We start from the raw sequence: 40,850 nt of genomic DNA on the forward strand, positions 1-40,850 counted from the left end.
AGAAATGTTAATAGAATGAAGCGAGGGAGCGAAATGAGACAGAAAAAGGAGCAGAAAAAACTATCGAAAAAGAAAAAGACTCATATTCCATTTCGGTTAAATGTACTATTTTTTATTGTCTTTCTTTTATTTTCAGCTATTATAATTCAATTAGGTAAAGTACAAATCATTGATGGAGAAACGTATAGAAATGAAGTAAATAAAAAGGAAGATGTAACGGTAAGCACTCCCGTTCCTAGAGGGAAAATGTTTGATCGGCAAGGTCACGTTATTGTAAATAATAAACCATTGCGAACCGTTACATATACGAAAATGAGAGGAGTAGACTCGAAAGAAGTTTTACAAGTAGCAAGAGATTTAGCCAAACTAATTGAAATGTCGCAAGAGGACATAGACAAGTTAACAGAAACAGATAAAAAGGATTTTTGGATGCAGTTAAATGAAAAGCGGGCAGCAGCGAAAGTAACGAAAGAAGATGAGAGTAAATTTAGAAAGCAGGAGATAGAAGGGAAAGAATTAGATAAAAAAGTTGAAGAGTTACGTAGGGAAAGAATTACACAAGAAGAATTAAGTGAACTTTCAAAAGAAGACCTAGAAGTACTAGCCATTAAAAGCAAAATGAATGCGGGATATAAAATGACGCCGCAAATCGTTAAAAAAGATGTAAGTCAAAATGAATATGCTGTCGTTAGTGAAAGGTTGGCAAGTTTACCGGGGGTAGATACAACAATAGATTGGGAACGTGAATACCCAAATGATAAAATACTGCGCTCTATACTAGGTAGCGTTTCTAATGAAAATGAAGGGTTGCCAAGAGAACAATTAGATTATTATTTAGTTCGTGATTATAATCGAAACGACCGTATTGGTAAAAGTTACATTGAAAAACAATACGAAGATGCACTACATGGAACGAAAGAACAGTCTAAAAATATTATGGATAAAGCAGGGAAGATTGTTCGAACAGAAAAAGTGACTGAAGGAAAAAGTGGAAATAACTTGATGTTAACAGTCGATATGGATTTACAGAAAAGAGTAGAGGGAAGCCTTGAAAAGAATTTACGAGCCTTTCATGCTGCAGAGCCGATGATGGATCGTGCGTTCGTAGTAATGATGAATCCGAAAAACGGTCAAATTTTATCAATGGCAGGAAAGAAAATTGTAAATAAAGATGGCGGTATGCAAATAGAAGATTATGCATTAGGAACGATGACAAGTTCTTATGAGTTAGGGTCAACTGTAAAAGGTGCTACTTTATTAACTGGATATCAGACAGAAGCGATTAAGCCGTATACACATTTCTTTGATGCGCCAATGTATTTTAAAGGAAGTTCTAAGCCGAAGAAATCGTGGAAAGAATTTGGGGATATTGATGATTTAAGAGCTTTGCAAGTGTCATCGAACGTTTATATGTTTAATACGGCTTTAAAAATGGCAGGCATTAATTATGTCCCAAACAATCCATTAGACATTAAACAAGAAACATTTAATAAAATGCGCTACTATTTTAGACAATTTGGCCTAGGTGTGTCGACTGGTATTGACCTGCCAAATGAATCAATCGGTCAAGTAGGTAGAACTGATAACATACCTGGATTTTTACTTGATTACGCGATTGGACAGTATGATACATATACGCCGCTTCAGCTTGCGCAATATATTTCAACCATTGCAAATGGCGGTTACCGAATGAAACCACAAATTGTACAAGAAGTTAGAGAGCAACCGAATAGACCAGAGGATGTAGGAAAAGTCGTTCGGTCGATTGAACCAGTTGTATTAAATAGAGTGGATATGGACACTTCGTACATTAATCATGTAAAAGAAGGATTTAGAAGAGTTTTTCAAGAAGCTGACGGAACAGGTACCGGAACGTTTAAAGGTCTACCATATAAACCAGCGGGAAAAACAGGAACAGCTGAGACAGTATATGGTGGAGAAAGTGATATTGGAAGAGATGAGAACAACAACCGAAAAAAATGTTATAATTTAACTCTTGCCGGTTATGCACCATATGATGCTGATCCGGAAGTAGCTTTTTCAGTTGTTGTACCATGGGTGAATGATGATAAATCAGGAATTAATTCTGCGATTGGTAAAGAGATTTTGGATGCGTATTTTGAATTAAAAACAAATAGATCAAATACAAATTCAATTCCAGTAGAACAACCGAACAAGGCACAGTAAAAATAGTATCACTGCATGGAAACATATTGTGCAGTGATATATTTTTTGAGTTAAAAAGCGCTTTATAAGGTGGGAATGGATATGAAAAAGGAGATTAAGAGAGGCTGGGGAAAGTACATACTATTTATATTGGTGATAGTCATAGGCTACCATTCTTTTACTTTATGTAAGGTGGAAGGGGAATCGATGCAGCCGACTTTATATGAAGAAGACTACGTATTTGTAAATAAAGCAGTAGTACGTCTTTCTAATTTACAACACGGAGAAATTGTCATTATAAAGGAAGCGGATGAATCGAAATATTATGTGAAACGTGTAATAGGGCTTCCTGGTGATGTAATTAACATAACGAACGGAAAGGTATATGTGAACGATAAAAAGCAAGAAGAACCATATACAAACAAAGATTTATTTAACAACACACAAGTGTTTTATAACTTTCAAAAGACAAAAATTCCGCCAAATAAGTTATTTGTAATGGGAGATAACCGCGAAGTAAGTAGAGATAGTCGAAATGGCTTAGGATATATTGAAGAAGATAACATAATTGGCAAGGTGGAATTTGTATATTATCCTTTTTCAAAAATGAAAATAATAGAATAAGTGGGAAAGGAGCAAAACCCCACTTATTAAAGTTTCACTTATGCGAGGTGATTATATGTTTCAGAAATACAATTCATTGGTCATAATTGTAATATGCATGATATAACTTTTCTTATTATGAAAGAGTAGAGAACATATGTAAACGGAGCAAAAAGGAGGTGGCTTTGCCACCTCTTTTTGTTAGCTACAAATCGCCTTAATCATAAAACGATGTTGCTTCACATCAAAATAACCTTTTTGTACGATGATTTCATGTATACGATATAATTCCTCACAATACCTTTCAACAGTAAAATCAGGAATTTGCCACGGAATCGCTTTTAAATAATAGACGATAGCGCCAATGTCATAAAAGCGTTGGAAAGGGAATTCCTCTTTTGCATCTAAGATAGTAAATCCATTTTGCTTTAACTCACTGCATGCGGTTTCGAGAGACCAACTTGCAAATTCGCTATTTAGTGGTGAGCCAAACTGCTCATTAAGTTCCGCGCAATCAAGACCGCCAACTTGTTGTGTAAGAAAAACGCCACTTGGAGAAAGAATTCTGTTTACCTCAGAAGCAGCATACGATTCATGTTGATTTATAATTAAATTAAATTGACCATCTTGAAATGGCAAAGCAGTATCATCGGTCACTTCTACAACGGTAACCCCTAAAGGCTCTAATTTCTTTCGAGCAATTGGCACATTTGGAGCGTAGCCCTCAGTAGCGAATATAGTTGACGGGAACGGTTGTAACATAGATAAAAACTCTCCGCTGCCAGTACCCATATCGAGCATTGATTCTGCACGTTGCATAAGCTGAAAAGCAGTACTGCCGTATGACCACGATAAAGGCTCGCTCTTCATTCGACCTGTTTCTGAAATGAAAGAAAAATCCCAGCCGCTAAAATGTGTATTTGCACTTTCTAATAAAGTTAAAAATAATGGATTACGTTTCATAATTATGTCCTCCTATTTTTTTAATGGATGATATGATGAGAAAAGAAAAAGGGAGGACCTCTTATTAAAGTGGAACGGTTTTATGTTTCGTGTTCGAATAGATTCATATAAAGTTACTCCTTGTGAGAATTGTTATTTATATATTCGGGTTAATTGAGTGAAAATCCTTTGAGGGTATAAAAGAAGGCAGTTGTTTAATGAAAAAATAAATTGAGTTATCTAATTTTATAGTGTAATTGTTCATCCATACGCATAAAAAAACTATTCTCTCCATAAAATAGTAAAATTATATTGGAGGTTGAATTATGGAAAAATTTAGTTTGTTTTCAATAACCTTGATGACTTTTGGAATGTTATTATTTGGATTAAATAGGATAATAGATAGCTATTCTGAGCCTATTATCCTATTAGGATATATTTCTTTTTTAATTGGAGTGGTTCTGAGTATTATAGCGATTGCTAGACGTGAAGATGGAAGATTAAAATTCATATCACTTATCTCTTTCTTTGTTTTCCTGTTTTTCATTACTTGGTTTGAGTCGTTTCAGGTACTACGAATTATTACTTGGCTAAAAAATATCTATTAAAATTTAAATTGTTGGTAAAAATGGGAAACCTTAAATTTAGGTTTCTTTTTATTATATTCGATTATCAATATTAAAACTTATTAGCGCCATTAATAAAAGAAATAGATATATAAACCGAGTGTAAAAATATTTTAATTCTTTGAAAACATTCAGCGATTTAGTATTCTTTATATATGGAATATTTTGTTTATGCGAAAAGAGGGCAAGGTGCTATATGAAAAGAATGAAAAATGTAATGTTAGTATTGTTATGTTTCTTATGTTTAAGTGGGTGTAATTATAAAGATGACGATCAGGTGAAAAAATATGTGAAAAAAAAGCACGGAATTGATGTGATTGTAACACATTGGGGTGCTATAAACGAAGGGAATATGGGGCATACATATCATACTGTTCAAGCAAAAAATAACAAAAATATTCAATTTAGAGTAGAGGTAGATGGCTTCTTATATTCAAGAATAAAAGGTGATGAATATCAATACGGAAAAAAAACATATGAGGAATATAAGAAATTTAAACCAATGCTAGAAGAAATTAAAAAATTAGGTTACGTGGAACCTGAAAATAAAAATGTTTTTCAATATATAGTGGATGATGATATAGAGGAGAAACCAACGGATAAGTTATTATTAACTTTAAAAATGAGTGACAAGATTGATTACAGTCAATTTGAATCAAAAGAATTAGATCGTTTATATGCTCTAATCCAATTCATTCAGAAGAGTAATAGAAAGATAACAACACTTGAAATTGAGGATTATAATGGTGAATCTATAGGCTTGCCTTTTCAAAATGTGCAAAAAGCTATAACGAAAGAAGAACTGCTTTTAACAATGAAAAACACAGTAAGCGGTTATTGGACATATTTGGTTCAAACTGAAACAAAAGTAGGCGTAAGGTTAAATGAAATTCAAAATGATCGTTTTGAAATTGAGGATATTACTTGTCCACACCCGAAAGACGGCAATTGTCTAGAGTATGAATTGACATTAGTTTTCAATGACAGTGAGATAAAATATAGAAATGATCCATATGTAATAGATGATTTGAGAAAGGTAGTCACTATTCTTAAAGAAGAACTATATAATAAGGAATTTAACATATATTTAAGGAACAAGGATGGAACAAGTTATTCACTCTGGCTATCATCCGAAAAAATTAAGGAAAGTAATAACATAGAAGAGTTAGTAAAATAATGATATAAAGAAGAAATTTAAAGTACTTTTTATGTTTGTTATTTCTGTATTCAAAAGGAAAACCGCTTATGCTTCATTTTTGAAGCATAAGCGGTTTTGTTTAAAATACTTAAAAAGAAAAATTTTTTGGTAAAGTACCACTTTTTATTACTGTTCTTAGTCCATGTTTTATAATCCAAGGATTAATAGGATGCTGTTTATCACGTAATTGCTGTAACCACTGAAAAACGAGTTCTTTATCTTCTTTCGTAATATCGTTCATATGATTGGCTACAGATTTTTGAACATATTTAGAAGGGTCATTCATTAATGGTTCAAGAAGCTGTAAATTGTACTTAAAATCATCTTTTAGAGCTCCTATTTTTTTAGCCCAAGGAAGCCTTGGTCTTGTACCTTCAGAAACTAATCTTCTAATGTGGCTGTTTTCGTCATAAATCCACTGTTGCAATATGTCTAGTGTGTCTTCATGGTATGTTTGAAGAAAAGGCCGAATGGCATATTCAGCAGTATTTCTTTTCGTTATTTCATACATGGCGTTGAATGAGGTTTCAAAGTCGTTAAGTCCATATTTTTCAACGTATTTTGCAAGAGGCATGTACATATATCCGTTTGTAAATGTGCCTACTTCTGTTGTATTTTCTGGGCCTAATGTTTTTAGTAATATATGTATTGCTTCATTAAAATCTTTTTGTAATGCATTATGTAATTCATCTGCTATTACTTCAATACGCTGCTTTAACTCTAAATTTTCAACTTTACATGTTACGGAAGATACAAAGTTTCTTTTAGAGAAAGTAGGATCGTGTTTACAAATAGAATCAGCCATTTTTTCTGCTAATTTTTCGTTAAATAAAAATTTTAACGGAACATATTTACCCATTTTTTCACCTCGGTGGTCAAATGAAAACAATTTTTATTTTTTAATCGACAATCCATAAACTAACGTCTCACTCGGAGTCGTAATACTAAAACCTGTCGTCTTATAATCAAGTTTTACCGTATCACCAGTGTAGTCTTTCGTGAATGAATCCATTTGTACGATAAGATCTGCATCTTCATATACAACATCATCTGCGTTATATGTATCCCAAATTAAATTGACATCAACGAAAATACTACAAGAGTTTGTCAATGTCCCTCTAATGCGAATGATCTTTTTGTCTTTACGTTCTAATCTATGTATAGCTGCTTTTGCTTCATCAGTAATGCGAATGTTCATTGTATCCCAACCTTTAATTATATTTCTTCTATTATGGCAAAAACAGGAGCAATAGGGAAGCAAAGAGGTTTGCAACAAAAAACGAGCAAACAAATTTGTTTGCTCGTTTCACTTTATTTTAGTTCACATTTATCAAGTGGAATCACTTTTGTTTTTTTCGTAAATTTATATCCTAACCATAGTACTAAGAAGAGTGGTAAACCAATGTAAGAAACGAGTACGCCGTTCCAGTCGATTGACTCACCCATAAATGCCCCGTAGTTTTGTCCTAAAATTACGATGATACAAAGTGTAAATGCGAAGAGTGGACCGAATGGGAACCATTTTGCTCTATATGGTAAGTCTTTCAAATCTTTTCCTTGTGCAATATATGCTTTACGGAAACGGTAATGACTAATTGCAATGCCGACCCAAGCGATAAAGCCAGACATTCCTGATGCATTTAATAACCAAATGTATACAACACCGTCACCGAATAAAGAAGCAATGAAAGCGATACTACCGACAATCGATGTTACGATTAATGCGTTAACAGGTACCCCGCGGCTATCTAATTTACCAAGAAACTTTGGTGCTTTTCCTTGGCGAGCTAAATCCCAAAGCATACGAGTTGATGCATACATACCAGAGTTACCAGCAGATAGTACAGCAGTTAAAATAACAGCGTTCATAACAGAAGCAGCAAAGGCAACGCCCGCTTTTTCGAAAATAAGTGTAAATGGACTTACTGTTACATCACTTGCAGCAAGACTTTCAGTTGTATAAGGAATTAATAAACCGATAACGAGAATCGCAAGGATATAGAATAAAAGAATACGCCAAAAGATTGAACGAATTGCTTTTGGGATATTACGTTCTGGATCAGATGTTTCACCAGCAGCTACTCCTAATAATTCAGTTCCTTGGAAGGAGAAACCAGCTGCCATAAATACACCGATAATTGCCATGATACCGCCGTTAAATGGTGCATCTGCAACAGTGAAGTTTTTGAATCCAACAGTTTCGCCCCCCATAATTCCGAAAATCATCATAAAGCCAACAATTAAAAAGATAATAATTGTAACTACTTTAATAAGTGCGAACCAATATTCAGATTCACCAAACCCTTTAACAGATAAATAGTTTAAAAGGAAAATAATAGCTAAACATAATCCGCTCCAAATAAGAGAAGGGGTATCTGGGAACCAAAATTTCATAATTAATGTTACGGCTGCAAGTTCAGCAGCGATCGTAATCGCCCAGTTATACCAATAGTTCCATCCAAGTGCAAAACCAAGTGATGGATCAACAAATTTTGTTGCATACGTACTAAAAGATCCAGTAACAGGCATGTAAGCTGCAAGTTCAGCTAAGCTTGTCATTAAGAAATATACCATAATTCCAATTGCGGCGTATGCGATTAGTGCACCGCCAGGACCAGCTGAATGGATTACACCACCGCTGGCAAGAAATAGTCCGGTACCGATTGTACCACCGAGAGAAATCATCGTAAGGTGACGCGATTTTAATCCGCGTTTTAATTCACCTTGTCCTTGTGTAGTTTGCGTTTTAGAGGTAGATTGATTTGTTGCGCTATTCATGTTCAACACTCCTTTTCTTGTAGGTTAGGAAGGAGCGGGGGAGAAAAATACAAAAAACCGCCAAAGGAATTTGGCGGAACGTTTCACAAATAACCACCCCATCATACCCTTCCGTTAAGATAGCACCCCACGTTTACACGGTAATTTTGTAAACGTGACAGTTCTGTTCCTTTCGGAGACAGCCCCAGCTCATATTTCCAGAGAAGAAATATAAACTTCGGCAACTTTTCCTTTCAAACGGAGTCAGTGACATTCTCTGTGTCTCGTCCGTTTTACTATTAAAAGTCGCAACCTCTACCTCATCGGATTGATGAGGATTTATATATTGCTAAGATTTTTAATATATGGCAATTGTAATGACTTTCTGAATATATTGCAAGATATTTTGTTAGGAAAAGTCAAAAAATATCGGTTATTGTATAGGAAACGCTTGCAAAACTCCACCCGAACCTACTATTATGTAGCAATAAGCAAAGAAAAAATTGTTATACAAATGTTTCGCAAAAAATATTGAAAAACCCTCTAAATAAAAAGGAAATTCAGAAAAATATAATTCGACATTCATGATAAAGTCATATTATTTGTTATAATTAGAGTAACGTTTAAGCAAAAAGGGGAAATCAAAATGAAATTAGAAACAGAAAGGCTCTATATAGTGCCGTGTACAGAAGAGAGGATTCAAGTTGCTAACGAGCAAGGATATAATAGCGGTCCGCATATTGTAGGGCATGTAGAGAATGTGAAACAAGATGAGGCTTTATTACCATGGGGGGCGTGGTATGTTTTTCGGAAAGAAGATGATAGCGTTTTAGGTGATATTGGATTTAAAGGGAAACCAAACGAGGATCAAACAGTAGAAATTGGCTATGGATTTATTGAGAAATATTGGAATCAGGGCTATGCAACAGAAGCTGTAAAAGAACTAATCGATTGGGCTTTCAAAACAGGAGAGGTAGAAACAATAATTGCAGAGACACTCCTAGATAACTATAGTTCGATGCGTGTTTTAGAAAAGTTACATATGAAGAGAGTAAATGCTACAGAAACGATGATTAATTGGAAAATAGAAAAATAAAAAATACCGCTCTAAATTGAGCGGTATTTTTTTATAGTTATGGTAGCATTTGCTTCTGATCATTTGGATACTCAGCCGTTGATGCGTTAGGACGATTGGAATGATTTCGAACAGCAATGAAAATAGAAATAATAACGACAAGACCAACTGCAACGTAAGAAAGTGAAATAATAGTTGGATCCACTTTAAATGTAGAAAGCAGTGTACGAATATTTGTGAAGATAATAAGACCACCAACTAATATGCCAAGTAAATGGGGCGGAACGATGCGGACTAACCATGCAGCAATTGGAGCTGCGACAATACCGCCAAGCATTAAGGCAAATACCCAAACCCAGCTTACTTGTTCCCAGCCAAGTGAGATGAAGAAGCCGATTGTTGCAGCGAGTGAAACAGGAAATTCACTCGTATCTACAGATCCAATAACTTTTCTAGCTTCATTTCCTCTTGCTAGAAGAACGGGTGTCGTAATCGGCCCCCAACCACCGCCACCAGTTGAATCAACGAATCCAGCGAATAAACCAAGCGGCACAAGTTGTTTTGCAGACATACGCTTATTTGAAGTGACAATTTGTTTTTGAATGATGAATCGTAATAAAATATAAACTCCTAAAGTAAATAAAAATACGGAAATGTACGGTTTGATTACATCTCCAGGCAAATTACTTAAAAAACATGCCCCAACAAATGCTCCGATTGCCCCAGGTAATGTAAGCCTGGAAACTGTATATTTATCAACGTTTCCAAATTTGATATGAGATGCGCCAGAAGCTGCAGTTGTAACGACTTCAGCTAAATGAACCGATGCGGAAGCTACAGCCGGTGCAATACCAAACATTAATAATAGTGAAGTAGACGTTACCCCATACGCCATTCCGAGTGCTCCATCGATCAATTGAGCGAAAAATCCAATAATAGCAAAGACAATTAATTTCTGCATAAATAATCCCCCTGTAATAATAAATGAAAAAGACACTTTTCCCGTATGAGAAAAGTGCCTTTGGTTTTTCCAATCAGCAATAATTAAATTTGTTTCATTATAATACATATTAATCGTATAAATCAACTGGGTTTTAAAGTTTTTGAATTGAATGAAAGAAAAATAAAATATACAATAAAAGGATGGAGAGAAAGGGGAGAAAGACATGTTACGATTTGATCATCTCGTTCACACAGTTCATGGTACACCGGAGGAAGCGGCAAAACAAATACAGGAACTTGGATTTCATACTGTATTAGGCGGAGAGCATACGAATTGGGGTACTTGGAATAGTTTAAGTTATTTTGATTTATCATATATAGAATTTTTAGCAGTTCAACATGAAGAAAAAGCGAAAGAAGCAGAAAATCCATTAGTACAAGAAACAGTGGTGAAACTACAAAATGGAGAAGGAATGCTACAAATCGCGATCCGAACAGATGCAATTGAGGAGCTAGCAGTTAACTTTAATAAGTACGGCTTACATACGATAGGGCCATTTGAAGGGAAACGTATGAGAAAAGATGGCCGACTTTTAGAATGGAAAATGTTATTCGTTAAGCAAGAAGAGAACGGACCGAAATTACCTTTCTTTATACAGTGGAATGAAACGGACGAAGAAAGAAGAAACGATTTACGTAACAGTGGGACGATTACTGAACATAAAAACAAAGTGCAACAAATTGAAACGATTCATTACGCAGTAAAAAATGTTCGAGAAACAGTACGGAAATGGAAAGAAGTAATGGAGCTATCTACAAGCTCAGTTGTGAAAAATGAAAAATGGAATGCCGAGTGTCAAAGTGTAGTATTTGGAGATATTCATGTGCAGTTCTGTGAACCGATTGGAGAAGGGCTAGTGCTAGAACATTTGAATAAGAATGGTGAATATCCATTTGCAGTAGAGTTTAAAGGTGGAAATAAACGAGAGCATGAAGTGCTAGGTAGTTTGTACATATATTAATAGAGGTGAACGTTGTGGAAGAAATGCTTAGAGAGATAGAGAGAATACTAGAATGGCCTCGTATTGCAACGTGTACAGCTATTTCAAAAGGTTTTTCACATGAAGAGAAGTATAAAATTGAATTAAAGAATCAAGAAACCTATTTTGTAAAAGTATGTGATGCTGTTCATTTTGAACGTAAACAAGAAGAATATACGTATATGAAACAATTAGAGTCATTACATATTCCAACACCCAAGTTAATTCATTTCATAATAATTGAGAAATTAAATAAATGTGTTCAAGTATTTGAATGGACCCGAGGTATAAATGGTGAAGAAGGTTTAACGAAGTTATCGGTGGAAGAACAGTATAAGGCAGGAAGCAAAGCGGGGGAAGTATTAAAGAGGATTCACTCAATTGAAAGAGAAAGTGCAAGTAATAAATGGGAAACATCTAGATGGAATAAATACGAAAGATACATAGAGGCACTAACAGATTACGAGGTGAATTTTCTGGATTTGAAGCCAGTATTAACCTTTGTAGAAAATCATAAAGATTTATTGGGAAATCGTCCAATAAGATTTTTACATGATGACTTCCATCCAGCAAATAGCATGATTCATAATAAGGAATTTATCGTTATCGATTTTGGTGGATATGATTTTGGTGATCCAATACACGATTTTTATAACGTAGCGATTTTTACTATAAGAATAAGCAAACCATTTGTGATTGGACAAGTTCACGGTTATTGCGGAGGAGAACCTGATCTACATTTTTGGAAACTGTACTCATTATATGCAGCAATGATATTCCCGGCTGATATCGTATGGACAAACCGAAGCACACCATATTTATTAGATGATATGAAGGAAAGATTAAATGGAATTTTAGAAGATCATAATCATTTTTCATCTTATATTCCAAAATGGTATCAATCAAGCGAATTTAATAAATAAAGGAGTAATTTATATGGATAAAATAGCAGTAATTTCAGATATTCACGGTAATATTCAAGCATTAGAATCCGTGTTGAATGATATTAAATTAAGAGGAATCGAGCGCATTATTTGCCTTGGAGATTTAGTAGGAAAAGGACCTCATTCCAGTGAAGCAATTGAAATCATTCGTAAAGAATGTGAAGTAGTCGTAATGGGAAACTGGGATGATTTTATTACAAAGCCGACTGAATTTGAAGCATTGAAATGGCATCAAAAACAATTATCGGAAGAACAAAATGACTATTTAAGAAACTTACCATTTTCAATCGAGTTTTATATGAGTGGGAAATTCATTCGTATGTTTCACGCTTCACCGAGAAGTTTATATGAAAGAATTCAACCACACGCTTCAAGAGAAGAACGTATTAGTATGTTCGAAAATAGTGATCTGACGGAAAATATAGAAGGGGAAAGAAAACCAGATGTCGTTTGTTACGGTGACGTTCACCAAGCGTTCGTTCAAAATTTCAGAGGGAAAACGTTATGTAATGCCGGTAGCGTAGGAAACCCGCTTGAAATAACGCAAGCTTCCTATTTAATATTTGAAGGGACTTACAATGAAAAAGAAGCAGCGAGCTTTTCTATTCAACTTGTACGAGTACCGTATGATATTGAATTAGCTATCAGACTAGCAGAAGAACTCGAAATGCCAGAAATTGAAGAATACAAACAAGAATTACGGACTGCTTTATATCGAGGGTTTAAGGGAAAGTAAGCTAATAATATATCAACGATTTTTCAAATATATCTATCATAACTTAAAATATATCAATGATTTTTTCGAGATATCAGCGATTCGAGAAAGTATATCAATTTACTGACAAATAGTGACATGAATTATTATCTATAATTATATTATGTCAACTAATTATAAAGGGAGATATCATGAACCGAAAACAACGAATCAAAGAAATTGCAGATCATATTGTAAAGCTAAACTTAACCCATCCAATAAGAGTTGGAGTAAGCGGTATTACAGCCTCAGGAAAAACAACATTTGCAAACGAACTAGCGGAAGAAATAAAAAAACGAGGATTACCAGTAACACGCGCCAGCATTGATGATTTTCATAATCCAAGAGTGATTCGCTATGCAAAAGGAAAAGAATCTGCAAGAGGGTATTATGAAGATGCACACGATTATACAGCTTTCAAAGAAAGATTATTAATGCCTTTAGGACCTAACGGGAATTTACAATATGAAACGATTTCTCATAACTTAATAACGGATATGCCTGTACATAATGAGCCGCTATTGGCCACGAAAAATATGATATTAATAGTAGATGGAACGTTTCTATTGAAAAAAGACGTTGCGCATTTATTTGATTACAAAATCTTTGTAGATACAAATTTTGAGATTGCGAGAAAACGTGGTGCTAAGCGGGAAACTGAAGCTTTTGGAAGTTATGAAGAAGCAGAGAAGATGTTTTTAAACAGGTATCACGCGGCTTGTAAAATGTATATAGATGAGCATAATCCGAAAGAACTTGCAGATGTTTTATTTGAAAATAGTAAATTTGATGATCCAGTAGTTCTATTTAAAAGACATTAATACAGTTTATATAGGGGGAATGAACATTTGTTTAGATGGTTTCAAAAAAATAATAAAGTGAATGAAGAGAAGGATGAACAATATTTAGAAATCAAAAATGAACAGATAAATGAACAGTTAAAACAAAAAATAATGGAACTAGAGAGTATAAGTGAAGACATTTGCAGTAAGTATCAAAAAATATATGAAGAACGTTTTGCGCAAAATGGTAAATTAAATTTGAAGCTGTCAATTAAAAGAGATATAGACGGTGATGAATTAGAAGAACTAACATCTAAGAATTGTTTAGAGTATGAATATAGATCAGAAATTAATTTTGAATATGATGCTTCAAAATCATGGGAAGTCTGTACTATTTCGCTTTGGTATTATTACCAAGGATATCGAAAAAGTAGTAGCATAGGAACACTTTATAGCGGAACGATTAATGAATTAGAAGAAGAAGTTAAAGCAACATTGGAAGAACTGTTACATAGTGAAGATAATTAATGATTCCATTTTATATTGCGTTAAGAATGGGTTTAATTTTATGATACTAATAGGGAATAATTTAGGAAGAGAAATTTAAAGGGGATAAAAAAATGACAGAAGTACTAGAACTAAAAGAAGAACTACTACAAATTAAAAATAATAATTATGCTGTACCAGAAGACGTAGATGCATATCCATATGCGCAGTGGATGCTAGATTATATCGGATCACCTGATGCTGAATTACGTGATGATTTAATTTATAGTACGCTTCACACATGGATTACAAATGATGTATTTAGACAAAAAGAGTTAAGAGGATTAATGTTACAAGCAATTAGTCCTGATTATTTATTTTATAAAATTGGTGAAAAGGGAACAGACTCTGTATTTAAACGTGCATTCTCCGTATTAATTCCACCACTTATTTTATCTGTTCATGAAAGAGAACCGTTGTTATCCGAAGAACAACTGTACAGTGTAGCAGAACAAGTGCTGGAATATGTATATTTAGAAGAAGATGTAAGGGGCTATGTAGAAGGGAAAGGCTGGGCGCACTCTACTGCACATGCAGCAGATGCACTCGATGCTTTAGCACGTACAATCCAAAATCGTGAGTTCTCATATGCAATACTAGCTGCCGTTCGTCAGAAGGTCCGCTTACATGACTACGTATACATTCACTTTGAGGATGAGAGATTAGTAGCACCAATTATGTCGTTACGTAACCAAAATCTTTTAACTGAAGAAGAGTGGAGCAATTGGCTACATAGTATAGCAACGGTTGAAGACATCCGACATCCGCAGCATGCTATTTTAGTACAAAATATTAGAACTTTCTTAAGAAGTTTTTATTTCAGAGTCTTAGAGACAGAAGGTAGTACAGCCTTTACAGATGATATATTGGAAACTTTGAAGGGTTTGCGTAGGTATTAAAAATTCGTTTTTCTAACAGAAAATTACATAAAACCAACACCTCCCAACCATACTAATAAAATGTTTTGGAGGTGAGTTTAATGGACAAAAAAGACTTTGAAAAAGTATATAATGATTATTTACATCAAGGGGAAGAGCAAGCTCAATTTGAAATAGCTCAGGAAGTTACTTCAGGAGCAGAACAAATTGTTGCTGTTCGTAAAAATGATGAAGGTGATTTGATTGCTTTTAAAACAAGTAGCGGGAGAGAGTTAGATTATATGACTGCTCTTAGTGAAGCAAAATCAGGGAAGTTAGCTCATGTGGACGTATTTCATAAGTATGGCAGAGATATTATACGTAGTGAACCTGATGGAATAAAAGAAAATAACTTAGATAATTTACCTTCATTTTAAAGGGTAAACCTCAAGAAGAGAATGTTCATTACGATATTCTCTTCTTTGTTTTGCGAAGTTTTCCTTGCAAATAGACGATTCATTTTTAAAGTGCGATCATACTTTTAAAGAGCTCTCTAAATTTCTCTTTATCTTCTGCTGTAAATGGTTTCGGTCCCTTTGTACGTTTACCACTTTTTCGAACCATTGCACTTAAATATCGTGTTTGTAACAATTGTTCAATGTTATCATTCGTATACTTATAGCCTTTATGGTGTAGAACGATACAGCCTTTTGCTAAAGCGAGCGAAGCAAGACCGTAATCTTGTGTTACGATTAAATCTTCTTTTTTTGCTAACTGCATAATTCGGTAATCTGCAGCATCTGCTCCGGAATCAACATATATTGTTTCCACACCTTTTGGTTGCTGAGCATTAGAGTAATGAGAAAAGCTAGTAACGAGGGTTACAGGGATTTCTGCATTCGTAGCTTCAAAAATAATTACATCTTTTACAGGACAAGCATCTGCATCAACGTAAATTTTCATTTTTACCACTCCTATAAAGTGAAACTTTAATCAGTGGGGGGATTCACCCTCCACTGATTATTAGTTGAACCAATCGGGCATTTACGGGCAGTTAATCTCCCACATAACTTCTTTGTTACAGCTGAATTTTGAGCTGGGAGTTTTATTGCCCGTTAATGCGGGGTAACTAGGTTCGTGTTGATAATAATGGTAGATTTTTCTTTTGTCAAACGATAGAGCTTTATGTAAATTTATTTTTCAAAAACCAAAATAGCCTCCCGCAAACGAGAAATACCTTCCTCAATTTGATCAATATCCACTTTTCCATAAGATAAACGAATATAACCATCTTTCGCGCCGAAAATACTACCTGGCATAAAAGCAATTTCTTGTTTTAAGCTTTGCATAATAAGTTGTTTTTCGTTTATCGGTTCTTTTAATTTTCCCCATATGTATATTCCACCGGTCGGATTTGAAAAAGAGATTTTATCATGAAGTTGCTCGTTTAGAGCTCGAACAATAACGTCTCTTTTTTCTGCTAGTTGTTTTCGTAACGGTACGATATGCGACTGAAATGGTACAGTTTCGAAAAACTGCTGCATAAGCCACTGCGGGAAAATACTCATTCCTAATTCCATTTGATGCCTTGCGTCGGATAACCTTTCTACTACAGATTGCGGAGCGACGAGCCAGCCGACTCGTAATCCTGGCGCAATCATTTTTGATAAAGAATGTACATAAATAACTGTTCCATTTTCATCAATCGATTTTAAAGTAGGGCAAGGTTGTTTCTTTTCTAGCGTAAGTAAACTGGACGGATCATCTTCAACAATTGCAATTCGTAAATCTGCGCAAAGTGATAATAGTTTTTTTCTACGGTTTGGATGAAGCATCGTTCCCGTAGGGTTTTGGAAATTTGGATTTAAAAAGATCATTTTAATACGGTGTTTTCTATATAACTCCTGTACATCATCTGGGTTAATCCCATGTTCATCGACAGGTAATGGGAAAATACGAATACCTGCTGATTGGAATAGAGGCAGGGAATAACAGTGTGAAGGACTTTCGAAAGCAACAGCATCACCTGGATTTAATAAACATTGTACGATCAGGTGAAGTGCTTGCTGTGCGCCAGATGTAATCATAATGGATTGCTCAGTTGCTTCAACTTTTAAATATTCCCTCATATATTTTACAACCGCTTGTCTCAGCGGAAGATAGCCTTGTGGATGATCATAACTTAATGAATGTGTTAACGGTTGTTCTCGTAAAATTGTTTGTAGTTGATCGTGTGGGTAGAGATTACAACCGAGTTCTCCGTTTGCGAAATCAATAATATTTTCATTTTGTTGTACTTCTGCCCGAATATGGCGAAGTAACGGTAAGTTTGGTAAGAACGTACCGCCTTCTACGAAATTTCTCCAGTTCGGCGTTAATGTTGGAGAAACGCCCCACATATGTGTACTTACACGTGTACCTTTACCAGTCGTACTTTCTACAATTCCCATAGCACGTAGTTCGTTATAAGCAGTCGTTACTGTACTTCGGTTTACATTTAACTGTGTAGCTAATTTTCGTTCGGAAGGTAGGAAGCTTCCTGGAGGAAGTTCTCCGTATGTAATACGTTTTTCAATAAAGTCAACAACTTGCTGATAAATAGGGATTTTACTGTCACTATCTAGCTTCCATTCCATACAAACGCCTCCGCATCTCTTATATACATTCAGTATAACAAATTGGCTGGGTAAAAAAACAGCCAATTGGACGGTGTTATATCCAGCCAATTTTACTATGCTAAATATGGAAGGGGAGATTCGGATGAAACGATGGCAAATGGAATGGCTCCTAGTATCTGTTGCATTAGTATGGGGAGCAAATTATACAATAGGAAAGTATGGCGTGGCATATATGTCATCCATTCAATTTAATAGTTTACGATTTTTAGTAGCATCACCGGTATTATTACTTATTACTTTTATGATGGAACGCTCATTACGTATTGAAAGAAAAGATTGGTTACGATTAGTAGCAGTCGGCATCGTTGGAACGACAATGTATCAAACGATGTTTATGCTATCTGTGAAATATACTTCAGCAACGAACGCTTCATTATTAATTGCAATGTCACCTATTTTTACAGGGATATTAGCAGTATTGCACAAACAAGAACGTTTTTCGATGAAAGTACAAATTGGTTCAATCGTAGCCTTTATTGGTGCAGCATTCGTTTTATTAACAGGACATACAGGAGGAGCTACTTACGAGTATGCGTGGCTCGGAAATATAATTGGATTAGTCGCAGCAATTGCGTGGGGATGGTATCCAATTTTAGCGCAACCACTCATTACAAAATACTCCGCAATGAGAGTTACATCATGGTCTACTTTAATTGGAATTGTACCTCTCGTTATATACTGTTTACTCAATGTAAACACACTAACGTGGCCAGTAGATATGCCAAGCTGGGGATCACTAGCATATTCAATCGTCATTGCGACCATATTCGGACTTGCAATGTGGTATGTCGGTATTAGTAAAATAGGCTCAACGAAAGTAATGGTTTATATGTATCTTGTGCCATTGTTTGCAGTGATCTTTGCGGCAGTAACCATTGGAGAGCAAATTAATTTGATGCAACTAGTTGGCGGGCTTATTATCTTCATCGGTTTATATGTTGTAAAAAAAGGTGGAATCAAAAAGCCAGCTCTCAATTTGAAAAAAGTAAGTTAACAGTAAAAAGGATCTCTTTCATATAGAAGGAGATCCTTTTTGTTTTTGTAATAAAAGCGCTTGTTCAACGGCCCATTTTTGATGATCGTGTATGAGAAGCTCTATAGCATACAATGGAGACATCCACCTTAGAACATGATCCTCCTCACAGTTTTCAGTTTGTTTCTGCACCATATTCGCAATATAAAAAAATCCATCGTTTAAATAATATATATCTTCCTTTTCTGCATAAAAATATCGAGCCGCATTACCGATATACTGATCAATTTTAATTGCCCATCCTAATTCCTCTAGTAGTTCACGGTGCAAACATTCTTCTTTTGTTTCATTACCTTCCATACCGCCACCAGGTAAAAAGTAACGGTCTCCTTTTTGGATAACAGCAATCTTTGAAGAAGATGATTGAAAAATAATCGCATAACAACTAGGCCTTAATGTATAATGAACGTTAATTTTTTTAGAGCCAAATGTGAGTTTTGAAATCATAAAACACGACCTTTCTCTATAAAATACATAAAAGGAATATTAAGGTAAACGTAGAATTGTATAAGTATAATCTTAACAGATTGGAGTGATAACAACATGATAAATCGAAAATGTTCAAGATGTAAAGAAATAACAGGTACGATGCACGGTGGTAAAAAAATTAAGGAAGAATTTCTATGTGAAGACTGTTTGCAAAAAGGAATTGAGAGCGGGGAAATCGAATTATCACAAGTGGAACAAGAAAAAACCTCGTATCTTTCTATAAAGATATTAAAAATAACGAGTGTTATTTATTTAATAGTATCAATTATAACTGCTTTTTCTGCTGGAGCATTTATACAAGATCCAGGGCTTGGTGGAATATCTTTTTCAATAACAGGTACAGTTGGTGTTATGATAATTGGATCCATATTCCAGTCTGTTCTTGTATTTTGCGGGATATGGGTATTCATCCTATTAGTAGAAACAGTCATTAAAATTTATGAAAAAATGAAGTGAGTGAGAGGGAGAAACATATGCGAGTAAGAAATATCCAAGGGGAAGATTATGTAAAGATTCATTCAGTTTTAAATGAATGGTGGGGCGGGAGAGACATGGTTGCCATGTTGCCAAAACTGTTTTTTGTTCACTTTCAAGAAACGAGTTTTATCATTGAAGAAGAGGGCGAAACGTTAGGTTTCTTATGCGGATTTTTTTCACAAACATATAAAGATGAAGCATACGTTCATTTTATCGGTGTAAATCCGAAGTATAGAAGAAGAGGAATCGCATCGACATTGTATTCTTATTTCTTTGATGTCGCTCGTGCAAATAATCGTAAAGTTGTAAAAGCAATTACGTCACCAACTAATAAAAAGTCGATACAGTTTCATCAAGAAATCGGTTTTCGAATTGAGGCTGGGGATGATGAGGTAGAGGGTGTATCGGTACATACAAATTATGATGGGAATGGCGGGAGTAGAGTTTTATTTTTGAAAAATGTGTAGATAAAAGGGGAATGATTGCATGGATATGCAGCAACGGAGAATGTTAGTAGCAGGAATCGTTTTAGCAGTAGTGTTAGGGGTAGGCTATTTTTCGACAAACGTATTACAAACTTTCTCAATCGTATGTTTAGCAGTAGCAATTGTATTTGGGGTTATAGGGAGCATACAAAAGAAACGTCAAAACAAGAATTAAAAATTTGAAAATTTTATGATCCCTTAAAATTTCTCGTTTTAGGGTATTTGTTTTTCTTAGCTTAATGGCGATTGGATTGTATCACAAATTCTATTAAATTAAGTTTATATCAAAACACCATTCTTGCCCTGTTGTTGCAGACATAATGATATCTTTTTTTATTTTGTTAATTTGATAGAAGTGAGTGGGATGTCAAAAGCAATTTCTGTAAAATAATTTCATCAAAAGAAGGGGATTTATATGCATTTTGAAAGAGATAGATATTTTTTGGAGATGGCATTGGAAGAAGCAGAAAAGGCATTAAAAGAAAACACATATCCAGTAGGAGCAGTTATTGTTGATGGAAATAATAATGTCATTGCAAGAGGAAGAAATAGAGTGCATCCACAAAAAGACATAACAGCTCACGCAGAGATAGACGCTATTCGCAATGCAGGGGAAGCAATGTTTGATGCAAAAATAAAAAATGAGAAGTTTACTATTTATAGCACGTTGGAACCGTGTCCAATATGTACAGGGGGTATTTTATTCGCAAAAATACAGAGAGTAGTCTGGTTGCTAAATGATGACTTAGGTTTTGGTGGATATAAAAAGATAAAAAATGCTTTAGTTTTCGAAGGGAAATTTAATAAAATCGACATAGTGGAAGAACCATTTGAAGACTTAAAAACAAGACAAAAAGAACTTATGAGACAATGGGAGCTAAATCCCAATAATATTATTAATTTGCGTAGGGCTATAAAAAAATAGTTGTTTCTTTCAATTAAATCGGGATACTGCCACATTACCATCAATTTAAAAAATATAGTGAAATTATATCGATTTAACAATAGAATATGGAAGAATCTATTACGAATAGAAAGCCGTCCTAAAAGTATTCTAGGATGGTTCTTTTTGTTGTGAGGAGATAAAGAGTATGGAGAATAAACAGAGTAGAAATGAGTATGTAAGACGCATACATAAGGTTCAAGATTATATAGAATCAAACATAGACAGTTCATTATCCATTGAAGAGCTAGCTGATATAGCAGGATTTTCGAAGTATCATTTTCATCGGATTTTTAAAGGAATAGTTGATGAGCCATTATCTCGGTATGTGAATCGCTTGAAACTAGAAAGGGCAACACATCTACTTACATATCGCGCAGACATGACGATTACAGATATTGCGTATCACTTCGGATTCACAGATTCAGCAGTTTTTTCCCGAACATTTAAAAGTCATTACGGTGTAAGTCCGTCTCAATATCGAAACGATAATAGCAAGAATTGCAAAGACGTAAGGGGAATTCCTCAATACAATGAATGTAAGAAGGTTCGAGGAAATGTTGAAATTGTAACAGCGGACGATATAAACGTCGCATACATAAGACATACAGGTACATATGAAGAGTTAGCTATAGCTTTTCCAGAAATGATAGAAAAATTATTTCGTTACGCGGCGAAGAAAAACTATCATGTATTTGAGGATACCAAAGTATTAACCATTTACCACGATCATCATGAATTTACTGAGGACTATCATTTAAGAACAAGTCTATGTGTAACAATTTCAGATGAATCCACAGTAGAAACGAACGACGTTGGAATAATGGTAATACCTTCTGGAAAATATGCAGTAGGACATTTTGAAATATTCCAAGATGAATATAAAGGAGCATGGGATTTCTTATACGGTGAATGGCTGCCAAATAGCGGATATAAACCGAGAGACTCGTATCCTTTTGAAGTATATAGAAATAATCCAAAGCAGCATCCAAAGCATAAACATATAGTTGATATATATGTACCTATCGAACCTTTTTAATCATAGGTTAAAGGGGAAAGAATAATGAAAACTGCTGAAAAGTTAGATCAGATTATAAAAGAAGAATATGAAAATATGAATGGTATGTTAGTAGTGCGGAAAGGTAATGTTATTTTTGAAAAATATTATAACGATTACGGACAAAATGATACATTTCATGTAGCGTCAGTTACAAAAACGATAATCTCTGCGCTAATTGGAATATGTATAGATAAGGGCTATATAAAAAGTGTTGATCAAAAAGTAATAGAGTTTTTCCCTGAATATAAAGTAAAGTCATCTGAAGTAACAGTGCGACACCTACTTACAATGACAGCTCCATACCCTTTTGTAGACTGGCAGGAACCGTTAGAAGAATTATGTACACAACCAGACTGGGTACAGTATACACTTCATAGAATGGGGAACGGTGGAGAGATTGGAGCTTTTAAATATTCATCTGCAGGAGCGCATGTACTATCAGCAATGATTACGAATGCAACAGGGAAAAGTGCACGTGAATTTGCGAATGAGTACTTATTTCAACCACTCGGCATGAGCGAAATTCTAAACTACAATATGAAAGCATTTGGATTCGATGACTTATTCGGAAAAGATGTGAAAGGATGGGTTCACGATCCAAACGGTATTTCGACGGGCGGCTGGGGACTAACGTTAACGGTTAGGGATATAGCTAAGTTTGGACAGCTGTATTTGAATGAAGGTATTCATAATGGAAAACAAATACTATCAAAATCATGGATAAAAGAATCAACAGAAATGAACCAAAATCAATATGGTTACTTATGGTGGTTTCGAGAAGAAGATGGAATCTTTTCATACTGTGCTATGGGTGATGGTGGGAATATGATTTGTTGTATTCCAGAGAAGGAATTGGTGGTGGTGATGGCTTCTGAAGTTGTGCCAGAAACAAAGGATAGATGGAGATTAATCAAAGAGTATATACTTTTAAAAGAGTAATGGTGAACTTGTAGAAAAATTTAAACGCTCCCCGTAACTTTCCTCAATAAAAAATCGTTAAACATTAGGAAGGGTTATTAATCACGAATGGGGGAGAACCATGAAAATTCTAATTCTAGGCGGTACACGATTTTTTAGGAAGAGCATTTGTAGATGAGGCTTTACAGAGAGGGCATGAAATTACGTTATTTAACCGAGGAACAAACAAAGAAATTTTTTCTAATGTGGAGCAGTTAACCGGTGACAGAAATAACGATGTATCAAGTTTAAAAAATCGAACGTGGGATGTTGTCATAGACACATGTGGATTTTCTCCACATCATATTAGGAATGTTGGAGAAGTGCTTAAAGATAATATTGAACACTATATATTCATCTCAAGCCTTTCCGTATATAAAGATTGGATTCCGCATGATATAAAAGAAGACTATATATTACAACCTGAACCGACGGAAGAGCAAATAAAGACTGTAGAGAATGGTGAAATATCTCCTTATGAGCATTATGGTGCGCTGAAAGTATTATGCGAAAAAGAAGCAGAGAAGTATTGGCCGGGGCGTGTTTTACACGTAAGAGCAGGACTTCTTTCAGGAATGTTCGATTATACAGATCGACTTCCATACTGGATTCAGCGTGTAGCAAAAGGAGGTAACGTGTTAGTTCCAGGAAGAAAAAATCGTCCAGTGCAGATAGTTGATATAAAAGATGTCGCGAGATTTGGACTCAACATGGCAGAAAATAATAAAGCAGGTACATTCAATATAACAGGTCCGAATGATGAATTGACGATGGAAGAGCTATTAAATACGTGTAAAAAAGTTACGAATAGCGATGCTGAATTTGTTTGGGTAGACGAATCGTTTATGAGTGAACACAATGTGCAGCCTTGGACAGAAATGCCTTTGTGGATTCCAGAAACTTTCCCATTAGATGGTGAGACGAAGCCGTGGAGAGGCGGGTTTTCTATTTGTATCGAAAGTGCGGTTAATGAAGGGCTTACTTTTAGAAGAATAGACGAGACAGTTACAGATGTGTATGAGTGGATGGAGAGTACGGAAGAATGGGAATTAAAAGCAGGTATTTCAGGCGAGAGGGAGAAGGAATTGTTAGAAAGATGGTATCAATAAATTTAGCGGAGTTCTTTGAATATGCTTGATTGCACATAAGGAGGAAAAGGTGATGTGGAAAGACACCATTCACAGTATCTCATCAAATTTAAGCTTGAAAAACCCAGCTACGAAGGAGGAACTTACTGATATACAAAAATGTTTACATGTGGAGTTACCGAATGATTTATATCAATTATTACAGGAAACAAACGGTATAGAAGGTGAATACGGTGACTTTATATGGTCTGCTTCAAAAATTAAAACTGAAAATATGAGTATGAGAAATATAGTTGATTTTAAGGATTTATACATGCCTTTTGACTGTTTATTATTTTTTGCTGATGGGGGAAATGGTGATTTGTTTGGCTATTCCATTTTGAATGGAAAAGTACAAAGAGATGATATATATGTATGGAACCATGAGAATGATAGTAGAACGTGGGTTGCTCCTTCTTTAAAGACTTTTATGGAGTGGTGGGAGAGTGGAAAGATGATAATTTAAATATAGTATCAAAAAAAGTGCCTTGTTACTAAAGAAACAAGGCACTTTTTCACGAATAATTAATCTACCACTCAATCGGTTCTTCTCCGTACATCTCCCATAGCTTAGGAAACATCTTTTTTAAACCTTCTTCATCATCTTCATTCCAGTCAAATTCAAAATCTACATCGTCGAATTCTTCATTAGATAAGACATGGTAAAGTGTAAAGTAAGTATCATCTTCGTCACCAGTTTTTTCTGCATATACAGTGAAACCGAAATATAAAGAAAGTTCTTCTATTTCTGGGACGTCATACTCACTCAAATTTTCTAATACAGGAATTAATCGTTCTGGATCTTCAATACAAGCTTCGTATGTCTCTTTTCCTTGATATAATAACCATCCGCGGAAGTAATCGAAAGTATCATCTGAACAGCCACCCATAATAATATAGGCTGCTGCCCATAAACGGGAGGTATAGGAGTCTTTCAAAAGGCGATGCATATGCGTATCAAAAGCTACAATTTCATGTACTGTACGTTTAGCAAGGTGAGAAGTAAGCCATTCTATTTGTTCTTCTTGGTCCTCACCTTTCGTTTTTGCACGATGAAGTAGCTCCCAAAATTCTTCTTGGGTTATCGTTTTTTCTTTTATGTAATCTTCCCCAGGCAACGGGTCTGTATATCCTTTTTTACGTTTGGAAGCAACTAGTTTATTAGCTTCTTTCATACATTCTTCTTCTGTTTCAAACTCTTTCGCTTTCACACTGCCAGCTGTGCCAATTTTTCCGTAAAACACAACATAGTCTTTTTCTTTCACAATGATTTTCCAAAACTTATTTGATTTCTCAGTTTGCTGGGTTAATAACGTTTCCATCCGTACCCCCATAATGTTTTCTAGTGTGCAATATGATTGTAACATATGTATATACACTTGTAACGATGAAAAGTAATGGTTCAGAAAATTAGGAAATGATTGAATGAAGTGAATAAATTTAGTAACCTTATTTGTACAGCAATTACATAATTGTTTTGTAATAATTAAATATTTGTATAAGGGGGGCGTTAAGATTGGATCTTACGTTTAAAGTAGAGGAAACATGTTTTAATTACCGCGTCGGAGCAATTTGTAAACTGGATAATAAAATACTTATTCTTCAAAACAAAGGGGAACATTATTGGTATGTACCAGGCGGAAGAGTGAAAATGCTAGAAAATAGTGAGGATGCGTTACAACGAGAACTTGCAGAAGAACTAGGTGTTCCTATTAAAGGGAAGAGATTAATATGGTCAGTAGAAAATTTCTTTACACTTTCTGAGCGAAAGTTTCATGAAATTAGTTTTTATTATGAAGTAGAGCTACATGAGTTACCTGCGAGTGGAGCGGATCAATATATTTTGGAAGAAGAGGGTAGAACGTATTTGTTTAGATGGGTGCCAGTAGAAGAACTGCATACATATAACTTACAGCCTGCATTTATAAAAGAGAAAGTAAAGGATGTATCAGTTCACACAGAACATATCGTATTACAAAAGTAAACGTATTCGGAGGAGAAAACGGTGAAGGGGACTAAAAAAGAGGTACATATAAATGACAAAGTAATTCGTTACACACATATCGAAAAAGGTTCTAGTACGGTTTGTTTTATGTTTTCAGGTTCAGGATACAATTATGATAAGCCGTTATTTTATTACGCAACGATGTTAATGCTTGAACATAAAATAGATGTTGTACATATTCATTATTCTTATGATGGACAATTAATGAATAAACCAATGGAAGAAGTAACGAAAGTAATGATGGATGATATTAATCCTGTAATAAATGAAGTATTAAAAGATGAGCAATACAACGAGACTATGTTTTTAGGGAAGTCACTCGGAACAATTCCGATTGCAAATGATTTAATGAAGAGAGAAGAATTCGCGCAGTCAAAAATGATACTACTTACACCTTTACTGACGTTTGATACAATTTTTGATTTTATCTTACATAGTCGACACGAAGGGTTTTTAGTTATTGGGGATAAAGATCACCAATACAATGCAGATCAAATTGATCAGTTATATAAAACGAATTTACAGATTGAAGTTGTCAAAAATGCAAATCATTCTGTAAATGTTGGGGGATATGAAACGGAAAATTCAATTGAGGCTATAGCGAAAATAATAGGAAAACTTAAAGAAGTTGTTAGGACAAACTAACCTATTAATACATGCAAAAGAGGTGCGAATTGCACCTCTTTTACTTTAATAAGCCTTCAAAACATGAAGTAAATAATCCTTACGATTCAGCGGATTATAATCAACACGTTTTCGAGTAGGGAAGGGAGCCATAAGTTTTGTGAAACCAGCTGGCTTCGTTGTAAATATGCCTTCTCCTTCTGTAAATGAATGTAGTATTCGTTTGAAACTCTCTGTTTTCGCAACAGGTAATAATCCTGTTAACTGATAAGAATTGTTATTGAATATAGGCTCTGCAAAAGTTGCTGGAACGGCAGCGAGCTTATACATTGCGGTACTAATTGCTTGCTCCGGTACAGTTAATTCAAACGCATTAACTGGTTCATATACATATGTTGCAGCTTGTTTTAAAGCATCCATTAAAACGAGCGGTGTTAAGTTTCTAAAGTCACTCGCTGTTGTAACAGGACTAGCATAACCAGTATGTGTTAACGTGACGATAATATCTGTAACTTCCCACCCATATAATCCTTGTTTTAACGTTTGAAATACCGTATCTTCAATCGCTTTATGAAATGCTAAAGGTAGTGAGCCAAGCTCAACACCTAATTTATATGTTATACCGCAATTAAGTTCACCACGTTCAACTTTGAATCCGATTGTTGCGTAAAATGGATTCTCTTTTTCACCCATTACTTCAACAGAATTGCCTACGCCAATTGGTTTCTCGATACATACAACTCGCGTATTTGAAAAATTAACCTGCAAATTATATTTCTCATAAAGTGTTGTTTCAATTACTTCTTTTTGTACCTCACCGAAAAGGCGAATATATAGTTCATTATGAACATCGTCTTTCCAAACTTTAATGAGCGGATCTTCTTCACATAGTTCCATAAGAACAGCGTATAAATTATGAATTTGCTCTTTAGGTACCGCATCAATGGCAGCTTCCATTTGTGGTTCGGCAAAGTGAATATCTTTTATATAATCCGTACGTTCACCGATAATATCACCAATTTTAATATCATTCAGCCCCCACACTTTACAAAACTCACCGCTAGGAACGGTAGAAGTTTGAACGGTATCTCCATTATGAAATAGGCACATTTTTTTTATCTTTTCTTTATGGAATAGAGACTTACTGCGCTGTATATTAACATATTTTCTAACATGTAAGCTACCTGAAAAAACTCTTATATAAGCAACCTTTTCTCCAGAAGGTTCACGTTCAATTTTAAAAACAACACCGGATAATGGTTCCTCTTGTGCCGATGTAAGAGCTGGAATGAGAGCCGGAAGTTTTTCAAGAAGTTCTGTTACGCCCATACCAGTCATTGCTGAACCGAAAAAGATTGGATACACATTCGCTTGCTGTATTTGCTGTTCTAGTTTTTCTCTTAATAGTGCGTCCGGTATTATTTCGTTATTTACATATGATTCAAGTAACGATTCATTAAATGGTGCTAACAGTTCCATACAATCGTCATATGATTTGTATTCAATGATCCGGGCTTCTTTCGTTCCTTCGTTTAGAACAGAGTAGAAGGGGAATGCTTCATTTGAAAGAACCTCTTTTATTTGTTTCATAACTTTTTCAGTGTTTGCGCCACTACGATCAATTTTATTAACGAATAAAATAGTCGGTATGTTTAGTTTCTGTAATGTTCGCATTAAAATTTTTGTTTGTGCTTGCACACCTTCAACGGCAGAGATAACTAAAATCGCACCGTCTAGAACGCGGAATGATCGCTCCACTTCAGCGATAAAATCAGCGTGTCCAGGTGTATCAATGACATTTACTTTTACAGCATCAATAAAGAAAGAAACGACAGATGCTTTAATCGTAATTCCGCGTTGTCTTTCTAATTCCATTGAGTCAGTTTGTGTATTACCACTATCTACTCGGCCAATTTCTTTAATCACATTCGTTTCATAAAGAATACGCTCAGTCAAACTCGTCTTGCCAGCGTCTACGTGCGCGACAATCCCTATATTTATTGTTGTCATTTGTGAATATCCTCATTTCATTTTCCATTTTCAATTCCTCATTTCTATTTGTATATTGCCGCATTATCAATCACTCTCCAGTTCTTTAAATTAGTATTATTATAGTGCAATTAACATTATTTGTAACGCTACAAAGCGCCTTAATTTGGAAAAAATAAAATGAAAACAAAATGCTTGCATTCTAAATCGATATAGATTATATTAATTGACATATCAACTATTGATACATCAAATGTTTTTATTTTGATTGTAAAGGAGGGTTAATTTGACAAGTTCATGCTCAAAAGAAGCGATTATTTTATATAAATTACACTTTCTAAATAAAGAAGTAAGTTCGAAATTTGAAGGGTGTACGGGTATGAGCCAGTCTCGATTAGAGCTTATACTTCAGTTATATGAAGTAGGTGAAATTAGTCAAAAAGCACTTCAACAAGAAGTGAATATTGATAATGCTGCGATAACAAGGCATTTAAAGCAGCTTGAGGCCAATGAAATGATTGTAAGACGTAAAAATCCAGATGATAACAGAATTACGTTAGTTTCTCTTACTGAAGAGGGACGAAATAAAATTCAAGCATTTCAAGAGGAAAAAGAACGTTTTGCAGCATCTGCATTTAAAGGATTAAGTGAGGAAGAACGCGATAATCTTTTAAATATGTTAAATCACATTCAAGAAAATATAAAAGAATTATAAAAAAGGGAGAATACAACTATGACTAACTCAGTAAAAACAAATGATTTTAACGAAATTTTAACAGGACGTCGTTCAATTCGTAAGTACGACCCTTCAGTGAAAATTAGCAAAGAAGAAATGACAGAAATTCTTACAGAAGCAACACTTGCACCATCTTCAGTAAACATGCAACCATGGAGATTCGTAGTGATTGCAAGTGACGAAGCGAAAGCAACACTTGCGCCACTTGCAAAATTCAATCAATCTCAAGTAGAAACATCTTCAGCAATGATCGCTTTATTTGGTGACTTAAACAACTTTGATAACGCAGAAGAAATTTATGGTACAGCAGTAGAGCGTGGACTTATGCCAGCAGAAGTAAAAGAAGATCAAATGAAAAAACTTTCAGCTTACTTCTCTATGGTTACACCAGAAGTAATGAAAGATACAGTATTAATTGACGGTGGTCTTGTAGCGATGCAATTTATGCTAGCAGCTCGTGCGCACGGTTATGACACTTGTCCAATTGGTGGATTTGAAAAAGACCAAATCGCAGAAGCGTTTGGACTAGATAAAGAACGCTACGTACCAGTAATGCTAATTTCAATCGGGAAAGCTGCTGACAGTGGTTACCAATCAGTACGTCTTCCAATTGACAAAGTTGCTGAGTGGAAGTAATCTAATTAGGTCATAGAAATATATGGAATATGAAAGGGGAAACACCATGATTATTATTCACGCAATATTTCAAGTAGACCCAGCAAAACAACAAGCATTTTTAGAAGAAATTCAGCCACTCATTCATGGTTCAAGAGAAGAAAGTGGAAATGTATCTTATGACTTATATAAAGATACAGAAAAAGAAAGTGTTTATACGATGGTAGAAGTATGGAAAGATGAAGCAGCAGTTGCGAGCCATAATACGAGTGAACACTTCACATCTTTCGTTAGTAAAGCAGCACAATTTTTAACTGCTCCGCTTAATATAAAAGCTTATAATGGAGAATTAGTAAAATAATAAGGTAGAAAAAGATGACTTTAGCATATGGCTGAAGTCATCTTTTTTGTATAAGTAGAATCCATTTTGGACTCAGTTATGTTGATAGATAAGCGTTGCTCGCATCCTCAGTAACAGTGCTGAATTGTATGTTAAATTCGAACATTCGGTTTATTGGGATATTTTTCCGTGGTATAATTTTCTTGTAAGTAAAAGGTAGAGGGGAGTAAGTAATGGGAGAATTTCAAAGTAATTTGCATACGGCAACGCAACTTGCAACGAAAATGAGAAATGCTTCAGATAGAATGCAAAGTGCTACTAGTCGCTCTATAAATAAGGCAACGCGTACGACACTATCTGTGAACTTCCAAGCACAAGAGGCAAATCAACAAAATTTACAGATCACGAAACAATTTTGTACTGCTTTTCAACAAACAATTGATAATATCCATTCCGTAGCAAATGAATTTGAGAAAATGGATACAGGACTTCAAAAGACTTTTCAATAATGTAACAACCTACGTAAAGGGGAAAAGGTAGGGAGAAAAGATGAGTCAAGAAATTGAAACGAGAATCAGTCAATGTAATCAAAAATTACGAATTATATTTGAAGAACAAAATGAAAACCGAATTGCGCTGCAAAATCAAGAACGAGCTGAGGTTAGTTTTCATGAATGGAAAAATAGAAGTAATCGTTTATTTAACCGAATACTAGAAACTTGGCACGGCGACAAAGAAGTGTTTCACCTTTTTACGAATATGCGGCAAGAAATCGGACAGTATGAAAGAAAACTTACATTCGAATTAGAAAATGAAAAAGAGACGTTGCTTAAAGAAAAACGGCATCTCAGTGAGAAAGAAAACGACCTTTCCTATGAACAGCAGCAACTACAAAGGGAGGCCAATACATGAGTTTAAACATGTATTTGGGAGAAGTACAAAGTCAAACTCAAAGTATGAACGCTATATGTAATGCAACGATTCAAAGTATGGAACAAGCCATTCAATCTATTGATGCCTTTGCGATAGACACAGTATTACAAGGACAAACATACAGTAGTGCAAAAGCCTACCTTGTCCAAACATTTCGGCCATTAGCGCAAGGAATCATATGCTTATGTGAAGAATTAATTCGCCAAAACGAAGTATTTCCAAACGAGTTCCAAGCGAAAGTTGCTTCGACAGATGTTGTCGAACATGAAATAAGACAACAAATACAGGAAATTAATCAATCGATTGCAAGTATAGAAGCAATAGAAGTACTTACACCGATGCCTGGAGTAAGTGCGATTGTAACGGTATTAGGTGCAATGAGAAAAAAACTGGAAGAAAAACTAGAGCGTTTACAAGAATTCGAACATTCATCCAGCAACAACTACAGCACCGCCCTCCAATTAGCAGCTAGCATCACAGCCGGACTCGCTGAAGTGCAAAGCGGGAAAGGATTTAGCCCTGTGAGTGGTACGTTTAGTACACAAGGGTTGAATATGGATTGGGTGAGTTCGATTCAGGGGATTATAGAAGAAACAGCTCGAAAAAACGAGATGAAAGAAATTACTTTGCAAAAACAAGAAATGAACTTACAAGAACAGGAAGACAATAGATCATGGCATGAAAAAACAGCCATTTATGCGCAATCATTTTTGCATGGAGTTATCGAATTTTTTCAAGGTGCTGGTGATGCAGCACTAGAAAACTTTTTTGGACTACAACCACATGAGAATGATAAATTAGAAAGTAAGACAACTTACCAAGCTGGAAGGTTGGCTGGAAATGTTATATCAATAGTCGGGTCTAGTGTAGAAATGTTTGAAGCTATTTCGCTCATAGGTGGATCTAATTTCTTAACTATCGTCGCAGAAGTAGGAACTGGCGGATTAGCGTCACCAATTGTTATTCCATTAGATATAGCAGCAACAGCTACTGGGGCAAGTCTTTTTGTACATGGTGGATTTGTTTGGAATAAATCGATTCAAAATACTAAGGATACTATTCAAAAAATCCAGTCTTCTGGTGGAGGTAAGGGTGCGAGTAATCGAATACCTTCTTATGGAAAAGATTCTGTACCTAAAGGTCCATACCGTGAAGTAAATGGTTATCCAATAAAAGTGAAAGCAGGAGCTCAAGAGAAGCATATTCCTGATACACCGAACTATAAACAAGAATTAGCAAATGGAAAAAATAAGAGCATTTTCTATGGCGATAATAAAATAGCACAAGAATTGCTTGATAAGTTTGCAGGAAAAGGTGAACTATTAAAAAACGGTAGAGAAAGAGTAGACTTTGGTGAGCCAATAGGAAAATATTATGACCGCAATACTGGTGAATACCATGTGACTACTAAAGGGTTGATTCATTATGGAAAAGATGGCGCTCATATAGTACCATCAAGACCATAAAAATCATAAGAAAAGAGGATGCAAATGGGGTACGATTCTTTAATTGGAACATTAATAAATTATGAACATAGTGACATGATACTAGAATGGAAAAGTGGATTGAGGATTATTGGAGAACTAGATACAGTTTTTGAAACAGACAATGGACTAGATGAGGATGATATAAATTATACAGAATATGATGCAGCTGTATTTAAAGTAAATAATATTTTATCTCGACCTAATACAAACGAAGGTACTGTATATAATTGGTTAAAACAAGAAAAAAGTTCATTGGTTGAAATTTCTCTCTATGATGATCCGCCAAGTGCAGTGTTTTTAACTGACGGAAAAAGAGTATGGGAAAGAGAAATGTGTAAATAATAGGTGGCATTTAAACTGTTACCTTATTAGTCAAATTAGATTTAGTTAATTTTGATATATGGTTTTTAATGGAATTAGAACAGGCTACTAACATATACTCTGGTATGAAGAAAAGATATCCTAATCGTAAGCTGATTCCTTTTGCTAAAAGATTTGATAATGATGATACTGCATGTTTTGAAATCGACAAAGGAAGTAAAGTTCAATTTATTCATGATTTTACTTGTGAAGGTTTTGAACAAAGAAAAGAATTTGATGACTTTTGGGATTGGGTTGAATGTGCTATGAAATAAATGATAGATTACAATCGAAGTGAAAAAAACAATAATCAAAATCATTTAAAAATTTAATTGAATAAGTATCTTATGCTTTACGTCATGCTCCGTGGGAATACGAATTGGAGTTAGATGAGAATGGCTGGGTGTCTGTTGAGCAACTTTTACACGCACTTCACCAATCCATTGAATGGAGAGATGTGAAGATAGAAGATTTAAAAATAATGATTGAGAAATCTGAGAAAAAAGGCATGAGCTAAAAGAAAATAAAATTCGTGCGTTGTATGAACATTCTATTCCCATGAAAATGGTAAAGGAAGAAGGCGTTCCACCTAAATTTCTTTATCATGGTACATCTCCTCGCTTTTTAAATTCTATTGAATTAAATGGGCTATCACCTATGTATAGACAATATGTCCATCTTTCTGAAGATATTGTAACTGCTGAATTAGTGGGGAAAAGAAAAGATAAGCATCCTATTATTTTAGAAGTTAATACTGAAAAAGCTAGAGAAGAAGGCGTTAAATTTTATTTAGGAAATGAAAAAGCTTGGTTAGCAGATGAGATTCCTAGTGAGTTTATCGCAATTAATAAGAATTAATTGAATCTATTCTACTAGATTATGACGGCAGGAAAAAATTTTTCTTTAGGATATATATTTGAATGAACCATGTTATCTGTCTTAAAATAAACAAATAAAAGGCGAGTTACTTATGGAAAATAATCAACAAGAGAGACTTCACATTTGAGGTCTCTTTTGTTGATTTAAATTGAAAATTATTATTTAAGCGAATGCACTTTCGTACCTCGCATTTCACAGGCACATAGGCTTCAATTGATGTTATATAGTATGTTTTTCAATGTAAAGAAACATTAGAAAAAGCTGGACAATATTATTAAATAGCCGGGTTCATTGTAGAAATGTTTGAAGCTATTTCGCTCATAGGCGGATCTAATTTCTTAACTATCGTTGCAGAAGTAGGAACTGGCGGATTAGCATCACCAATTGTTATTCCATTAGATATAGCAGCAACAGCTACTGGGGCAAGTCTTTTTGTACATGGTGGATTTGTTTGGAATAAATCGATTCAAAATACTAAGGATACTATTCAAAAAATCCGCTCTTCTGGTGGAGGTGCGGCTAACGGTAAACCTAGCAGTAACAAAAATACAACTGTAGATAATTTTGATGCAAAAACAGCTACAAATAAGCAAAAAGGTAATTATGGTGAAATAAAATCTAGTGACAATTTATTGAATAATCAAAGTTTAAAAGAAGCTGGATTTGATTTAAAGCCAGTCGGAAAAAGTGCACCATCAGGCATAAATGATAAAATAGTAAAAGGAATTGATGGATTATACGAAAATGCAAATGCAGAGTCAAAGATCAAATATGTTATAGATGAAGCTAAGTTTGGTAGTTCACAATTGGGGAAAACTAAAGATGGACGACAAATGTCAAATGATTGGTTGAATGGTGCGAAGACGCGAAAAAGTAGAATATTGAAGGCAGTTGATGGAGATGCAAAATTAGCATCAAAGATTACGAAAGCATTACAAGATCAGGAAGTTGAGAGAGTGTTATCAAAGGTTGATAGTAGTGGAAATGTGAAAACATTTAGAATAGATGCAAAGGGAGACATAATTGGAGAATGGCCATAATTTAAGGCACTAGGAGGAATTGAATAGTATGAGAGATCCTTTATGTATAGAAGAAAAATGTAGAGAAGGAATAGAATATAATAAAGAGTTTATTGAGGAAAATAGAGAGGAGATTAAAAGTTTTGAAGAAGATGAAAGGAATGGTATTCAAAGAAAGGCTAAAGATAATAAAAGTCTTATAGAAGGAAGGTATCTATTAAATTTTAATTATGAGTTAGAGGATATTAACGCAAAATATTCCCTAGGAGAAGCTATCCATACAATAGAAGGAGATTTTGACAACGCTCTTATTGATTTGAGGCATATAGGGGAAAATGAAGTTGGATATTTAAATCTAATTTGGATGATATCTCTAGGGATTTTATTAGAGACGGAGAAAAAGAATCTTGTAAGTTTAGCCAAGCTAGTTGAGAAGGAAAATATGAACGACGCAGTAATCGATTTCCTCTTATGCGCTAGTAATATCGGATACACAAAAATGACGAACAGATATTATAAAGAAAATCCATATGCAAAAACGAGAGAGATTATAGAACTTGCACAAACAGATAAAAAAGAAGCGTCTAAAAGATTGCAAACGTATATGGAGAAAGAATGGTTTAAAGGCCATTATGATTATGAATGGAAAAATGCGCATAAAGAACCTGGATATGTAGGGTATTGGAGCTTTGAGACAGCTGCAATAGTAAAGATACTCGGACTTGATGATACAAGTTTAAAAGATAATAATCATTATCCATATGATTTGGCACATTATAAAAATGAAATGAAATTCAAACATATAGACCTAAGTGAATATCACTATGAAGATGAGACAGAAGAAATCGAGGATATAGTAGAAGGAATTGAACATAATCCTGCATTGGAAAATATTATTCCGCCAAAATGGCATTCATTGGTCAATGAATTGATTCATGACTATGAGAATATGGATGATAGTAGTTTTTATGAAAAATACAAAAAAACGATAGGAATAGGTCAAGTGTGGTTCTTACCACAAGAGTATGAAGAAGAAAATGAGCAAAAAAATCTATTAGGAAGTTTAATTGTGTTTGCCCTGACGGTAAGAGATTATATATTACAATTGGATTATAAAGAGGATTTAGAGGACTACATTGATAATCTTAAAATTTTCTGGAATGGATCAGAAACAAAGTTAATTCAATTTATGTTAGAGAATGATCAAAATTATTATGCATGGGTACCAAAAGAAGCAAACATCCCAAATATGTATGAAGTGAAGATTGAGAGTGTCGATGTAGAGGAAGTTCTATAACGAGCAAATCAAAATGTTGTGTATCATGGTAACGCTGAAAAACTAAATTATACGGAATTTAATGAATTAAGAGATTGAAAATAGTGGTAGTTTGGAGAATCCAACTGCCACTATTTTTGTGTTTACGAATGGTTCTGTAAATTAAGTAGAGTATTTCAGAGTGTATATATTATGTAGGAGAAGTAAATAAGTTAAAGGCGCTAAATAAAATCGGTCATATCGCAAAGACATCAAGTGGAATAAGTACATTTGCTAATGCAGTAAAACTAGCAAAAGAATTGAAGCCTACGCTTGAAATGTTACAATCATTTAAGTGAGAGGCTTCCTATGCACTCTCTAGTGTTGGTGGAACTATTGTAACCAAAATACCACAAGGTGAATTAATAGAAGCTTATTATAAGTTTGCGGAGTCTAAAGATGGTAGTAAGGGTAAAACTGGTGAAATAGCTAAGGAATCTAGAAAAGTAGCCCAAACATTAGAAGCAGCTAGAGCACAACAACGTACGGTAATAGAATCAGTAGAAAGTGGCGAAGTAGCTTTAAAAACAACGAAGCGTAAAGGAAATTATGGTGAAATGAAGATGGATGACTTTTTTGAAAGTCAAACATATACTAGAATTAGTGATGATCGTGTATTAACATTAGATCAAAAAGTTGTTAAGGGAATAGATGCTGTATATGAAAATTCATCTCCGCCACCTAAGTATGTGATAGCGGAGGCTAAGTATAACACATCCAAATTAGGAAAAAAAATGATGGTAAGCAAATGAGTGAAGATTGGATTCTTGGAAGTGAAAGGTTAGATAGTACTTTGTCAAAAGAAAAAGCAGATGAAATTGTGGAAGAGATGTTGCTGAATCCAGAAAATGTTCAAAGAATTGTTATTCAAGTTATGCCTGACGGAACGATTGTGAAGAAAATTCTTGAAGTATAAAAGGTGGAAAAGAAATTATGCTAAGGGATAAAATCAAAAATGATATATATTTTAACAAATTTATCAATTATGAGGAAAAGAGAATAGAAAAGTTTTTATTATTGGTTGAAAAGGTTATTGAGGAAAGAGGCAAAGATGATAAAGGTGTAAAGAATGGATATATAGCGTTACAAGGGTATCATTTTAATAAATTAAGGGCAATGTACTCTGCGGGTTGTTCTATCCAAACTATTCGTGATTTTTTACCTGAAGTAATAAATATAATGGAAAAAGTGTGGAATAAAGAAAGTGGATATATACGTATGTTATGGATAATATCTATAGCAGTAATGCTAAATGTTGAAGATAAAGAATTTAATAGACTAATAGCAATGGTAAGGAAAGAAGGATTAAATGATTATCTGATTAATTATTTTATTGCTTTTAGAAATAGTGAGCCATCAGATTTTTATGAGCAAAGTGAGTTTTATGTAAAATATCCATATTTCAAATTAAAAGAAGTAATTGAGAGTAATAAAAATTCACAAGAGAAATCTATAAAAAATTTAGAGAAATATATAAAGGAGTATTGGTATAAGGGACATTTAGAAGAAGCATGGTACGATGCACATGAAAATAAACATGACATTTATAGTGGTTACTGGAGTTTTGAAAGTGGAGCAATCGCTAAAATTTTAAAATTAGATGATTCAACCTTGAAAGATAGTTCATATTACCCTTATGATATGGTGCATTGCCAAGAAAAATAAATGTTGGAATCCACAGTGATAAATTTTAACACTGTGGATTTTTTAGTTTGTATTAAAGTAGGTATAAGGGTAATGTTGGTAATGGATCCAGTGAGCTAGATGTAAGAGCTAATTAGGAAATATGTACGAGATGTTGAAACGCAGACGAATTATGAATTATCACTGGATTTTTTTATCTAAATATCCATAATATCTAATTGAATGTTAGTAAATTCATAAACATATTGTTATCACCTTCTATTTATATCTGTATATATAAATTAATTGAATGGTTTAATTAAATCTTCAATAGGCCATATCACAAAAGGAGCAAAAGCATCAAGTGGAGTAAGTACATTTGCTAACGCAGTAAAACTAGCAAAAGAATTGAAGCCTACGCTTGAAATGTTACAATCATTTAAGAGAGAGGCTTCCTATGCATTCTCTAGTATTGGTGGAACTATCGTAACCAAAATACCTCAAGGCGAATTAATAGAAGCTTATTATAAGTTTGCGGAGTCTAAAGATGGTAAGACTTCAGAACCATACGATATAGTACCGTATAGGCCAAGCAATTCACCATTAGAAAATCATCATGGAGTTATGGATGTATGGGCTAAACATAATGTCCCTGATTATGTTAGTAGAGGGGCGAATACTCCAACTATAGCTTTAACTAAAGAGCAACACAATGCTACTAAAGCTGTTTATAGACAATGGCTCTTTGAAAAAACAGGGAAAAAGGTTGGAGGTAAAGTAGATTGGAAATCTGTTTCACCAAAAGAAATACAAGAATTGACGGAAAAAATGTTTGATGCTGCGAATGTACCACGTTTAGCTAGACAAGAGTATTATAGGGCCTTTAATCAATATAATTTTAGGGAGTAATTTAGATGGAAAATATTAATCAGTTGATTAAAAAAGTAAAATCATTACCTAATTGTCGAGTTCAGGAGCCTACAGAATTACCGATAATTGATAAGAATAAGCATATGCTACCAGGTGATTTAAAAGAATTTTATAGTCTTTGTGGTGGTCTAACTTTATTTGAAAATGAGGAATATCCTATTCATATTGTTACCCCAGAGGAGTTTATTTTGGCTAATCCCGTAATTGTAGGAGAGTTATGTGAAGAAGATATTTCATCAAATTGGTATATTATATGCAATGATGGTAAGGATGAATATTTAACAATAGATCTTAGTGAAGAAAGACTAGGTAGATGTTATGATAGTTTCTTTGATCGACATGGAATAGTTGGGGAGTCGCAAATTATCGCAACTTCATTCACTGACTTACTTGAAAAACTTATTAAGAATAATGGACAATATTGGTATTGGCTAAAGAGTGAATTTGAATCACTTGGAGATGCTTATGATGATCAAGAGTGAAAAAGAGAGCCTTTAAGTGGGATAAGAAAGTGAAAGAGTTTTTGAAAGTATGTACTCTATGATGGTTGTACCATCATGGAGTACTATGTGCAATGATAGAATAAGAAAACGAGGTACGAGCTTTGGCGAGATGACATTTTACTGGGTGCTGAATATAAACACATGGAATATATATTAAACTAACGAACTCGTACAAACTCGTAAGTTTTAACGTAGTAGTTGGCACGACATAGAAAAGGTAGTTGGAATGGAGAAAATCCAATTGAAGGTCGAGAATATTATGTCGAGTTAGAAATAGGAAATACAGTAGTGTGGGGAGAAGAGTTTTAATATTAGAAATATTATTGGTGTTTATAGCGAAAGTCTATATAAGGCAAGTTGAGGAATGTAGATTGAGTGAGCAAATTCAATAGAAGTGGAGAACATTTATTTGAAAACAATAATCAAAAATATAGGTAATAAAAATATAAAAGCTAAAGTAGAAGAACCTTTAATTTTTCATGTAGAAACACTATTTAATTTATTATCTAAAGTAGAAGATAAATTAATAGATGGATTTTCAATACAAATTGGATGGTCTGTTTATAGTTTATATAAGTATGAAGAGTATTATCAAATTATTACCCGGGATTATACTAAAAATCCTTTTAAAGATAAGACGGAAGACTTAACGATTGCATTATGGGTACAACTTGAGCAATCACATTGCTTACGCCGATTAAATATGGAGGGGGAATTAATAAAATTTAATGATAAGATTGTGATAGCGAAAGACGTGTTGCAACAAGAAGAGTTTTATTTACAAAGATCTAGTGGTTGTGATGAAGATGATTCGGGTTGGTATATAGGTCCTATCAATGAAGAAGTATCAGGAGAATTAGAGACCATATACGCCTACGAATTATTAAAAATGAAACCTGCAATTATTCAAGTACTAGCTTTACCTTATAATTATTTAGTAGTTTTTGAGAAAGACGAAATTAAATCGATTTTAAATGAAAGTGATATTGATATTTGGAGTGAAATAGAAAG

The 40,850-nt window shown here is 34.4% G+C and carries 45 protein-coding genes, 5 pseudogenes and 1 riboswitch; of the genes and pseudogenes, 40 read left to right on the forward strand and 10 right to left on the reverse strand.

What is annotated here, in order from left to right; all coding sequences use genetic code 11:
* Nucleotides 1–33 precede the first annotated feature (33 nt).
* Both ACQGSG_RS11170 and lepB read left to right on the forward strand, forming a co-directional pair.
* On the forward strand, nucleotides 34–2,187 hold the full coding sequence (locus ACQGSG_RS11170) for a peptidoglycan D,D-transpeptidase FtsI family protein (protein ID WP_214632040.1): 2,154 nt from the start codon (nucleotides 34–36) through the stop codon (nucleotides 2,185–2,187).
* 81 nt (nucleotides 2,188–2,268) lie between these two features.
* Nucleotides 2,269–2,790, forward strand: a complete 522-nt coding sequence (gene lepB / locus ACQGSG_RS11175; RefSeq protein WP_001986493.1) for a signal peptidase I — start codon at nucleotides 2,269–2,271, stop codon at nucleotides 2,788–2,790.
* Nucleotides 2,791–2,970: 180 nt separating this feature from the next.
* Here the strand turns inward: lepB and ACQGSG_RS11180 are convergent, their stop codons facing one another.
* Nucleotides 2,971–3,732: a class I SAM-dependent methyltransferase gene (locus ACQGSG_RS11180; protein WP_325843155.1), complete on the reverse strand. Its 762-nt coding sequence runs from the start codon at nucleotides 3,730–3,732 to the stop codon at nucleotides 2,971–2,973.
* A gap of 305 nt (nucleotides 3,733–4,037) precedes the next feature.
* Between ACQGSG_RS11180 and ACQGSG_RS11185 the strand changes: the two genes are divergently transcribed.
* Together ACQGSG_RS11185 and ACQGSG_RS11190 are read left to right on the forward strand one after the other, a co-directional pair.
* A complete protein-coding gene (locus ACQGSG_RS11185) occupies nucleotides 4,038–4,319 on the forward strand; it encodes a hypothetical protein (RefSeq protein WP_048568583.1) in 282 nt (93 codons plus the stop codon).
* A 214-nt stretch (nucleotides 4,320–4,533) separates the two neighbouring features.
* Nucleotides 4,534–5,514: a hypothetical protein gene (locus ACQGSG_RS11190; RefSeq protein WP_000827153.1), complete on the forward strand. Its 981-nt coding sequence runs from the start codon at nucleotides 4,534–4,536 to the stop codon at nucleotides 5,512–5,514.
* A 109-nt stretch (nucleotides 5,515–5,623) separates the two neighbouring features.
* Here the strand turns inward: ACQGSG_RS11190 and ACQGSG_RS11195 are convergent, their stop codons facing one another.
* The 3 genes from ACQGSG_RS11195 to ACQGSG_RS11205 all read right to left on the reverse strand — a co-directional run bounded on the left by ACQGSG_RS11195 (nucleotide 5,624) and on the right by ACQGSG_RS11205 (nucleotide 8,313).
* Nucleotides 5,624–6,394 carry a DNA alkylation repair protein gene (locus tag ACQGSG_RS11195; protein WP_325843151.1) on the reverse strand — a complete coding sequence of 257 codons (771 nt, stop codon included), beginning with the start codon at nucleotides 6,392–6,394 and terminating at the stop codon, nucleotides 5,624–5,626.
* A gap of 33 nt (nucleotides 6,395–6,427) precedes the next feature.
* Nucleotides 6,428–6,733: an iron-sulfur cluster biosynthesis family protein gene (locus ACQGSG_RS11200; protein WP_325843150.1), complete on the reverse strand. Its 306-nt coding sequence runs from the start codon at nucleotides 6,731–6,733 to the stop codon at nucleotides 6,428–6,430.
* A gap of 113 nt (nucleotides 6,734–6,846) precedes the next feature.
* A complete protein-coding gene (locus tag ACQGSG_RS11205) occupies nucleotides 6,847–8,313 on the reverse strand; it encodes an amino acid permease (protein WP_001083384.1) in 1,467 nt (488 codons plus the stop codon).
* A 112-nt stretch (nucleotides 8,314–8,425) separates the two neighbouring features.
* Nucleotides 8,426–8,618: riboswitch (Lysine riboswitch) on the reverse strand.
* Nucleotides 8,619–8,938: 320 nt separating this feature from the next.
* Here ACQGSG_RS11205 and ACQGSG_RS11210 point away from each other — a divergent pair.
* Nucleotides 8,939–9,388 carry a GNAT family N-acetyltransferase gene (locus tag ACQGSG_RS11210; protein WP_000764599.1) on the forward strand — a complete coding sequence of 150 codons (450 nt, stop codon included), beginning with the start codon at nucleotides 8,939–8,941 and terminating at the stop codon, nucleotides 9,386–9,388.
* Between the two features lie 37 nt (nucleotides 9,389–9,425).
* Here ACQGSG_RS11210 and ACQGSG_RS11215 read toward each other — a convergent pair whose 3' ends face one another.
* Entirely contained in the window at nucleotides 9,426–10,328 is a 903-nt protein-coding gene (locus ACQGSG_RS11215) for a sulfite exporter TauE/SafE family protein (protein WP_098596171.1), read from the reverse strand.
* A gap of 205 nt (nucleotides 10,329–10,533) precedes the next feature.
* On the opposite strand from ACQGSG_RS11215, the gene ACQGSG_RS11220 reads away from it, so the two are divergent.
* The 7 genes from ACQGSG_RS11220 to ACQGSG_RS11250 all read left to right on the forward strand — a co-directional run bounded on the left by ACQGSG_RS11220 (nucleotide 10,534) and on the right by ACQGSG_RS11250 (nucleotide 15,669).
* Nucleotides 10,534–11,331, forward strand: a complete 798-nt coding sequence (locus ACQGSG_RS11220) for a VOC family protein (protein ID WP_058839144.1) — start codon at nucleotides 10,534–10,536, stop codon at nucleotides 11,329–11,331.
* A 14-nt stretch (nucleotides 11,332–11,345) separates the two neighbouring features.
* Nucleotides 11,346–12,272 carry an aminoglycoside phosphotransferase family protein gene (locus tag ACQGSG_RS11225; protein WP_325843146.1) on the forward strand — a complete coding sequence of 309 codons (927 nt, stop codon included), beginning with the start codon at nucleotides 11,346–11,348 and terminating at the stop codon, nucleotides 12,270–12,272.
* A gap of 13 nt (nucleotides 12,273–12,285) precedes the next feature.
* On the forward strand, nucleotides 12,286–13,029 hold the full coding sequence (locus tag ACQGSG_RS11230) for a metallophosphoesterase family protein (protein ID WP_000357653.1): 744 nt from the start codon (nucleotides 12,286–12,288) through the stop codon (nucleotides 13,027–13,029).
* A gap of 170 nt (nucleotides 13,030–13,199) precedes the next feature.
* Nucleotides 13,200–13,868, forward strand: coding sequence for a uridine kinase (locus tag ACQGSG_RS11235; RefSeq protein ID WP_001080551.1), 669 nt, complete (start codon nucleotides 13,200–13,202; stop codon nucleotides 13,866–13,868).
* 27 nt (nucleotides 13,869–13,895) lie between these two features.
* Nucleotides 13,896–14,357 carry a hypothetical protein gene (locus ACQGSG_RS11240; RefSeq protein WP_325843145.1) on the forward strand — a complete coding sequence of 154 codons (462 nt, stop codon included), beginning with the start codon at nucleotides 13,896–13,898 and terminating at the stop codon, nucleotides 14,355–14,357.
* A 92-nt stretch (nucleotides 14,358–14,449) separates the two neighbouring features.
* The gene (locus tag ACQGSG_RS11245; protein ID WP_325843144.1) at nucleotides 14,450–15,274 is read left to right on the forward strand and encodes a DUF2785 domain-containing protein; all 825 of its coding nucleotides are present in this window, start codon (nucleotides 14,450–14,452) and stop codon (nucleotides 15,272–15,274) included.
* Nucleotides 15,275–15,354: 80 nt separating this feature from the next.
* Entirely contained in the window at nucleotides 15,355–15,669 is a 315-nt protein-coding gene (locus ACQGSG_RS11250; protein WP_000358163.1) for a DUF3892 domain-containing protein, read from the forward strand.
* Nucleotides 15,670–15,754: 85 nt separating this feature from the next.
* Here ACQGSG_RS11250 and ACQGSG_RS11255 read toward each other — a convergent pair whose 3' ends face one another.
* Together ACQGSG_RS11255 and ACQGSG_RS11260 are read right to left on the reverse strand one after the other, a co-directional pair.
* Nucleotides 15,755–16,195: a YaiI/YqxD family protein gene (locus ACQGSG_RS11255; protein ID WP_000708769.1), complete on the reverse strand. Its 441-nt coding sequence runs from the start codon at nucleotides 16,193–16,195 to the stop codon at nucleotides 15,755–15,757.
* Nucleotides 16,196–16,425: 230 nt separating this feature from the next.
* Entirely contained in the window at nucleotides 16,426–17,868 is a 1,443-nt protein-coding gene (locus tag ACQGSG_RS11260) for a PLP-dependent aminotransferase family protein (RefSeq protein ID WP_325843143.1), read from the reverse strand.
* Nucleotides 17,869–17,992: 124 nt separating this feature from the next.
* Here ACQGSG_RS11260 and ACQGSG_RS11265 point away from each other — a divergent pair, with 124 nt between their 5' ends.
* A complete protein-coding gene (locus ACQGSG_RS11265) occupies nucleotides 17,993–18,904 on the forward strand; it encodes a DMT family transporter (protein WP_426947329.1) in 912 nt (303 codons plus the stop codon).
* Nucleotides 18,905–18,922: 18 nt separating this feature from the next.
* Here the strand turns inward: ACQGSG_RS11265 and ACQGSG_RS11270 are convergent, their stop codons facing one another.
* Nucleotides 18,923–19,390, reverse strand: a complete 468-nt coding sequence (locus tag ACQGSG_RS11270) for an NUDIX hydrolase (RefSeq protein ID WP_000624001.1) — start codon at nucleotides 19,388–19,390, stop codon at nucleotides 18,923–18,925.
* Between the two features lie 96 nt (nucleotides 19,391–19,486).
* On the opposite strand from ACQGSG_RS11270, the gene ACQGSG_RS11275 reads away from it, so the two are divergent.
* The 8 genes and pseudogenes from ACQGSG_RS11275 to ACQGSG_RS11310 all read left to right on the forward strand — a co-directional run bounded on the left by ACQGSG_RS11275 (nucleotide 19,487) and on the right by ACQGSG_RS11310 (nucleotide 24,947).
* On the forward strand, nucleotides 19,487–19,888 hold the full coding sequence (locus ACQGSG_RS11275) for a DUF3980 domain-containing protein (RefSeq protein ID WP_000610500.1): 402 nt from the start codon (nucleotides 19,487–19,489) through the stop codon (nucleotides 19,886–19,888).
* Nucleotides 19,889–19,905: 17 nt separating this feature from the next.
* Nucleotides 19,906–20,376, forward strand: coding sequence for a GNAT family N-acetyltransferase (locus tag ACQGSG_RS11280; protein ID WP_001266069.1), 471 nt, complete (start codon nucleotides 19,906–19,908; stop codon nucleotides 20,374–20,376).
* Nucleotides 20,377–20,395: 19 nt separating this feature from the next.
* Complete coding sequence (locus ACQGSG_RS11285; protein ID WP_000367555.1) at nucleotides 20,396–20,569, forward strand: hypothetical protein; 174 nt, start codon at nucleotides 20,396–20,398, stop codon at nucleotides 20,567–20,569.
* 240 nt (nucleotides 20,570–20,809) lie between these two features.
* Nucleotides 20,810–21,319, forward strand: a complete 510-nt coding sequence (locus tag ACQGSG_RS11290; protein ID WP_098605873.1) for a nucleoside deaminase — start codon at nucleotides 20,810–20,812, stop codon at nucleotides 21,317–21,319.
* 166 nt (nucleotides 21,320–21,485) lie between these two features.
* Nucleotides 21,486–22,376, forward strand: a complete 891-nt coding sequence (locus ACQGSG_RS11295) for an AraC family transcriptional regulator (RefSeq protein ID WP_000428667.1) — start codon at nucleotides 21,486–21,488, stop codon at nucleotides 22,374–22,376.
* 24 nt (nucleotides 22,377–22,400) lie between these two features.
* The gene (locus ACQGSG_RS11300; RefSeq protein ID WP_098605846.1) at nucleotides 22,401–23,336 is read left to right on the forward strand and encodes a serine hydrolase domain-containing protein; all 936 of its coding nucleotides are present in this window, start codon (nucleotides 22,401–22,403) and stop codon (nucleotides 23,334–23,336) included.
* Between the two features lie 100 nt (nucleotides 23,337–23,436).
* A pseudogene (locus ACQGSG_RS11305) lies at nucleotides 23,437–24,463 on the forward strand (SDR family oxidoreductase).
* A gap of 52 nt (nucleotides 24,464–24,515) precedes the next feature.
* Entirely contained in the window at nucleotides 24,516–24,947 is a 432-nt protein-coding gene (locus tag ACQGSG_RS11310; RefSeq protein WP_325843142.1) for an SMI1/KNR4 family protein, read from the forward strand.
* 64 nt (nucleotides 24,948–25,011) lie between these two features.
* Here the strand turns inward: ACQGSG_RS11310 and ACQGSG_RS11315 are convergent, their stop codons facing one another.
* On the reverse strand, nucleotides 25,012–25,803 hold the full coding sequence (locus ACQGSG_RS11315) for a DUF4240 domain-containing protein (protein WP_325843141.1): 792 nt from the start codon (nucleotides 25,801–25,803) through the stop codon (nucleotides 25,012–25,014).
* Between the two features lie 194 nt (nucleotides 25,804–25,997).
* On the opposite strand from ACQGSG_RS11315, the gene ACQGSG_RS11320 reads away from it, so the two are divergent.
* Nucleotides 25,998–26,465: an NUDIX hydrolase gene (locus tag ACQGSG_RS11320; protein ID WP_000366240.1), complete on the forward strand. Its 468-nt coding sequence runs from the start codon at nucleotides 25,998–26,000 to the stop codon at nucleotides 26,463–26,465.
* Nucleotides 26,466–26,486: 21 nt separating this feature from the next.
* Nucleotides 26,487–27,131, forward strand: a complete 645-nt coding sequence (locus tag ACQGSG_RS11325; protein WP_000679152.1) for a hypothetical protein — start codon at nucleotides 26,487–26,489, stop codon at nucleotides 27,129–27,131.
* 45 nt (nucleotides 27,132–27,176) lie between these two features.
* Here ACQGSG_RS11325 and ACQGSG_RS11330 read toward each other — a convergent pair whose 3' ends face one another.
* Nucleotides 27,177–29,120 (reverse strand): elongation factor G, encoded by a 1,944-nt coding sequence (locus ACQGSG_RS11330; protein WP_098300198.1) that lies wholly within the window; start codon nucleotides 29,118–29,120, stop codon nucleotides 27,177–27,179.
* Nucleotides 29,121–29,385: 265 nt separating this feature from the next.
* Here ACQGSG_RS11330 and ACQGSG_RS11335 point away from each other — a divergent pair, with 265 nt between their 5' ends.
* The 17 genes and pseudogenes from ACQGSG_RS11335 to ACQGSG_RS11415 all read left to right on the forward strand — a co-directional run.
* The gene (locus tag ACQGSG_RS11335) at nucleotides 29,386–29,814 is read left to right on the forward strand and encodes a MarR family winged helix-turn-helix transcriptional regulator (protein ID WP_000204172.1); all 429 of its coding nucleotides are present in this window, start codon (nucleotides 29,386–29,388) and stop codon (nucleotides 29,812–29,814) included.
* An 18-nt stretch (nucleotides 29,815–29,832) separates the two neighbouring features.
* Nucleotides 29,833–30,471 carry a nitroreductase family protein gene (locus ACQGSG_RS11340; protein ID WP_000185382.1) on the forward strand — a complete coding sequence of 213 codons (639 nt, stop codon included), beginning with the start codon at nucleotides 29,833–29,835 and terminating at the stop codon, nucleotides 30,469–30,471.
* A 46-nt stretch (nucleotides 30,472–30,517) separates the two neighbouring features.
* Nucleotides 30,518–30,811: a putative quinol monooxygenase gene (locus ACQGSG_RS11345; RefSeq protein WP_000583805.1), complete on the forward strand. Its 294-nt coding sequence runs from the start codon at nucleotides 30,518–30,520 to the stop codon at nucleotides 30,809–30,811.
* Between the two features lie 212 nt (nucleotides 30,812–31,023).
* On the forward strand, nucleotides 31,024–31,299 hold the full coding sequence (locus ACQGSG_RS11350; protein WP_000503641.1) for a TIGR04197 family type VII secretion effector: 276 nt from the start codon (nucleotides 31,024–31,026) through the stop codon (nucleotides 31,297–31,299).
* A 40-nt stretch (nucleotides 31,300–31,339) separates the two neighbouring features.
* On the forward strand, nucleotides 31,340–31,702 hold the full coding sequence (locus ACQGSG_RS11355; RefSeq protein WP_000076595.1) for a DUF3958 family protein: 363 nt from the start codon (nucleotides 31,340–31,342) through the stop codon (nucleotides 31,700–31,702).
* Nucleotides 31,699–33,189 (forward strand): polymorphic toxin type 50 domain-containing protein, encoded by a 1,491-nt coding sequence (locus ACQGSG_RS11360; RefSeq protein ID WP_098605848.1) that lies wholly within the window; start codon nucleotides 31,699–31,701, stop codon nucleotides 33,187–33,189. The genes ACQGSG_RS11355 and ACQGSG_RS11360 overlap by 4 nt, the downstream gene beginning before the upstream one ends.
* A 24-nt stretch (nucleotides 33,190–33,213) precedes the next feature.
* On the forward strand, nucleotides 33,214–33,552 hold the full coding sequence (locus tag ACQGSG_RS11365; protein WP_000540187.1) for a hypothetical protein: 339 nt from the start codon (nucleotides 33,214–33,216) through the stop codon (nucleotides 33,550–33,552).
* A gap of 26 nt (nucleotides 33,553–33,578) precedes the next feature.
* A pseudogene (locus ACQGSG_RS11370) lies at nucleotides 33,579–33,845 on the forward strand (hypothetical protein); the annotation flags it as partial.
* Between the two features lie 104 nt (nucleotides 33,846–33,949).
* Nucleotides 33,950–34,428 (forward strand): annotated as a pseudogene (locus tag ACQGSG_RS11375) (RNA 2'-phosphotransferase).
* Between the two features lie 320 nt (nucleotides 34,429–34,748).
* The gene (locus tag ACQGSG_RS11380; RefSeq protein WP_098605849.1) at nucleotides 34,749–35,489 is read left to right on the forward strand and encodes a hypothetical protein; all 741 of its coding nucleotides are present in this window, start codon (nucleotides 34,749–34,751) and stop codon (nucleotides 35,487–35,489) included.
* Nucleotides 35,490–35,517: 28 nt separating this feature from the next.
* Nucleotides 35,518–36,765 carry a PoNi-like cognate immunity protein gene (locus ACQGSG_RS11385; RefSeq protein WP_325843139.1) on the forward strand — a complete coding sequence of 416 codons (1,248 nt, stop codon included), beginning with the start codon at nucleotides 35,518–35,520 and terminating at the stop codon, nucleotides 36,763–36,765.
* A 194-nt stretch (nucleotides 36,766–36,959) separates the two neighbouring features.
* Nucleotides 36,960–37,547: pseudogene (locus ACQGSG_RS11390) on the forward strand (cytoplasmic protein); the annotation flags it as partial.
* Nucleotides 37,532–37,699, forward strand: a complete 168-nt coding sequence (locus ACQGSG_RS11395; protein ID WP_228497333.1) for a hypothetical protein — start codon at nucleotides 37,532–37,534, stop codon at nucleotides 37,697–37,699. The pseudogene ACQGSG_RS11390 and the gene ACQGSG_RS11395, both read left to right, overlap by 16 nt.
* A gap of 17 nt (nucleotides 37,700–37,716) precedes the next feature.
* Nucleotides 37,717–38,448 (forward strand): PoNe immunity protein domain-containing protein, encoded by a 732-nt coding sequence (locus ACQGSG_RS11400; RefSeq protein WP_098605851.1) that lies wholly within the window; start codon nucleotides 37,717–37,719, stop codon nucleotides 38,446–38,448.
* Nucleotides 38,449–38,970: 522 nt separating this feature from the next.
* Nucleotides 38,971–39,315 (forward strand): annotated as a pseudogene (locus ACQGSG_RS11405) (sugar-binding protein); the annotation flags it as partial.
* Nucleotides 39,316–39,320: 5 nt separating this feature from the next.
* Nucleotides 39,321–39,818, forward strand: a complete 498-nt coding sequence (locus tag ACQGSG_RS11410) for an SMI1/KNR4 family protein (RefSeq protein WP_000427919.1) — start codon at nucleotides 39,321–39,323, stop codon at nucleotides 39,816–39,818.
* Nucleotides 39,819–40,248: 430 nt separating this feature from the next.
* Nucleotides 40,249–40,850, forward strand: a 602-nt coding sequence (locus ACQGSG_RS11415; protein ID WP_426947335.1) for an immunity protein Imm33 domain-containing protein, incomplete at its 3' end; no start/stop codon positions are given.

Source organism: Bacillus sp. GMa5/1, assembly GCF_050172015.1.
In the GTDB taxonomy this organism is placed as follows: Bacteria; Bacillota; Bacilli; order Bacillales; family Bacillaceae_G; genus Bacillus_A; species Bacillus_A cereus.

Excerpts from the sequence above, each read along its gene's own strand:
- ACQGSG_RS11170 (WP_214632040.1), top strand. The coding sequence starts at position 34 with ATGAGACAGAAAAAGGAGCAGAAAAAACTATCGAAAAAGAAAAAGACT.
- ACQGSG_RS11345 (WP_000583805.1), top strand. The coding sequence starts at position 30,518 with ATGATTATTATTCACGCAATATTTCAAGTAGACCCAGCAAAACAACAA.
- ACQGSG_RS11410 (WP_000427919.1), top strand. The coding sequence starts at position 39,321 with ATGGAAAATATTAATCAGTTGATTAAAAAAGTAAAATCATTACCTAAT.
- ACQGSG_RS11185 (WP_048568583.1), top strand. The coding sequence starts at position 4,038 with ATGGAAAAATTTAGTTTGTTTTCAATAACCTTGATGACTTTTGGAATG.
- ACQGSG_RS11285 (WP_000367555.1), top strand. The coding sequence starts at position 20,396 with ATGGATATGCAGCAACGGAGAATGTTAGTAGCAGGAATCGTTTTAGCA.
- ACQGSG_RS11265 (WP_426947329.1), top strand. The coding sequence starts at position 17,993 with ATGAAACGATGGCAAATGGAATGGCTCCTAGTATCTGTTGCATTAGTA.
- ACQGSG_RS11190 (WP_000827153.1), top strand. The coding sequence starts at position 4,534 with ATGAAAAGAATGAAAAATGTAATGTTAGTATTGTTATGTTTCTTATGT.
- ACQGSG_RS11280 (WP_001266069.1), top strand. The coding sequence starts at position 19,906 with ATGCGAGTAAGAAATATCCAAGGGGAAGATTATGTAAAGATTCATTCA.
- ACQGSG_RS11275 (WP_000610500.1), top strand. The coding sequence starts at position 19,487 with ATGATAAATCGAAAATGTTCAAGATGTAAAGAAATAACAGGTACGATG.
- ACQGSG_RS11400 (WP_098605851.1), top strand. The coding sequence starts at position 37,717 with ATGCTAAGGGATAAAATCAAAAATGATATATATTTTAACAAATTTATC.
- ACQGSG_RS11395 (WP_228497333.1), top strand. The coding sequence starts at position 37,532 with ATGAGTGAAGATTGGATTCTTGGAAGTGAAAGGTTAGATAGTACTTTG.
- ACQGSG_RS11340 (WP_000185382.1), top strand. The coding sequence starts at position 29,833 with ATGACTAACTCAGTAAAAACAAATGATTTTAACGAAATTTTAACAGGA.
- ACQGSG_RS11235 (WP_001080551.1), top strand. The coding sequence starts at position 13,200 with ATGAACCGAAAACAACGAATCAAAGAAATTGCAGATCATATTGTAAAG.
- ACQGSG_RS11310 (WP_325843142.1), top strand. The coding sequence starts at position 24,516 with ATGTGGAAAGACACCATTCACAGTATCTCATCAAATTTAAGCTTGAAA.
- ACQGSG_RS11255 (WP_000708769.1), bottom strand. The coding sequence starts at position 16,195 with ATGAAAATTTACGTTGATGCAGATGCTTGTCCTGTAAAAGATGTAATT.
- ACQGSG_RS11215 (WP_098596171.1), bottom strand. The coding sequence starts at position 10,328 with ATGCAGAAATTAATTGTCTTTGCTATTATTGGATTTTTCGCTCAATTG.
- ACQGSG_RS11385 (WP_325843139.1), top strand. The coding sequence starts at position 35,518 with ATGAGAGATCCTTTATGTATAGAAGAAAAATGTAGAGAAGGAATAGAA.
- ACQGSG_RS11210 (WP_000764599.1), top strand. The coding sequence starts at position 8,939 with ATGAAATTAGAAACAGAAAGGCTCTATATAGTGCCGTGTACAGAAGAG.
- ACQGSG_RS11360 (WP_098605848.1), top strand. The coding sequence starts at position 31,699 with ATGAGTTTAAACATGTATTTGGGAGAAGTACAAAGTCAAACTCAAAGT.
- ACQGSG_RS11295 (WP_000428667.1), top strand. The coding sequence starts at position 21,486 with ATGGAGAATAAACAGAGTAGAAATGAGTATGTAAGACGCATACATAAG.
- ACQGSG_RS11365 (WP_000540187.1), top strand. The coding sequence starts at position 33,214 with ATGGGGTACGATTCTTTAATTGGAACATTAATAAATTATGAACATAGT.
- ACQGSG_RS11290 (WP_098605873.1), top strand. The coding sequence starts at position 20,810 with ATGCATTTTGAAAGAGATAGATATTTTTTGGAGATGGCATTGGAAGAA.
- ACQGSG_RS11205 (WP_001083384.1), bottom strand. The coding sequence starts at position 8,313 with ATGAATAGCGCAACAAATCAATCTACCTCTAAAACGCAAACTACACAA.
- ACQGSG_RS11270 (WP_000624001.1), bottom strand. The coding sequence starts at position 19,390 with ATGATTTCAAAACTCACATTTGGCTCTAAAAAAATTAACGTTCATTAT.
- ACQGSG_RS11380 (WP_098605849.1), top strand. The coding sequence starts at position 34,749 with ATGTTTGAAGCTATTTCGCTCATAGGCGGATCTAATTTCTTAACTATC.
- ACQGSG_RS11315 (WP_325843141.1), bottom strand. The coding sequence starts at position 25,803 with ATGGAAACGTTATTAACCCAGCAAACTGAGAAATCAAATAAGTTTTGG.
- ACQGSG_RS11220 (WP_058839144.1), top strand. The coding sequence starts at position 10,534 with ATGTTACGATTTGATCATCTCGTTCACACAGTTCATGGTACACCGGAG.
- ACQGSG_RS11350 (WP_000503641.1), top strand. The coding sequence starts at position 31,024 with ATGGGAGAATTTCAAAGTAATTTGCATACGGCAACGCAACTTGCAACG.
- ACQGSG_RS11260 (WP_325843143.1), bottom strand. The coding sequence starts at position 17,868 with ATGGAATGGAAGCTAGATAGTGACAGTAAAATCCCTATTTATCAGCAA.
- ACQGSG_RS11230 (WP_000357653.1), top strand. The coding sequence starts at position 12,286 with ATGGATAAAATAGCAGTAATTTCAGATATTCACGGTAATATTCAAGCA.
- ACQGSG_RS11180 (WP_325843155.1), bottom strand. The coding sequence starts at position 3,732 with ATGAAACGTAATCCATTATTTTTAACTTTATTAGAAAGTGCAAATACA.
- ACQGSG_RS11195 (WP_325843151.1), bottom strand. The coding sequence starts at position 6,394 with ATGGGTAAATATGTTCCGTTAAAATTTTTATTTAACGAAAAATTAGCA.
- ACQGSG_RS11245 (WP_325843144.1), top strand. The coding sequence starts at position 14,450 with ATGACAGAAGTACTAGAACTAAAAGAAGAACTACTACAAATTAAAAAT.
- ACQGSG_RS11200 (WP_325843150.1), bottom strand. The coding sequence starts at position 6,733 with ATGAACATTCGCATTACTGATGAAGCAAAAGCAGCTATACATAGATTA.
- ACQGSG_RS11250 (WP_000358163.1), top strand. The coding sequence starts at position 15,355 with ATGGACAAAAAAGACTTTGAAAAAGTATATAATGATTATTTACATCAA.
- ACQGSG_RS11300 (WP_098605846.1), top strand. The coding sequence starts at position 22,401 with ATGAAAACTGCTGAAAAGTTAGATCAGATTATAAAAGAAGAATATGAA.
- ACQGSG_RS11355 (WP_000076595.1), top strand. The coding sequence starts at position 31,340 with ATGAGTCAAGAAATTGAAACGAGAATCAGTCAATGTAATCAAAAATTA.
- ACQGSG_RS11330 (WP_098300198.1), bottom strand. The coding sequence starts at position 29,120 with ATGACAACAATAAATATAGGGATTGTCGCGCACGTAGACGCTGGCAAG.
- lepB (WP_001986493.1), top strand. The coding sequence starts at position 2,269 with ATGAAAAAGGAGATTAAGAGAGGCTGGGGAAAGTACATACTATTTATA.